This is a genomic window from Rhodococcus sp. IEGM 1307 (assembly GCF_030056915.1).
Lineage (GTDB): Bacteria > Actinomycetota > Actinomycetes > Mycobacteriales > Mycobacteriaceae > Rhodococcus_F > Rhodococcus_F opacus_D.
Map to the genome: position 1 here is coordinate 1 of NZ_JASHKW010000022.1, position 57,671 is coordinate 57,671.

The 57,671-nt window shown below is 67.9% G+C and carries 56 protein-coding genes (1 of these 56 running past the window's edge); 36 read left to right on the forward strand and 20 right to left on the reverse strand.

Annotated features, from left to right (window positions below; genetic code table 11):
- The 4 genes from QM841_RS33015 to QM841_RS33030 all read right to left on the reverse strand — a co-directional run.
- Positions 1 to 1,094: acetyl-CoA carboxylase biotin carboxylase subunit (locus QM841_RS33015; protein ID WP_283335191.1), on the reverse strand; the 1,094-nt coding region annotated here is incomplete at its 3' end.
- Positions 1,095 to 1,225: 131 nt separating this feature from the next.
- Positions 1,226 to 2,602, reverse strand: a complete 1,377-nt coding sequence (locus tag QM841_RS33020) for a condensation domain-containing protein (RefSeq protein WP_283335192.1) — start codon at positions 2,600 to 2,602, stop codon at positions 1,226 to 1,228.
- A gap of 21 nt (positions 2,603 to 2,623) precedes the next feature.
- On the reverse strand, positions 2,624 to 3,040 hold the full coding sequence (locus tag QM841_RS33025; protein WP_009479492.1) for a SufE family protein: 417 nt from the start codon (positions 3,038 to 3,040) through the stop codon (positions 2,624 to 2,626).
- Positions 3,037 to 3,936, reverse strand: a complete 900-nt coding sequence (locus QM841_RS33030; protein ID WP_011598236.1) for a sulfurtransferase — start codon at positions 3,934 to 3,936, stop codon at positions 3,037 to 3,039. The genes QM841_RS33025 and QM841_RS33030 overlap by 4 nt, the downstream gene beginning before the upstream one ends.
- Before the next feature lie 148 nt (positions 3,937 to 4,084).
- Here QM841_RS33030 and QM841_RS33035 point away from each other — a divergent pair, with 148 nt between their 5' ends.
- Positions 4,085 to 4,501 carry a group III truncated hemoglobin gene (locus QM841_RS33035; protein ID WP_283335194.1) on the forward strand — a complete coding sequence of 139 codons (417 nt, stop codon included), beginning with the start codon at positions 4,085 to 4,087 and terminating at the stop codon, positions 4,499 to 4,501.
- On the opposite strand, the gene QM841_RS33040 is transcribed toward QM841_RS33035, so the two are convergent.
- Together QM841_RS33040 and QM841_RS33045 are read right to left on the reverse strand one after the other, a co-directional pair.
- Positions 4,461 to 5,903 (reverse strand): condensation domain-containing protein, encoded by a 1,443-nt coding sequence (locus QM841_RS33040; protein ID WP_283335195.1) that lies wholly within the window; start codon positions 5,901 to 5,903, stop codon positions 4,461 to 4,463. The two genes, QM841_RS33035 and QM841_RS33040, sit on opposite strands and share 41 nt — an antisense overlap.
- Positions 5,903 to 7,420, reverse strand: coding sequence for a condensation domain-containing protein (locus QM841_RS33045; RefSeq protein WP_283335196.1), 1,518 nt, complete (start codon positions 7,418 to 7,420; stop codon positions 5,903 to 5,905). The genes QM841_RS33040 and QM841_RS33045 overlap by 1 nt, the downstream gene beginning before the upstream one ends.
- Positions 7,421 to 7,668: 248 nt before the next feature.
- Between QM841_RS33045 and QM841_RS33050 the strand changes: the two genes are divergently transcribed.
- The gene (locus tag QM841_RS33050; protein ID WP_283335197.1) at positions 7,669 to 9,387 is read left to right on the forward strand and encodes an MFS transporter; all 1,719 of its coding nucleotides are present in this window, start codon (positions 7,669 to 7,671) and stop codon (positions 9,385 to 9,387) included.
- Here the strand turns inward: QM841_RS33050 and QM841_RS33055 are convergent.
- The 3 genes from QM841_RS33055 to QM841_RS33065 are packed head-to-tail and all read right to left on the reverse strand — an operon-like array spanning position 9,370 to position 12,024.
- Positions 9,370 to 10,014, reverse strand: a complete 645-nt coding sequence (locus tag QM841_RS33055; protein ID WP_280785218.1) for a Maf family protein — start codon at positions 10,012 to 10,014, stop codon at positions 9,370 to 9,372. The two genes, QM841_RS33050 and QM841_RS33055, sit on opposite strands and share 18 nt — an antisense overlap.
- A 10-nt stretch (positions 10,015 to 10,024) precedes the next feature.
- On the reverse strand, positions 10,025 to 10,387 hold the full coding sequence (locus QM841_RS33060) for an acyl-CoA carboxylase subunit epsilon (protein WP_283335198.1): 363 nt from the start codon (positions 10,385 to 10,387) through the stop codon (positions 10,025 to 10,027).
- The gene (locus QM841_RS33065) at positions 10,384 to 12,024 is read right to left on the reverse strand and encodes an acyl-CoA carboxylase subunit beta (RefSeq protein ID WP_182623944.1); all 1,641 of its coding nucleotides are present in this window, start codon (positions 12,022 to 12,024) and stop codon (positions 10,384 to 10,386) included. Before QM841_RS33065 ends, QM841_RS33060 begins: the two co-directional genes overlap by 4 nt.
- A gap of 116 nt (positions 12,025 to 12,140) precedes the next feature.
- On the opposite strand from QM841_RS33065, the gene QM841_RS33070 reads away from it, so the two are divergent.
- The 5 genes from QM841_RS33070 to QM841_RS33090 are packed head-to-tail and all read left to right on the forward strand — an operon-like array spanning position 12,141 to position 16,199.
- Positions 12,141 to 12,989: a biotin--[acetyl-CoA-carboxylase] ligase gene (locus QM841_RS33070; RefSeq protein WP_280785192.1), complete on the forward strand. Its 849-nt coding sequence runs from the start codon at positions 12,141 to 12,143 to the stop codon at positions 12,987 to 12,989.
- 16 nt (positions 12,990 to 13,005) lie between these two features.
- Positions 13,006 to 13,563, forward strand: coding sequence for an HdeD family acid-resistance protein (locus tag QM841_RS33075; protein ID WP_280785193.1), 558 nt, complete (start codon positions 13,006 to 13,008; stop codon positions 13,561 to 13,563).
- 15 nt (positions 13,564 to 13,578) lie between these two features.
- A complete protein-coding gene (locus tag QM841_RS33080; RefSeq protein ID WP_105413190.1) occupies positions 13,579 to 14,136 on the forward strand; it encodes a PH domain-containing protein in 558 nt (185 codons plus the stop codon).
- Between the two features lie 39 nt (positions 14,137 to 14,175).
- A complete protein-coding gene (locus QM841_RS33085) occupies positions 14,176 to 14,856 on the forward strand; it encodes a response regulator transcription factor (protein WP_025432276.1) in 681 nt (226 codons plus the stop codon).
- Between the two features lie 8 nt (positions 14,857 to 14,864).
- Complete coding sequence (locus QM841_RS33090; protein WP_164065883.1) at positions 14,865 to 16,199, forward strand: sensor histidine kinase; 1,335 nt, start codon at positions 14,865 to 14,867, stop codon at positions 16,197 to 16,199.
- Positions 16,200 to 16,202: 3 nt separating this feature from the next.
- Here QM841_RS33090 and QM841_RS33095 read toward each other — a convergent pair whose 3' ends face one another.
- On the reverse strand, positions 16,203 to 16,748 hold the full coding sequence (locus tag QM841_RS33095) for a GtrA family protein (RefSeq protein WP_164065884.1): 546 nt from the start codon (positions 16,746 to 16,748) through the stop codon (positions 16,203 to 16,205).
- A gap of 130 nt (positions 16,749 to 16,878) precedes the next feature.
- Between QM841_RS33095 and QM841_RS33100 the strand changes: the two genes are divergently transcribed.
- Genes QM841_RS33100 through QM841_RS33110 form a run of 3 tightly spaced genes read left to right on the forward strand, consistent with a single transcriptional unit; the run spans position 16,879 to position 19,043 of the window.
- Complete coding sequence (locus QM841_RS33100; RefSeq protein ID WP_283335200.1) at positions 16,879 to 18,138, forward strand: 5-(carboxyamino)imidazole ribonucleotide synthase; 1,260 nt, start codon at positions 16,879 to 16,881, stop codon at positions 18,136 to 18,138.
- A complete protein-coding gene (gene purE / locus QM841_RS33105) occupies positions 18,122 to 18,649 on the forward strand; it encodes a 5-(carboxyamino)imidazole ribonucleotide mutase (RefSeq protein ID WP_164065886.1) in 528 nt (175 codons plus the stop codon). Before QM841_RS33100 ends, purE begins: the two co-directional genes overlap by 17 nt.
- A 37-nt stretch (positions 18,650 to 18,686) precedes the next feature.
- A complete protein-coding gene (locus QM841_RS33110; RefSeq protein ID WP_280785200.1) occupies positions 18,687 to 19,043 on the forward strand; it encodes a hypothetical protein in 357 nt (118 codons plus the stop codon).
- Here QM841_RS33110 and QM841_RS33115 read toward each other — a convergent pair.
- A complete protein-coding gene (locus QM841_RS33115; protein WP_005563294.1) occupies positions 19,028 to 19,747 on the reverse strand; it encodes a TIGR03089 family protein in 720 nt (239 codons plus the stop codon). The genes QM841_RS33110 and QM841_RS33115 overlap by 16 nt on opposite strands.
- Before the next feature lie 23 nt (positions 19,748 to 19,770).
- Positions 19,771 to 21,300, reverse strand: coding sequence for an LCP family protein (locus QM841_RS33120; protein ID WP_502942675.1), 1,530 nt, complete (start codon positions 21,298 to 21,300; stop codon positions 19,771 to 19,773).
- 68 nt (positions 21,301 to 21,368) lie between these two features.
- Between QM841_RS33120 and rfbD the strand changes: the two genes are divergently transcribed.
- The 3 genes from rfbD to manB are packed head-to-tail and all read left to right on the forward strand — an operon-like array spanning position 21,369 to position 24,220.
- A complete protein-coding gene (rfbD, locus tag QM841_RS33125) occupies positions 21,369 to 22,217 on the forward strand; it encodes a dTDP-4-dehydrorhamnose reductase (RefSeq protein ID WP_283335202.1) in 849 nt (282 codons plus the stop codon).
- Between the two features lie 34 nt (positions 22,218 to 22,251).
- Entirely contained in the window at positions 22,252 to 23,151 is a 900-nt protein-coding gene (locus tag QM841_RS33130; protein ID WP_283335203.1) for a glycosyltransferase family 2 protein, read from the forward strand.
- Positions 23,141 to 24,220, forward strand: coding sequence for a mannose-1-phosphate guanylyltransferase (gene manB, locus QM841_RS33135; RefSeq protein WP_280785198.1), 1,080 nt, complete (start codon positions 23,141 to 23,143; stop codon positions 24,218 to 24,220). Before QM841_RS33130 ends, manB begins: the two co-directional genes overlap by 11 nt.
- 444 nt (positions 24,221 to 24,664) lie before the next feature.
- On the opposite strand, the gene QM841_RS33140 is transcribed toward manB, so the two are convergent.
- The 3 genes from QM841_RS33140 to cofD are packed head-to-tail and all read right to left on the reverse strand — an operon-like array spanning position 24,665 to position 27,550.
- The gene (locus QM841_RS33140) at positions 24,665 to 25,213 is read right to left on the reverse strand and encodes an NUDIX hydrolase (RefSeq protein WP_283335205.1); all 549 of its coding nucleotides are present in this window, start codon (positions 25,211 to 25,213) and stop codon (positions 24,665 to 24,667) included.
- Between the two features lie 10 nt (positions 25,214 to 25,223).
- Positions 25,224 to 26,588 carry a coenzyme F420-0:L-glutamate ligase gene (locus tag QM841_RS33145; RefSeq protein ID WP_283335206.1) on the reverse strand — a complete coding sequence of 455 codons (1,365 nt, stop codon included), beginning with the start codon at positions 26,586 to 26,588 and terminating at the stop codon, positions 25,224 to 25,226.
- On the reverse strand, positions 26,585 to 27,550 hold the full coding sequence (gene cofD, locus QM841_RS33150; RefSeq protein ID WP_283335207.1) for a 2-phospho-L-lactate transferase: 966 nt from the start codon (positions 27,548 to 27,550) through the stop codon (positions 26,585 to 26,587). Before cofD ends, QM841_RS33145 begins: the two co-directional genes overlap by 4 nt.
- 467 nt (positions 27,551 to 28,017) lie before the next feature.
- On the opposite strand from cofD, the gene QM841_RS33155 reads away from it, so the two are divergent.
- Positions 28,018 to 28,278, forward strand: a complete 261-nt coding sequence (locus QM841_RS33155; protein ID WP_166680705.1) for a WhiB family transcriptional regulator — start codon at positions 28,018 to 28,020, stop codon at positions 28,276 to 28,278.
- Position 28,279: 1 nt separating this feature from the next.
- Here QM841_RS33155 and QM841_RS33160 read toward each other — a convergent pair whose 3' ends face one another.
- Positions 28,280 to 28,771 (reverse strand): metallopeptidase family protein, encoded by a 492-nt coding sequence (locus tag QM841_RS33160; RefSeq protein ID WP_029539455.1) that lies wholly within the window; start codon positions 28,769 to 28,771, stop codon positions 28,280 to 28,282.
- An 80-nt stretch (positions 28,772 to 28,851) separates the two neighbouring features.
- Between QM841_RS33160 and QM841_RS33165 the strand changes: the two genes are divergently transcribed.
- The 15 genes from QM841_RS33165 (at position 28,852) to secA (ending at position 47,550) form a co-directional block, all read left to right on the forward strand.
- A complete protein-coding gene (locus tag QM841_RS33165; RefSeq protein ID WP_280781622.1) occupies positions 28,852 to 29,247 on the forward strand; it encodes a DUF3499 domain-containing protein in 396 nt (131 codons plus the stop codon).
- 104 nt (positions 29,248 to 29,351) lie between these two features.
- Positions 29,352 to 30,719 (forward strand): phosphomannomutase/phosphoglucomutase, encoded by a 1,368-nt coding sequence (locus tag QM841_RS33170; RefSeq protein WP_283335208.1) that lies wholly within the window; start codon positions 29,352 to 29,354, stop codon positions 30,717 to 30,719.
- A 77-nt stretch (positions 30,720 to 30,796) separates the two neighbouring features.
- The gene (locus tag QM841_RS33175) at positions 30,797 to 31,876 is read left to right on the forward strand and encodes a hypothetical protein (RefSeq protein ID WP_009479522.1); all 1,080 of its coding nucleotides are present in this window, start codon (positions 30,797 to 30,799) and stop codon (positions 31,874 to 31,876) included.
- Positions 31,876 to 33,108 carry a mannose-6-phosphate isomerase, class I gene (manA, locus tag QM841_RS33180; RefSeq protein ID WP_283335209.1) on the forward strand — a complete coding sequence of 411 codons (1,233 nt, stop codon included), beginning with the start codon at positions 31,876 to 31,878 and terminating at the stop codon, positions 33,106 to 33,108. The genes QM841_RS33175 and manA overlap by 1 nt, the downstream gene beginning before the upstream one ends.
- Positions 33,109 to 33,183: 75 nt before the next feature.
- On the forward strand, positions 33,184 to 34,110 hold the full coding sequence (locus QM841_RS33185) for a cation diffusion facilitator family transporter (RefSeq protein ID WP_283335210.1): 927 nt from the start codon (positions 33,184 to 33,186) through the stop codon (positions 34,108 to 34,110).
- 28 nt (positions 34,111 to 34,138) lie between these two features.
- Positions 34,139 to 35,647, forward strand: coding sequence for an amino acid permease (locus QM841_RS33190; protein WP_105413173.1), 1,509 nt, complete (start codon positions 34,139 to 34,141; stop codon positions 35,645 to 35,647).
- An 84-nt stretch (positions 35,648 to 35,731) separates the two neighbouring features.
- Complete coding sequence (locus QM841_RS33195; protein ID WP_283335211.1) at positions 35,732 to 36,352, forward strand: TetR/AcrR family transcriptional regulator; 621 nt, start codon at positions 35,732 to 35,734, stop codon at positions 36,350 to 36,352.
- A gap of 90 nt (positions 36,353 to 36,442) precedes the next feature.
- The gene (ahcY, locus tag QM841_RS33200; protein ID WP_105413171.1) at positions 36,443 to 37,927 is read left to right on the forward strand and encodes an adenosylhomocysteinase; all 1,485 of its coding nucleotides are present in this window, start codon (positions 36,443 to 36,445) and stop codon (positions 37,925 to 37,927) included.
- Between the two features lie 56 nt (positions 37,928 to 37,983).
- Positions 37,984 to 38,667 (forward strand): dTMP kinase, encoded by a 684-nt coding sequence (locus tag QM841_RS33205; RefSeq protein WP_283335213.1) that lies wholly within the window; start codon positions 37,984 to 37,986, stop codon positions 38,665 to 38,667.
- Between the two features lie 45 nt (positions 38,668 to 38,712).
- Positions 38,713 to 39,390, forward strand: coding sequence for an MtrAB system response regulator MtrA (gene mtrA / locus QM841_RS33210; protein ID WP_005240059.1), 678 nt, complete (start codon positions 38,713 to 38,715; stop codon positions 39,388 to 39,390).
- The gene (gene mtrB / locus QM841_RS33215) at positions 39,387 to 41,159 is read left to right on the forward strand and encodes an MtrAB system histidine kinase MtrB (RefSeq protein WP_283353761.1); all 1,773 of its coding nucleotides are present in this window, start codon (positions 39,387 to 39,389) and stop codon (positions 41,157 to 41,159) included. Before mtrA ends, mtrB begins: the two co-directional genes overlap by 4 nt.
- The gene (gene lpqB / locus QM841_RS33220) at positions 41,156 to 42,949 is read left to right on the forward strand and encodes an MtrAB system accessory lipoprotein LpqB (RefSeq protein ID WP_283335214.1); all 1,794 of its coding nucleotides are present in this window, start codon (positions 41,156 to 41,158) and stop codon (positions 42,947 to 42,949) included. Before mtrB ends, lpqB begins: the two co-directional genes overlap by 4 nt.
- 31 nt (positions 42,950 to 42,980) lie before the next feature.
- Complete coding sequence (locus QM841_RS33225; protein WP_283335215.1) at positions 42,981 to 43,679, forward strand: ComF family protein; 699 nt, start codon at positions 42,981 to 42,983, stop codon at positions 43,677 to 43,679.
- A 171-nt stretch (positions 43,680 to 43,850) separates the two neighbouring features.
- Positions 43,851 to 44,528, forward strand: coding sequence for a ribosome hibernation-promoting factor, HPF/YfiA family (gene hpf / locus QM841_RS33230; protein ID WP_005259747.1), 678 nt, complete (start codon positions 43,851 to 43,853; stop codon positions 44,526 to 44,528).
- Positions 44,529 to 44,679: 151 nt separating this feature from the next.
- A complete protein-coding gene (secA, locus tag QM841_RS33235; RefSeq protein WP_283335271.1) occupies positions 44,680 to 47,550 on the forward strand; it encodes a preprotein translocase subunit SecA in 2,871 nt (956 codons plus the stop codon).
- A gap of 13 nt (positions 47,551 to 47,563) precedes the next feature.
- On the opposite strand, the gene QM841_RS33240 is transcribed toward secA, so the two are convergent.
- Entirely contained in the window at positions 47,564 to 48,088 is a 525-nt protein-coding gene (locus QM841_RS33240) for an Rv3235 family protein (RefSeq protein ID WP_283335216.1), read from the reverse strand.
- A gap of 105 nt (positions 48,089 to 48,193) precedes the next feature.
- Here QM841_RS33240 and QM841_RS33245 point away from each other — a divergent pair, with 105 nt between their 5' ends.
- The 6 genes from QM841_RS33245 (at position 48,194) to QM841_RS33270 (ending at position 54,468) form a co-directional block, all read left to right on the forward strand.
- Positions 48,194 to 48,631, forward strand: coding sequence for an HAD-IA family hydrolase (locus QM841_RS33245; protein WP_037204691.1), 438 nt, complete (start codon positions 48,194 to 48,196; stop codon positions 48,629 to 48,631).
- Positions 48,625 to 50,049, forward strand: a complete 1,425-nt coding sequence (locus QM841_RS33250) for a WS/DGAT/MGAT family O-acyltransferase (RefSeq protein WP_280781633.1) — start codon at positions 48,625 to 48,627, stop codon at positions 50,047 to 50,049. The genes QM841_RS33245 and QM841_RS33250 overlap by 7 nt, the downstream gene beginning before the upstream one ends.
- Positions 50,050 to 50,079: 30 nt before the next feature.
- Positions 50,080 to 50,592, forward strand: a complete 513-nt coding sequence (locus QM841_RS33255) for a DUF6912 family protein (RefSeq protein ID WP_283335217.1) — start codon at positions 50,080 to 50,082, stop codon at positions 50,590 to 50,592.
- A gap of 91 nt (positions 50,593 to 50,683) precedes the next feature.
- Entirely contained in the window at positions 50,684 to 51,799 is a 1,116-nt protein-coding gene (locus tag QM841_RS33260; protein ID WP_105413165.1) for a ferredoxin reductase, read from the forward strand.
- Positions 51,800 to 51,861: 62 nt separating this feature from the next.
- Positions 51,862 to 53,118 carry a fatty acid desaturase family protein gene (locus tag QM841_RS33265; RefSeq protein WP_283335218.1) on the forward strand — a complete coding sequence of 419 codons (1,257 nt, stop codon included), beginning with the start codon at positions 51,862 to 51,864 and terminating at the stop codon, positions 53,116 to 53,118.
- 111 nt (positions 53,119 to 53,229) lie between these two features.
- Entirely contained in the window at positions 53,230 to 54,468 is a 1,239-nt protein-coding gene (locus QM841_RS33270; RefSeq protein ID WP_105413163.1) for a fatty acid desaturase family protein, read from the forward strand.
- A gap of 42 nt (positions 54,469 to 54,510) precedes the next feature.
- Here the strand turns inward: QM841_RS33270 and rsgA are convergent, their stop codons facing one another.
- Together rsgA and aroA are read right to left on the reverse strand one after the other, a co-directional pair.
- Positions 54,511 to 55,551, reverse strand: a complete 1,041-nt coding sequence (rsgA, locus tag QM841_RS33275; protein ID WP_280781635.1) for a ribosome small subunit-dependent GTPase A — start codon at positions 55,549 to 55,551, stop codon at positions 54,511 to 54,513.
- The gene (gene aroA, locus QM841_RS33280) at positions 55,497 to 56,813 is read right to left on the reverse strand and encodes a 3-phosphoshikimate 1-carboxyvinyltransferase (RefSeq protein ID WP_283335219.1); all 1,317 of its coding nucleotides are present in this window, start codon (positions 56,811 to 56,813) and stop codon (positions 55,497 to 55,499) included. The genes rsgA and aroA overlap by 55 nt, the downstream gene beginning before the upstream one ends.
- Before the next feature lie 78 nt (positions 56,814 to 56,891).
- On the opposite strand from aroA, the gene QM841_RS33285 reads away from it, so the two are divergent.
- Complete coding sequence (locus QM841_RS33285) at positions 56,892 to 57,659, forward strand: SOS response-associated peptidase (RefSeq protein WP_283335220.1); 768 nt, start codon at positions 56,892 to 56,894, stop codon at positions 57,657 to 57,659.
- On the opposite strand, the gene ybaK is transcribed toward QM841_RS33285, so the two are convergent.
- Positions 57,646 to 57,671 carry the 3' portion of a Cys-tRNA(Pro) deacylase gene (gene ybaK / locus QM841_RS33290; RefSeq protein ID WP_283335221.1) on the reverse strand. The gene runs 469 nt beyond the window's last position, so only the last 26 of its 495 coding nucleotides appear in the window; its start codon lies beyond the right edge, outside the window; the stop codon is at positions 57,646 to 57,648. The genes QM841_RS33285 and ybaK overlap by 14 nt on opposite strands.

Genomic DNA, 57,671 nt, shown 5'->3' on the forward strand with positions numbered 1-57,671 from the left:
GGCACGAACTTGGTGACCGGGCCGGGGGCGGGCAGGAAGCCGCGGCCGGCGTCCTCGCCGTTGATGCGGAATTCGAAGGCGTGGCCGCGGGGGGTGGGGTCCTCGGTGAGGTCGAGGTGTTCGCCGTTGGCGATCTTGAACTGTTGCAGGACCAGGTCGATGCCGGCGGTTTCCTCGGTGACGGGGTGTTCGACCTGCAGGCGGGTGTTGACCTCGAGGAAGGAGACGGTGTCGCCCTGGACGAGGTATTCGACGGTGCCGGCGCCGTAGTAGCCGGCCTCTTTGCAGATGGCCTTGGCGGAGGTGTGGATGCGGTGGCGTTGGTCGTCGGTGAGGAACGGGGCGGGGGCCTCCTCGACGAGTTTCTGGAAGCGGCGTTGCAGGGAGCAGTCGCGGGTGCCGGCGACGATGACGTTGCCGTGCTGGTCGGCGATGACCTGGGCTTCGACGTGGCGGGCCTTGTCCAGATACTGTTCGACGAAGCATTCGCCGCGGCCGAACGCGGCGACGGCCTCGCGGGTGGCGGAGTCGAACAGTTCGGGGATTTCCTCGATGGTGTGGGCGACCTTCATGCCGCGCCCGCCGCCGCCGAACGCGGCCTTGATGGCGACGGGGACCCCGTATTCCTTGGCGAAGGCGACGACCTCGTCGGCGTTCTTGACGGGGTCCTTGGTGCCGGCGGCCATCGGGGCCTTGGCCTTTTCGGCGATGTGCCGGGCGGTGACCTTGTCGCCGAGGTCGCGGATCGATTGCGGGGAGGGGCCGATCCAGATCAGGCCGGCGTCGATCACGGCCTGCGCGAAGTCGGCGTTCTCGGAGAGGAAGCCGTAGCCGGGGTGGATGGCGTCGGCGCCGGACTTGGCGGCGGCGTCCAAAATTTTGTCGAACACCAGGTAGGACTCGGCGGAGGTCTGCCCGCCGAGGGCGAATGCTTCGTCGGCCAGGCGCACGAACGGGGCGTCGGCGTCGGGTTCGGCGTAGACGGCGACGCTGGCCAGGCCGGCATCGGCTGCGGCCCGGATCACCCGCACTGCAATCTCACCGCGGTTCGCGACGAGCACCTTCGTGATGTGCGCGCTGGCATGACTGGGCACTGAGCCTCCTGTGGTTCGCATGGTCTGTCTCCGCGGTGGCTCCCGTGGGTGTCACCAGCGGTCGTTTACGGCATCACTTCGGAGTCTAGGCACCGAACCGATTCGTGTTGTCACCGGACCGAAATTTCCGGTCAGGGCTGTCCGACGCTTCGCAGCCCTACCGATGGGTAGCTGGTTGAAACCTGTTCCAGTTGCCGGCGGAGGCTCCCGACCCACGTGTGGACGCTCGCGGCAGCGATGTCGTTGCCCGGATATCGGACCGCCAGATTGACGCCTCGGGGGGTGCGATTGATCCACGCGTACACGTCGTGGGTGTACTGCCGGCTCCGCAGGGCCCGGGCGTTGCGCTCGTGCCAGCGGCCCGCTTCGGGCACGAACCGGACGTCCATGTAGGAGACGACGAAGCGCGGCCGGATGGGGATGTCGAGTTCCTTCTCGATCCGGTCGAACGGGACCACCGAGATCGGCTTCGTCCGGGCCACGCTCTCGGCGGCCTCGCGGGCGACGGCGGCGAAGTCGTCCGACGTCACCTCGAAGTCGATCGGGCTCAGACCCACGAACCATCCCAGCGCGGACGCCCACTGCGGGGAATGCCGGGTGTGGACCGGAGTGACCGTCCGAAAGCGTTGATGCCCCGCCACTTCCGACCCGGCCATCCCCAGGCACGCGAGCAGGCCGGGGAAGAACCCCACCTCTGCTTCGCGGCACGCCGAGTTGAACGCCGCAGCCTGGTCGGCATCGAGAATCCAGGCAGACAGGTTCTGCTGGGCGTACGAGGTGCGCGGGCCGACCTCGAGCGGGAACTCGGGGAGGCCCGGTCCCTCGAGGGCCGACCGCCACACGTCGAGCGCCTCCCGTTTGACCTCGGCGTCGGTGGAGCTCTCACGTTCCTCACGGCCGAAGTCGATGTAGCTGCCGACGGGGAACAGGTTGGCCGTGCGGCCGGACAGTGCCTCCTCGTACAGGGCGGTCAACTCGTGGGCGACGAGCACGATGGAGAACCCGTCGATGATCGAGTGGTCTGCCGCGAAGAACACCGTGAATCGGTCGCGTTGGACGGTTTCGAGCGTCGCGAAGACGTACGACGGCCAACTGTGCGGCGAGGCGTACTCGTCGAACAGTTGCTGCAGGTGCGCGAAGTTGTCGCCGCCGGCCGCGTCGTACCCGTGGCTGACGACCCCGACGTGCAGCCCGCCCTGCGGCACGGTGCGCCGACGTACGCGCTCGGTCTCCGCGTCGAACGCCGTGTGGGAGCGCAGCACCTCGTGACGATCGGTCCACTTCTCCAGCGCCGACCGGAAAGCGGTGACGTTCAGTGTGCCGTGGATCTCGAATGCGGTGCCCAGCCAGGATTCGCGACCACCGGAGTCGGAGCACCGGCGCAGGTGCGCCTCGTGGATGTACGAGGCCGGGCGGGGGTCGTCCACCCATTCCGAGCGGGCGCACGGTAACCATTCGGTGAGCGCGCCCACCGGAACGGGGTAGTCGGCAAGTTCGGTGAATTCCATCAGTGTGTGTTCAGATCCTGCCTAGCCGCGAAGATGCCGCTTGATTCGCGCGAGCATCGCGGACATGCCGCGCAGTCGCAGGGGACTGACGGCGTCGGCGAGCCCGAGCGCGGAATAGAAATCGTCCGGAACGCCGAGGATGGTGGCGGCACTGTGCCCGTCGAGGCCCTGGTGCAGGATCGACGCGAAACCCCGCGTCGTCGGCGCTTCCGCGGGCGCGCTGAAATGCAGCCGCACGTGTTCCGGATCGGAGTCGTCGACCGACAGGAACAGCGGAGACTGGCACTCGGGCACCGGTTCCATCGCGTCCTGCTCGAGTTCGGCAGGCAGAGGCGCCAGTTCGCGGCTGAACTCGAGCAGCAACTGCAGCTTGTCCGAGCCGTCGACGGCAGCGAAGTCGTCGACGATCTCGGCAAGCGAATCGGGTAGTTCGGTCATGACGATGCGCCGGGCACGTCTCCCGGCTCTTCACCCCTGACGATCGGAACGCGAACCATGTTGCCCCACTCCGTCCACGAACCGTCGTAGTTGCGGACGCTGGGGTAACCGAGCAGGTGGGTGAGGACGAACCAGGTGTGGCTGGAGCGCTCACCGATGCGGCAGTACGCCACGATGTCGTCGTCGGCGGACACACCGCCGTAGATCTCGTTCAGTTCACCGCGCGAGCGGAAACGGCTGTCGGGGGCTGCGGCCTTGGCCCACGGAATGCTCAGCGCGCTCGGGATGTGGCCGCCGCGCAGCGCGCCCTCTTCGGGGTAGTCGGGCATGTGGGTGCGTTCGCCGGTGTACTCCTGGGGCGACCGCACGTCGATCAGCGGACCCTTGCCGAGGTGATCAAGGACGTCGTCCTTGAACGCGCGGATCGGGGCGTCGTTGCGCTCGACCACCGGGTAGTCGGTGGGGGAGGTCTCGGGGACGTCGAACGCGGTGTCCCGGTTCTCGGCGATCCACGCGTCGCGGCCGCCGTCGAGGAGGCGGACGTCCTCGTGTCCGAACAGCGTGAACACCCAGAGGGCGTACGCCGCCCACCAGTTGCTCTTGTCGCCGTAGATCACGACGGTGTCGTCGCGGCTGATGCCCTTGCGGCTCATCAGGTCGGCGAACTGCTCGCCGTCGATGTAGTCACGGGTCACCGGATCGTTGAGATCGAGGTGCCAGTCGACCTTGACGGCGCCGGGGATGTGGCCGACGTCGTAGAGGAGCACGTCTTCGTCCGACTCCACCACCTTGAGGCCGGGTGTGCCCAGATTCGCGGACAGCCACTCCGTCGACACGAGCCGACCGGGATTGGCGTACTCGGCGAAGGACTGGGTGGGATCTGGCGCTACGGGCACGGGTGGGCTCCTGGGGCAGATGCGACGGGGACGGCGTCAATTCTAGGCGGACGCCGGAAGTTCTTCCGACCGGCGTTCACACTTACCTCCCGCGGACGGTGAGGGAGGCCGCAGCGGGCGCGTAGATTCGCACCCGAACGGAGGCCTCATGCCCGACATCTCGACGCGCGCCGACCTGGAACTGCTGCTCCGGCACTTCTACGGCCGGGCATTCGCCGACCCGGTCCTCGAACCGGCCTTCGAGACGCTCGCGGTGATCGGCATCGACGACCACCTGCCCGTCATGTGCGACTTCTGGGAGACGATCCTGCTGCGCACCGGCGTCTACCGCGGCAGCGCGTTCGCCGTGCACCGGGCGCTGCACGGCCGGCACGGATTCACCGACCGCCACTTCGACCGCTGGGTCGAACTGTGGGCGTCCAGCGTCGACGAGTTGTTCGCAGGCGACGTCGCGGGGCGGGCCAAGGGCGAGGCAGCCAAGATCGCCGACGCGATGCGGCGACGACTGTTCGAGCCTCCGGCGGTCAGACGACGGGAGTGCCTTCCAGGTTCAGCTGACTGGTGAGCTCCGCGATGGGAGTGACGCCGTTCTCGCAGATGTCGTGCATGATCTCCCGCAACCGCACCAGGAATTCCGTGACCGCCCGGCGTGCCGTCGACGTCTCCGGGAACCGCGACCGCAGCGCGAGACCCCGCTGCGTGCGGGAGATCCAGAACTGCGCGTCGTCCGCGACCGTCACGTTGCTGATGTGGTGGGCGTTCAGCTCGTCGTGATCGTCGGTGCCGGGCAGTCTGCGGTAGTCGATGTACGAGACCATGAACACATCGGTGCGGGTGCGGCGGTATCCGTCACCGAGCGCCTCCCGCACCTGGGCCATCGTCACACCCTTGAGCGTCAGGGCTGTGCGGAACGAGGCGTGGGTGTGCGCCAAGGAGGACTGGAAGTCGCAGTCCGGGGTCAGTTCGACCGTCAGTGGCGCGCTCGTCGTGAGCCACCCGATCGCATTGGCCCACTGCGGGTCCTGGCGAATGTGCAGCGGAAACTGCAACGGCATCCGGGAGATGCCGTTGATCGAGTGCACTGCCATGCCCATCGCGGTGAGCGTCCCGGTGAACAGGCTTCCCCCAGAGTCCAGGCAGATTTCCTCGAACCGCTCGGTGTCGGCGGCGTCGAGGAGGGGGCGGACGTCCGCCCCCTGTGGTGCGGGCCTGCCCGCCTCGACACCCAGATCGAGCGGGAAACTGGGCGCGGTGCCGCCGCAGCGTTCGTAGAAGCGTGCCCATTCGCGCACCCGGGGGTCGCCGATTTCGGTGACGGGCGTCTCGGCCTCGAGTTCGCAGTACCGCAGGAAGCTCCCGGGATCGCCGAGTTCCTTCGTCAGGTCCGCTTCCGTGAGTTCGGCCGAGCCGCCGAGCCCGGTGAGTCGCTGGTAGATCTGCCGGAGTTCGCCCAGGGCGATGACGAGCGAGTATCCGTCGACGAGAGTGTGATCGAACGCACTGACCACGGTGTAGTGCGAGTCGCGTTCGATGGTGGCGAACAGGTACGCGGGGAACGTCAGCGGGTCGCACGCCTCGGTGAACCGGTACCGCAGATGGTCCCGGAGCTCGTGAGGTGACGTCGTCACCGAGGACTCGGACGCGACGACGGTGATGTCCTCGGGGTCGAGATCCACGCGCGCCATCGCGTCCGGGCTCACGTCGAAGCCGGTCTGCAGCGTGTCGTGCCGGCGGATGAAGTGCGCCAGTGCCTGCGCGAGAGCATCCCGGTCGAGTCGCCCGGGAAGGTCGAAAGCTGCTGCCATCCAGACGCTTCGGCCGACGCCGTGGGTGCGGGCGGTGTCGAGGTGGAATTGCTGGTTGTACGACGGCGGCACCGCGGACGGGGAGACCTTGCCCGGCGCGACGGACCATTCCGTCACCAGGCCGGGTTCGAGCATGTACCGGTCGATCGACGTGACGTGCACTACTCCACCCCTGCGGCAGTCGCGGAGTCCGCCGCAGGCGCGAACGATGTCACCGTGTAATCGCCCTCGCGGGCAACGGTTTTCATGATGGCCGACAACCGCTCCGCGTATGCGGTCACGGACCGGTGCGCCTCGTCGGTATCGGGGTGCGAGACGGCCATCCACGTGCCCTCGAGCATGCGGTTCACCCAGATCGACGCGATCTGCGTGGCCTTGCCCCCGACGATGCCGGTCGCCCGGGTCGACGTGAAACTCTCGGTCTGCGGCAACCGCCTGCCGTCGATGTACGACACGATCGGCGGCGGCGCGAGTGTGGTGGCGTGTTGCGACATCGCCTCGGGGCCGGCCTGAGCGAGCACGGTGTCGATCACCTGCTGCACGGACACCTCGCCGAGCGCCTTGCCGGACCGGTAGGCGTCCTGCGCGCGCTGGGCAAGGCCCGTGAACGTCGTGGCGTCCTCGAGGGCGAACCCGACCGGAATGAGATTGATGAACCACCCCTGGGACCAATAGAACTGCGGGTCGTTGCGGGTGGTGAGCGGCGACAGCGCCATGTAGCGGTCGCGCCCGACCAGTTCGTGTTCGGTGATGGCGAGGGCCGCGAACACGCCGCCGATGAAGTTGGAACCGTGGGCCTTGCACACGGCACCGAACCGCTCGCACTCGTCGGCGTCGGCGAGGTCGAACCGGCTGCCGATGGCCGGTTTGGGTTCGTCGGAAGCGCCGAGGTCGAGGGGAAAGCTCGGGAACGTTCCGCCGTTTCGGGTGAGGTGACCGATCCAGCCGTGGACCTCGGGGGAGGCGAGGGTCAGCGTCGCCGCCTTCTCTCGTTCCCGCCGGCTGTATTCCACGTAACTGCCCGGGTCCGGCAGGTCGGGCTCCACGCCGTCGAGTTCGGCCTGATAGATGGTCCGGGTCTCGGCGAACGTGAGGATCATCGACTGCATGTCGGTGTGCGCATGATCGACGGCGTGGAACAGGGTGAAGCTGTCCTCGCACCCGGGAGCCCCGGTGTCGTAGTGCTCGACCACCCCGAACACGAATGCGGGCCAGGACAGCGCGCTCGTATCGTTCGCGAAGCGCGCGGCGACGTGGTCGCGGACCTGTTCAGGGGTGGTGAGGGTCTCGCCCTCGTGCGCCGTGAGCGCGATGGAGCCGGCGGGCACGACGTGCCGTCGGACGGCATTGGTGGTGTCCGTGGGGTCGGCGTCCGCGTTCCCGAACGAGAACCAGCTGTGCAACGTGTCGTGCCGCAGGACGTAGCGCTCCAGGGTTCGTGTCATCGCGGCGGTGTCGAGGCGGCCGGGGAAGTCGAAGGCGATGCCGATCCACGGGGACTGCGTCTCGCCGTTGTTCGCCGCCAGCCGGGCCCGCCGCAGGTGCCGCTCCTGCATGGTGGTCGGCAGTGCCGGATCCACCGGCGCTTCGGCAGCCGCTCGTGCGCTCGCGTCCGTGACTTTCCACTCGACGACCCGCCCAGGTTCTGGCTTCCAGTGGGTGATCAAGTTCAAGTCCATCGAGCGGCTCCTGGTCGGATTCGAGTTGCGAGTTCGGTCGGGTGTGGCACGGACTTTCTCGCAACAGGATGCGGCACCGAGTGCCTTACCGCGAGAGGTAGAGAAGTATGAGACTGATTACAGGTCGGTCCCGGTCCAGTCAAGTGTCGGGCAAAAGGGTTCCACGCTGCAAGTTCTTCGCGTAGCATCCAGCAACCTTTGAACAACCTCACAGCATTCCGTGAGGTTCGAGCCGCTAGCCTGTCCGGATGCCTGTGACTCAGCGTGACGCACTCTATCGAGGCGAACTCGGTCGCTGGGTCCCGTGGCTGGGTCTGGCCACCAGTCTCGCCGCCGTGTTCATGCAACTCCTGGACGCGACCATCGTCAACGTCGCGCTTCCGAGCATCGCGGTCGATCTCGGCGCCTCGGTGTCGGCGCAGCTGCTGATGGTGAGCGTCTACACGCTCTCGTTCGCATGTTCGCTGATCACAGCGGCGCGGCTGGGGGATCTGCTCGGCCGACGACGGGTCTTCCTCACCGCACTGGCCGTCTTCATCGTTGCCTCTCTGCTCTGCGGACTGGCCCAGTCGCCGACCGCTCTCGTCGTGTCGCGGGCGTTGCAGGGCCTCGCGGCGGGGTCGATGTCGGCTCAGACGTTCGCCATCATCTCGGGACTGTTTCCGAAACGCTCGCACCCGCGCGTGTTCGGAATCTACGGCGCGACCATCGGGCTCGCCACGATCTGCGGTCCGCTCGTCGGCGGACTTCTCATCCAGTGGGATCTCTTCGACTGGGGTTGGCGGCTGATCTTCTTCGTCAATCTCCCGATCGGGCTCGCGGCCCTGGTCCTCGGCTACTTCTATCTCGTCGACGCGAAGCCCGACGGAATCCGCCGGCTCGACGTGGGCGGCGCCATGCTGTCGGCGCTCGGGCTGTTCCTCCTGATCTTTCCGCTCGCGGAGGGCCGGGAACGCGGCTGGCCGACGTCGCTCGTGGTGATGCTGCTGTGTTCGGTGCCGGTCCTGATCGCGTTCGTCGTCCACGAGTGGCGGCTCGGGCGCCGCGGCGGCGACCCGGTCCTGCGCCTCGAACTGTTCACCGACCGCGCGTTCTCGCTCGGCGCGGCCATCGCGTTCGTGTTCTTCGGGACGCTCACGTCGTTGATCTTCACCATCTCCCTCACCCTGCAGTTCGGGTTCGGGTTCTCACCGCTCAGGGCCGGGGTGATGACGCTGCCGTGGGCGCTGGGGACCGGGCTCGCCGCGCTGGCCTCCGCTGCCGTGTATCGGCGCATCGGCAACCTCGTCCTGCCTCTCGGGATGCTGCTCTTCGCCGGCTCCCTCATCGTGCTGGCGGCGCAACTGCAGCACGAGGGCACCGATCCGCGGTGGTCGGCGCTGGCCGGTCCGCTGTTCATCGGGGGAGCCGGGCTCGGGCTGTTCGTGGCACCGCTCCAGACGGCGATCCTCGCGACCGTGCAACCGCAGAACGCCGGGTCGGTGTCGGGGCTGCTCCCGACCGTGCAGCAGGTGGGTAGTTCGATCGGCCTCGCGGTGATCGGCGTCGTGTTCTTCAACCTCGTCGCGACGCAGTCGGCGGACGCGGTGCAAGCCGAGCGGCCCGCGTTGACCGCGCAACTCGCCGAGGCCGGGGTGCCGCCGGCGCTGATCCCGCGGGCCGAGGACACGTTCGTGCGCTGCGCGACGGAGCAACTCGGGTCCACGTCCCCGATGAAGGTGCCCGACGAATGCCGTTCGCCGGCGTCCGGGGGTGCGGCGCTCGGCGCCGCTCAGCAGCAGATCGCCGACTCCGCGGTGGTAGCCGCACGGGAGTCGACCCGATCAGCGGCAGGCGAGGCGTTTCTCCAGGCAGAGCGCCGCATCCTCTGGATCATCGCGGCGGTGGCGGCGGCTATCGGTGTGGCGTCGTTGACGCTTCCGCGCCGGAATCTGTCGGTCGACGAACAGTCAGTCGACGCGGCCTGACGACGCCCACAACTCGGCGACGCCGACCCCGACCTCCGCGAGCAACCTCCGGACGAGCGGCAGACCGATCCCGATCACGCTGGACGGGTCGCCCTCGATGCGGTCCACGAACCAGCCCCCGAGGCTGTCCAGGGTGAACGCGCCCGCGACCTGCAGTGGTTCCCCGGTCGCGAGGTAGGCCTCCAGATCGGCGTCCGGCGGGCTCGCGAAATGGACGACGGTGGCGCTGTGATCGTGTGCGTCACCCACCACCGCGCCCTCCGCGATCCGCAGGACGCTGTGCCCGGTGAGCAGGGTCGCGCTACGGCCGGCCATCGACGACCACCGCGCGCGGGCGACGTCGACGGTTCCGGGTTTGCCTTGCAGGGACCCGTCGATCAGCAACATGGAGTCGCATCCGACGACGACGGCGTCCGAGATCCCGTCCCGTGCGAGAACAGGGAGGACGTCGCTCGCCTTGGCGCGGGCCAGTTCGGTGACGACGTGCTCGGGGGCTGCGTCGGCACCGAGTGCCGCGATGACGGCATCCTCGTCGACTCCGGAGACTCGCACGACCGGCTCCACCCCGGCGCTGCGCAGAACAGCCAGCCGCGCCGGGGAAGCCGAGGCGAGAACGAAGGATGTCACCGGATCCTGATCAACGCCGGTACGCGGACACGTTCGGGAACGCGTACGGCGAGAACGGGGCGACACTCCGGTGCATCCGCGTGGGAGCGCCCCAGGACTCGGGCGGTACGTGCGAATCCGGTTCACCGCTGCCGGCGGCGGCGACCGCGGACAGCACCGCGACGAGCGCAGCGATCTCCTCGTCGGACGGTGAGCCCTTGACCACCTTCAGGAAAGGCTGACGGGCCGCGTCGGCGGCGGTGCCGTCCGTGTCACCCGGCAGGTCGGTGGCCGCACCCTTCGCGAGCGTGGTGTCCGCTGCGGAACCGTTGACTGACGCCGTCGCGTCCGAACCTGTCTCGGTGCGCACGCCGTCGTCGGTGATAGCGGTCATAGGGGGATGTTCCCATGCTTCTTGGGCGGGAGGGTGACCATTTTGCGTTCGAGGAGGCGCAGGGCGGCCACGATCTGTCCGCGGGTGTGGGACGGGGGGATGACGGCGTCGACGTAGCCGCGTTCGGCGGCGACGTACGGGTTGACGAGGGTGTCTTCGTATTCCTGTTGCAGTTGCAGGCGCAGGGCGTCGACGTCGTCGCCGTTCTTGGCGGCCTCGAGGAGGCGTTTGCGGTAGACGAACCCGACGGCACCGGACGCGCCCATGACGGCGATCTGGGCGGTGGGCCAGGCGAGGTTGACGTCGGCGCCCATGTGCTTGGAGCCCATCACGTCGTAGGCGCCGCCGTAGGCCTTGCGGGTGATGACGGTGATCTTCCCGACGGTGGCCTCGCCGTAGGCGTAGAGCAGTTTCGCGCCGCGGCGGATGATGCCGTTGTATTCCTGGTCGGTGCCGGGCAGGAAGCCGGGGACGTCGACGAGGGTGATGATGGGGACGTTGAACGCGTCGCAGGTGCGCACGAAGCGGGCGGCTTTTTCGGAGGCGTCGATGTCGAGGCAGCCGGCGAACACGGTGGGCTGGTTGGCGACGATCCCGACGCTACGGCCGTCGACGCGGCCGAAGCCGACGACGATGTTGCCGGCGCGTTCGGCCTGGACCTCGAGGAATTCGTCGTCGTCGAGGATGCGGCGGATGACCTCGTGCATGTCGTAGGGCTGGTTCGCCGAGTCCGGGATGAGGGTGTCGAGTTCGAGGTCCTCGGCGGTCAGCGAGTCGTCGATGGATCCGGTGATCGGGTCGGTGGGCAGCATCCGGGGGGCCGCGGCCTGGTTGTTCGACGGCAGGTAGGACAGCAGGTCCTTGACGTAGTCGAGGGCGTCTTGTTCGCCGGAGGCGACGTAGTGGGCGACGCCGGATTTGACCATGTGGGTGTGGGCGCCGCCGAGGTCTTCCATGGTGACGTCTTCGCCGGTGACGGTTTTGATGACGTCGGGGCCGGTGACGAACATCTGGGAGGTCTGGTCGACCATGACGACGAAGTCGGTCAGGGCGGGGGAGTAGACGTGGCCGCCGGCGGCGGGGCCCATGATCAGGGAGATCTGCGGGATCACCCCGGAGGCCTGGACGTTGCGGTGGAAGATTTCGCCGTAGAGGCCGAGGGAGACGACGCCTTCCTGGATGCGGGCGCCGGCGCCTTCGTTGATGCCGATCAGGGGGCGCCCGGTCTTGAGGGCGAGGTCCATGACCTTGACGATTTTTTCGCCGTAGATTTCGCCGAGGGAGCCGCCGAAGACGGTGGCGTCCTGGGAGAACACGCAGACGTCGCGGCCGTCGACGGTGCCGTAGCCGGTGACGACGCCGTCGCCGACGGGGCGGTTGTCGGCGAGGCCGAAGTTCACCGAGCGGTGCCGGGCGAGGGCGTCGAGTTCGACGAAGCTGCCGTCGTCGAGCAGGGCGGTGATGCGTTCGCGGGCGGTGAGCTTGCCCTTGGCGTGGACCTTTTCGACCGCGGCTTCACCGCTCGGGTGCTGCGCCTCGGCCTGACGATTACGCAGGTCGGCGAGCTTTCCCGCCGTCGTGTGAATATCGGGCGTACTCGCCGACTCCGCCGCGCTCGGCTCCTGAACAGTGGTCATGACAGGTCAGCTTAACGAGAGCCGACGAGCTTCTGCCAAGGGAGGTGGTCAGGCGGCGGGTTGCCCGGACCCGGCTACTGACCAGTACCTTTTCCAGCTCGTCCTAGGCTGTGGTGATGTGGACCGACCTGAACCGACCCCCTCTCAACGCCGACAATCTGCGCGCGGCGCTCGTCCGCGGTGACGACGACAGCGACACCCGCAGGTTCTGGGCGCGGCTCGACGTGGTGCAGGAGACCGGGTCCACCAACGCCGATCTTCTCGCGCGGGCCGCGACGTCGAACTGCGACCGGCACGTGCTGCTCGCCGAATTCCAGGACAGCGGCCGGGGCCGCCACTCACGCGCCTGGGTGAGTCCGCCGCAGGCGCAGATCGCGGTCTCCCTGTTGCTGACGATGCCGGGGATGAGCGTCCAGGACATGGGGTGGCTGCCCCTGCTGACCGGTGTCGCCGTCGTCGACGCGCTCCGCGCCGCCGCCAAGGTTCCCGCGGAACTCAAGTGGCCCAACGATGTGCTCATCGACGGCCGCAAGGTCGCCGGCATCCTCGCCGAGGTGTCCGCCACGGCACCGGATCCGGCGGTGGTCGTCGGGATCGGTCTCAACGTGAGCCTCACGAGAGACGAACTGCCCGTCGAGCATGCGACGTCGCTCGTCCTCGAGGGCGCCGAGGTCAGTGACCGCGACACCCTCGTGCGGGCGGTGCTGCGCGCCATCGCCGATCGCTGGCAGCAATGGCACGACTCCAACTGGGACGTCACGGAACTCGCCGAGGCCTACCGTGCCCGCTGCGGCACGCTCGGCCAGCGAGTGCGCGCCGAACTGCCCGGCGGGCGTGAACTCATCGGCATCGCAACGGACGTCGACGCGGAGGGCCGGGTCGTGATCGCCCCCGACGGCCAGCCCGGCACGATCGCCGTCGCCGCAGGTGACATCACACATTTACGCCCGGTGCGCACCGAGTAGTGCCACACTGTGGTACATGAGTACCTCAATTCCGGAGTCCTCCGTCACCGCAGCCCGGCGCACGTTGACCGGTCTCACGGTGGTGCTCGGTCTGCTCACCCTGGGTCTCGGCATCGCGGTGCTCGTATGGCCGCACGTGACGCTCACGGTGCTGGCCGTCCTGATCGCCATCCAGTTCTTCGGCTTCGGGATCGTCCAGATCATCCGGGCGTTCGCCGACGTCGAGGCCGGGGGAGCTGCACGGACACTGGTAGGCGTATCCGGCGCCCTGGCAATACTTCTGGCGTTCCTCGTGCTGAGGAGCCCCCTCCAGACCGTCGTGATCATCGCGCTCGTCGTCGGTGCGTGGTGGGTGTTCCGAGGTGTCCTCGAAATCGTGGAAGGCGCCTCGGGTTCGGTCGCGGATCGCGGGCTGACCATCGTGCTCGGCGTGATCAGCGTCATCGCCGGGGGCTTCGTCCTCCTGCAGCCCGAACTGTCGCTCGAGGTGTTCGTGATCGTGGTCGGAGTGTGGATGGTGCTGTACGGCATCATCATCGTCATCACCCCGATAGTGCTCAGCCGCATGCGATAGAGGCACACTCTTCGCATGGGATATCCGGAGGACGCCCTCGCCGAGGACGAGGAACTGCTGCTTCACCGTCATCCACACTGGAAGATGCTGCTGCTCCCCGCCGTCACGTTTCTGCTGGCGACGGCCGTGGCAGGTTTCGCGGCGGGATTCGCCGAGAACAAGCTGGACGGCTCCGCGCTGAACGTCGTGCTCGTCGTCGTCCTCGTGGTGTGGCTGGGGCTCGTCGTATGGCGCTGTGTCGCGCCGTTTCTCAGCTGGAAGTTCACCCACTTCATCGTCACCGACCGGCGTGTTCTCATCCGCCAGGGTGTGATGACCCACACCGGGATCGACATTCCGATGGGGCGCATCAGCAACGTCCAGTTCCGGCACGGCCTCCTCGACCGGATGCTCCGCACCGGCACGCTGGTGATCGTGTCGTCCTCGGACGATCCACTGGAATTCGACGACATCCCCGACGTCCAGCGCGTCCACTCGCTGCTCTATCACCAGGTGTTCGACGCGATGGATCTCCACCGCGAACGAGAGCGAGACGACCCGCGCGGCGACGCCGACACCGGCAAAGGCTGGTAACCGGTCACGGCCGTCTGCGCACCTCCGTACGCTGTGGAGGTGACTGCTGTATTGCTTGCCGAAGATGACGAAGCCATTGCCGCCCCGCTGTCGCGGGCACTGGGCCGGGAGGGATACGACGTCACCATCGAGCAGACCGGCCCGGCGGCGCTGGAGCAGGCGCTCGACGGAGCATACGACCTGTTGATCCTGGACCTCGGACTACCGGGAATGGACGGACTCGAGGTGTGCAGGCAGGTACGCGCCCACAGTTCGGAACTCGCGGTGCTCATGCTCACCGCACGCACCGACGAGGTCGACTTCGTCGTCGGACTCGACGCGGGCGCCGACGACTACGTGGGCAAGCCGTTCCGGTTGGCGGAATTGATGGCACGGGTGCGCGCCCTGCTGCGCCGTCGCGGCGGCGGCGAGGATTCCGTCGTCGAGGTCGGCGGCATCCGGCTCGAACCGGCTGCCCGGAGGGTGCTCGTGAACGGCACCGAGATCGCCCTCGCCAACAAGGAGTACGAGCTTCTCCGGGTGCTGCTCGAGCACGCCGGGCAGGTGGTGTCCCGCGACACCATCCTCGCGGAGGTCTGGGGCGACGTGGAACTGCGCGGCTCGAAGACACTCGACATGCACATGTCGTGGCTTCGCCGGAAGATCGGTGACGAGGGCCCCGCCGCCGAGCGTCGCATCGCGACGGTCCGCGGCGTCGGCTTCCGCATCAACACCGACTAGGCGGGGTAGTGCGCCGCAGAATTCTCCAGTCGATCCTCGCAGTCGTGATCCTGACGGCACTGCTGCTCGGTGTGCCGCTCATCTACACGGCGTGGTTGTGGGTCGAGGATTTCAACCGGAGCGATCTCCAGGTCCGGCTCGATCGGATGGCGACGGAGATCATCACCCAGGAGGGCGTCAACGGCGTCGTCGAGGGTGATCTCGACACGAACTCCCTGCGTCTGCTGACGCCCGCCGGGGGCCGCCTGGTGGTGGTCTATCCGACCACCGAGGACGGCGCAGCGCGAGTGGACATCGGCGAATCGTCCGTGCGGTCGCCCCTCGTGGAATCTCTCGCGATGGGCACATCCGGTTCGCTGCGTCTCGAGGTGCCGTCCGACGAGATGCGCACCCAGCAACGGCAGGCGGTCGGTGCCGTCGCGCTGCTGGTCCTCGTGTCCATCGCCGCGGGCACCGTGGTCGCCTACGTCACGGCGAAGCGGCTCGCCGACCCACTGCGGGACGTCGCCAACCGGGCGGCCCGGCTCGCGGAGGGCGACTTCCGGCCCGACCCCCGGCGTCACGGCATCCCCGAACTCGACCGCGTCTCCGACGTCCTGGACTCCGCGACCGTCGAGATCGCGGGACGGCTGCAGCGCGAACACGCGCTCGTCGCGGACGTCTCCCATCAGCTCCGCAGCCGACTCACGGCCGTCCGTCTCCGGCTCGACGAGCTGTCCGTGCACTCGGACCCCGCGGTCGTGGTCGAGGCCGACGAGGCAATGGCGCAGGTGGACCGATTGACCGTTGCGATCGACGAACTGGTCCGCTCGTCACGCAGCAGCGGCACCGAGACCCACGTGTCGGTGATCCGGGAGCTCAGCGTGGTCATCGCGGACTGGAAGCGGCCGTTCGAAGACGTCGACCGCGAGTTGCTGCTGCGCGGGGACACGAACGTGATGGCGTCGACCACCGGTTCCCGGCTCCGCGAGGCCGTCGCGGTGCTCGTCGACAACGCGCTCATGCACGGGGCGGGAACGTGCACCGTCGCGGTGCGTCTGATCCAGGGGCAGAATCTCAGGACGCCCGGCGAGGAGACGTCGCCCCGCGAGACCATGGTGTGCGTCGAGGTGTCGGACGAGGGAGTCGGGGTCAGCAACGACCTCGCGCCACACATCTTCGACCGCGGATTCTCGGGGGCCGGTTCGACCGGTGTGGGCCTGGCGCTGGCCCGCGCACTCATCGAGGCGGACGGCGGCCGGCTGGAACTGCAGCGACGCCGTCCGGCGCTGTTCGCGATCTTCGTTCCCCTCGCGCGCGAGCACGTGCCGACGCGGGTCACCGGGATCCGGGAACCGCGCTGACGATCAGGAGTGGCCGAACTCTTCCTCGACGGCCTCGTCGACGAGGTCCGGATCGATGATGTGCACGTTCTCGTCGGGGAAGGCGAACCGGCGGAGTGCCCAGAAGCGGAACACCATCTGCAGCAGGTTTCCGATGATGTAGTTGAGCACGAAGTCGACGACCACCAGCGTGGTCAGATTCTCCTGGTCGGCGCGGATGTCGAACACGTTGTTGGCGATCCACAGGGGCGCCGCGGCGAGGAGGACGCCGATCCCGCTGATCGTGAAGAACAGCAGGGCCTCGTGGTGACGTTCACGCCCGCCACGGTTCTTGAACGACCATTCGCGGTTGAGAATGTAACTCAGGACCGTCGCGAGAATTCCGGACAGAATTTTTGCGACAACGGGCTTCTCTTCGAGGATCGTCAGGCTCAGCGAATAGAAGATCGCGAGGTCGAAGATCATGGTGGTGCCGCCCACAATCGCGAACTTGATCAGTTCGTGATGCCGCAACGCGAGAGCCCGAAAAGGCTGGGGAACGCGTGCTAGGACGCCGTCGACAAATGACACAACGGATGAGTTTACGAAAGTCGGACCGGATACCACCAATTGACGGCGAGATCATCAGGAGAATCACAGAAACTGCCCACCGGCACCTCGGCGGCGGAACCCCGCGCCGGACATGACAAACTAGTGACCCGTGACCGGCAACTCTGACTCCACACCGCGTCCCACGACACCCCGCGATCTGACCGCCGGGCAACCCGTCGTGACGATGATCGGTGGCGGCCAACTCGCGCGGATGACCCACCAGGCCGCGATTGCGCTCGGCCAGACCCTGCGGGTGCTCTCCGGCACCGCCGACGAACCCGCAGCCCAGGTGAGCCCCGACGTCGTCCTCGGCAGCCACACCGACCTCGACGCGCTCCGCAGGGCCGCGGTCGGGTCGCACGCGCTGACCTTCGACCACGAGCACGTGCCCACCGAGCACCTTGACGTCCTGGTCGCCGAGGGCGTCAACGTGCAGCCGCCGCCGACGGCGCTCATCTACGCGCAGGACAAGCTGGCGATGCGTCGCAAGCTCGCCGAACTCGGCGCACCGGTCCCGGCGTACGCCGAGGTGACCTGGGCCGAGGACGTCGTCAAATTCGGCGCCGAACACGGGTGGCCCGTCGTGATCAAGGCCGTCCGCGGCGGATACGACGGTCGCGGCGTGTGGATCACCGACGATTCCGACGAGGCCGAGCGCATCGTCACCCAGCAACTCGACAAGGGTGTCTCCCTCATCGTCGAGGAGAAGGTCGAGATGCGGCGTGAGCTGTCCGCGATGGTGGCGCGGTCACCGTTCGGTCAGGGCGCCACGTGGCCCGTCGTGGAGACGGTGCAACGCCACGGACAGTGCGCCGTGGTCCTCGCCCCCGCCCCAGCTCTGCCCGACTCGGTCGCCGAGGCCGCCGAGGAACTGGCGCTCCGCATCGCGTCAGAACTCGGTGTGGTCGGCGCGATGGCCGTCGAACTGTTCGAGACGACCGACGGCGCGCTCGTCGTCAACGAACTCGCGATGCGCCCGCACAACTCGGGCCACTGGACCATGGACGGTGCCCGCACCTCACAGTTCGAGCAGCATCTGCGCGCCGTCCTCGACTACCCGCTCGGCGACACCGCACCGCTCGCACCGATCACTGTGATGGCGAACGTGCTCGGTGCACCGACGGCCCCCGAGATGAGCATGGACGAACGCGTCCACCACCTCTTCGCCCGGATGCCCGACGCGAAGATCCACCTGTACGGCAAGGGCGAACGTGAGGACCGGAAGATCGGCCACGTGAACATCGTCGGCGGACCCGGCTCGATCGACGACCCCGAATACGTGGCGCGGGTGCGCGAGCGCGCCGAGCGCGCCGCGCACTGGCTCTCGCACGCTGAATGGACCGACGGATGGGATGTACACGGTGAGTGACACGGCAGCACGGCAGGGCGCACAGGTCGGGCTCATCATGGGCAGCGACTCCGACTGGCCCACCATGGAGGCCGCCGCCGAGGCGCTCGCCGAGTTCGGGGTGCGCTTCGAGGTCGGTGTCGTCTCCGCGCACCGCACACCGCAGCGCATGCTCGACTACGCGAAGGACGCGGCCGGCCGTGGCATCCAGGTGATCATCGCCGGCGCCGGGGGTGCCGCCCACCTGCCGGGCATGGTCGCGTCGGCCACCCCACTGCCCGTCATCGGTGTGCCCGTCCCGCTGAAATACCTCGACGGCATGGACTCGCTGCTCTCGATCGTGCAGATGCCCGCAGGCGTCCCCGTCGCGACCGTGTCCATCGGCGGCGCCCGCAACGCGGGCCTGCTCGCCGTCCGCATCCTCGGCGCCTCCGACCCCGCCCTGCAACAGCGGATGGTCGCGTTCCAGGACGGGCTCGAGAAGATGGTCCTGGACAAGGACAAGGCACTCCGCGACAAGCTGCTGGGCTGAGTATCCTGCGCCTGTGAAACGCAGCCGCGGTGTGCCGATGATCCGAGCGTCGCGGGGGAGCTCGCAGTCCGCGGCGATCACACGGCTGGCGTTGGTGTATGCCCGGCTGTGGGGCGCCCGCATCGCGTTCGACGCCGAGTTCGGCATCTTCGTGTGCAGCCGGATGCGGGGTGGGTACGCGCGCGGCGGGACGACGATCGGCGGCGCATTCCTCACCGGCCCGGAACCGGCGAGATCGCTGATGCGACACGAAGCGGTCCACGCCGACCAATGGGCTACGTACGGGTGGACCTTCGCGCTGCGGTATCTGTTCGAGGAGTTGCGGCACCGCGGTTCCCGGAACAGGTTCGAGATCGCCGCGGGCCTCGCGGACGGCGGCTACCGGGAGAGCTGACGGGTGATCTTCTCGGTGTCGACGCGCCTCGACCGGGCTGCGTCGTCGGCGTTGGTGACCTGCACGAGTGACGCTCCGGCTGCGAAGACGGCCACCAGACCGTCGATCAGGGCGTCGGGGGAGTCCCACGCCTCTTCGGACAGCACCCGGTCGGTACCGGTGATTCCCTGGGATTCGGCGGAGGCGAGCGCTGCGGCGAGGACGTCGTCGACGCTCTTGCCGGCCAGTGCGGGTCCGGCGACCGTCGGCCGGAACTGGTCGCCGTGGACGCGCACGGAGGTGGCGTAGTCGGTAATGCCGACGGGGAGGTCGGGGACGGGCCTGCCGAACGCGTCCAGCGACAGCGCCGCGACCTCGGGTACGTCCTCGACGTCGCCCAGGTGCTGGGCCGAGACGAGTGCGATCTCGGCGTCCGCGTCGGCTTCGAGGACGACCTCGGCGCCGGCCCACCATGCACCGAGCAGAACCGCGGCGGTCTGCCAGTGCGCGGGAAGGAGCACCGCGACGCGGGCGCCGGGCTCGACGCCGAATTCGTCACGCAGCAGGTTTGCGGTCTTGGCCGCCCAGTTGGCGAGGGTGAGGGCCGAGAGTTCGACCCGTTCGCCGGTCGCATCGTCGTAGAACGTGACGCGCGGGCCGGCCGGGTCGTTCTTCAGGATGGGGTCGAGCAGGGCGTCGGTCAGCGTGCGGGACGCATGGTTCATGGACACGATCCGTCTCTCGTTTTCTAGTTCACGCAACGCGGGCCCGACGAGCCGGCATCGATGGGTGGGCCGGGCGGTGCCGGGGTGGGGGTCGTTCCTGCTGTGGTCGCGGGCTCGAGGCCTGTCTCCGAGGACTCGGACGACGTGGTGGTGCCGGTGGTCTCGGCGGACGTCGGGCCCTGGTAGTCACTCGACAGCACCACCCGCACCGAGCCTTCGGGCAGTGATGCGTCGGTGTCCGTGGGGAGTCCGCCGAGTGCTGCGGCGACCGCCTTGGCGCTGTCGTCGTCCGCGGAGTGCGCGAAGACGGTGGTCTCGCTCAGCGACTGACCTGTGTAGTTGCCGACCTCGCCCTGGCCGTAGCCGAGCGACGTGAGAGCGTCGGCGACGCCGTTCGCGAGGCCCCCGACGTCGCTTGCATTTGCCACGTCGACGGTGACGGTCGAGGCGTCGATCTTGGGCGTCTCGGACGTGGTGGTGTCTTCCGAGTCGGTGGGTTCCTCGCCGACGAGACCGGCCACGTACTTCTTCACGTCCTTCGGCTTGACCTCGACGATGGACTCGCCGTAGTCGGTCATGCCGTTGAGATCCGCGACCGGAATCGTCTCGAACTGCACCTTGCCACCGGCGAGGTCCTGCAGTTGGGTGGCGAATTCGATGATGTCCCAGTCTTCGTCGAGCACCACCGAGCGTTGCACGGCGCCGCTGAGTTCGTTCAGCTTGCCGGGATCGCTGAGTGTCTTCGCGGACAGCACCTTGCCGACGAGCGAGGCCATGAACACTTGCTGACGCACGATGCGGTCGAGGTCGCCGCGGGGCAGGTCGTGGCGCTGGCGGACGAAGCTCAGTGCGTCCGCACCCTTCAACGTCTGCTCACCGGCGGGGAAGTGCGCGCCGGACATGTCCTCGTCCACCGGTTCGTTGAGGCAGACGTCGACGCCGCCGACAGCGTTGGTGAGGAGGACGAACCCGAGCAGCCCGACCTCGGCGTAGTGGTCGACGGTGATCCCGGTGAGATCGGCCACCGATTGGATGAGCGCCTCGCGGCCGGCCTTCGTCGACTCCTCCTCGGCTTCCTTGTCGGTGGCGCCGTCCTCGACGAGTTTGAGCCGCTCGGTCTCCTTGGTGGCGCCGTACGCGGCGTTGATCTTCGACATGCCGATGCCCGGCACGTCGACGTAGGAGTCGCGGGGGATCGAGATGGCGGTGGCGGAACTCCCGTCGTTGGGAACGCGGATGAGGACGATGGTGTCGGTGTTGGACGCCACTTCCTCGCCGGCCCGAAGTGAGTCGAGTTCCTCCTGGGACAGCGGGTTGCCGTGGGCGTCGGTGCGGCTGTCGGTGCCGACCATGAGGATGTCGACGGCGCCGTCGGCGCTTCCGCCGAGTCCCAGACCGCCCGCGGTTGCCAGATTGTTGCGCAGCGAGTCGATACTCCGCCAGGCGAATCCCGTCACGACGAGGGCGAGCACCGACAGCACCGCCACAGCGATGTGAATCGGCCGCCGAGCCGTGCTCGGGGGTGCGTCTGGTGCGGGTTGCTCGTGTGACACGGAAACCAGGCTACTGGTCGCCGCGCCGGGAGCAGGGAGGCGTCGATCGGCGTGCCAGACTGACCCCCGTGACGAACATCCTTGTGACCGGCGCCCGGGGACAGCTGGGCGGGCACCTTCTCCGACGAGCCGCGGCGACCGGAATCCCGGCCCGGGGTGTGGGGTCGGACGAGCTCGACATCACCGACCCCGGCGCGGTGAATGCGCAGGTCGAAGGCGGATCTGTGGTGATCAACTGCGCCGCGTACACGGCGGTCGACGCTGCGGAGTCGGATGAGGACACCGCCCGGGCGGTGAACGAGACCGGGCCTGGGAACCTGGCGGCGGCGTGCGCCCGGGTGGGTGCCCGGCTGATCCACGTCTCCACCGACTACGTGTTTGCCGGGCAGGGCGACACACCGTACGAGGTGGACGCCCCGACGGGTCCGGCAACCGCCTACGGACGCACCAAACTCGCGGGCGAACGCGCCGTCCACGCAGCGCTTCCGTCCGCCCACATCGTGCGCACCGCATGGGTCTACACGGGGATCGGCTCCGACTTCGTCTCCACCATGCTCCGGCTCGAGCGCGAACGTGACACGGTCGACGTCGTGGACGATCAGGTGGGCTCGCCCACATTCGCCGGCGACCTGGCCGATGCGCTGCTCGAACTCGCGGGGCGCAGCGACGTCGACGCGCCGGTCCTGCACGCCACCAATTCGGGCCGGGCGAGTTGGTTCGACCTCGCACGCGCAGTGTTCGAGGAAGCAGGCGCGGACCCGGATCGAGTCCGGCCGTGCACGAGTGCCCAGTTCGTGCGGCCCGCCCCGCGACCGGCGTTCTCGGTGCTGTCCGGAAGTGCGTGGGCCGCCGCCGGGCTGACCCCGTTGCGGCCGTGGCGGGACGCGCTGCATGCGGCTGTGCGTGCAGCGGTGTGAGGCGGACCCTCTCCCAGCGGCTACGCTTGCCCGCGTGAGTTCGAAGCTGGCCGTGGTGACGGTGACCTTTTCGCCAGGTGAGCATCTGGAGCAATTCCTGGGCACTCTCGCCGAGGCGACGAAAGAAGATCCGCAGGTCGTGATGGCCGACAACGGATCGACGGACGGCGCCCCCGAGGCCGCGGACGCGGCGCACGAGCACGTGCGCCTGCTGCGCACCGGCGGGAACATCGGCTACGGCGGTGCCATCAACAGGGCTGTGGCGGAGATCGACGACGAGATCGAGTTCGTCGTCATCGCCAATCCGGATGTTCGCTGGGCGCCCGGATCGATCGACGTACTTCTCGCGGCCGCCGAGCGCTGGCCGCGTGCCGGGGCGCTCGGACCTCTCGTCCTGGAACCCGACGGGAGCATCTACCCGTCGGCACGCCAGGTGCCCGACCTCGTGTCGGGTGCCGGGCACGCGATTCTGGGCACGGTGTGGCCGTCCAACCCGTGGACTTCCGGCTACCGCCAGGAAAACGAGACGGTCAGCGAGCGGTCGGTTGGCTGGTTGTCCGGTTCGTGCCTGCTCATGCGGCGCGCGGCCTTCGACTCGATCAACGGCTTCGATTCCCGCTACTTCATGTACATGGAGGACGTCGACCTCGGCGACCGCCTGGGCAAGGCCGGATGGCTGAACGTGTACGTGCCTTCCGCAGAGGTCACCCACGCGAAGGGGCACGCCGCGGGCAAGCATCCGGAACTGATGCTGCCCGCTCACCATCAGAGCGCGTACCGGTTCCAGGCCGATCGTCATCCCCACTGGTGGCAGGCGCCGCTTCGGTGGGCACTTCGGGGAGGATTGGCAGTGCGGTCGAAGATCGCCGTGGCTGCCGCAGTCCGGGAACGACGCACGAACCAGAACGAGGGGGGAACGACTCATGGCAATTGAGAAGACGACCGACGCAGTGGTGCTGGTCGGCGGTCAGGGAACGAGGCTCCGCCCGCTGACGTTGTCGGCGCCCAAACCCATGCTGCCGACGGCGGGTCTGCCGTTCCTCCAGCATCTCCTCGCGCGGATCGGGGCGGCCGGGATCACGCACGTGGTCCTCGGGACGTCTTTCAAGGCGGAGGTCTTCGAGGAGTACTTCGGCGACGGTTCCAAGCTCGGTCTCGAGATCGACTACGTCACCGAGACCGAACCACTCGGCACCGGTGGCGGCATCCGCAACGTTCTGCCGAAGCTGCGCGGTGACCACGCCATGGTCTTCAACGGCGACGTTCTCGGCGGCACCGACCTGGGCGCGATCCTCGACACCCACCGGAACCGGGACGCCGACGTCACCCTGCATCTCGTGCGGGTGGGGGATCCGCGGGCGTTCGGCTGCGTGCCCACCGACGCCGACGGCCGGGTCACCGCGTTTCTCGAGAAGACGCAGGACCCGCCGACCGACCAGATCAACGCCGGCTGTTACGTCTTCAAGCGCGAGATCATCGAACGGATCCCCGAGGGTCGTCCGGTGTCGGTGGAACGCGAGGTGTTCCCGTCTCTGCTGGCCGAGGACGCCCGCATCTACGGTCACGTCGACTCCTCGTACTGGCGCGACATGGGCACCCCCGAGGACTTCGTGCGCGGTTCCGCGGACCTGGTGCGCGGCATCGCACCGTCGCCTGCGCTCGACGGACCGCGCGGCGAGTCGCTCGTCCACCCGGGTGCGGGTGTCGCCCCGGGCGCGCTGCTGATCGGCGGGACCGTCGTCGGCCGCGGCGCCGAGGTGGGTGCGGGCGCGCGACTCGACGGCGCGGTGCTGTTCGACGGCGCCGTGGTCGAGGCCGGAGCGACCGTCGAACGGTCCATCATCGGTTTCGGCGCACGCATCGGGCCGCGGGCTCTGGTGCGTGACGCGGTGATCGGTGACGGAGCCGACATCGGCGCCCGGTGCGAACTCCTGCGCGGCGCCCGGGTGTGGCCGGGCGTGACGTTGCCCGACGGCGGGGTCCGGTTCAGCACGGACGTGTGAGAGATCAACGTACCCCTGCCCTGAAGGGCCGGGTTTGCCAGTCGCGTCCCCGACTGGCTGTCGGGTGCGCGCCGACTGTAGGCCGGTTGATTAGGCGGCCCAATAGCCGTGCGTCGTGGTCATGTACTTCACGTACCCCAGGTAGGCGATGTTCAACGCGGCATTGTGATCTGCCTGATCGACATGTCCACACCCGGCACACAAACCGATCCTGTGTGATCCGGTTCGCCTTGTCGACGTGCCCGCACGGGTAGCAGGCCTCGAGGTTCGCGCCCCGCGGCGATCCGGACCCGAGGCGTCCCAACGGATACGCGGGTGATCGGATCGGGTTGCCGAGCAACTTGCGGCCCGTTCGGGAGATCTCGGCTACGCCGACCCGGCGATCTGGGGAACATCCTCCGGCGACCGTATCTCGGCGAAACGCCCGACGCAGGCGCCGCTCCGCTAGCGCAGTCCGGCCAGGTGCACGAGCTGGTCGATCGTGGACTTCTCCGCGTTCGGCGGCAGTGCGTCCACCGGCCACCAGCGGAGGTCCGTCGATTCGGAGCTACGCACGATGTGGGCGTCGGGACGCGCGCGGACGACGAACCGGAGATCCAGGTGCCGGGTGGGCTGTCCGAGTGAGCACGTGATCGGGTGGGTGTGCGCCGACAGCAGGACGGGATCGATCCGGAGGTCGGGAATTCCCGATTCCTCGCACGCCTCCCGCAGCGCGGCGTCGACGACGGTCTCGTCGGAAGGCTCGCAGTGCCCGCCCAATTGGATCCACCGGCCGACCCGGGGATGCAGGGTCAGAAGCACGTGACATCCCCCCTCGTCCAGGACGAGGGAGGACGCCGTGATGTGTCCGGGTGCGTGCTCCCGCAGGCACCCCAGCGGCGCCGACGCGAGGAACGCGAGCATGGTGTGGCGCAACGATTCGTCGTTCTCGTCGAGCGTTTTCCAGCCCTCGAGTGCGGCGGTCGCGGTGAGGTGTAGTGATTCGGCGCTCATTGCGCGTGGGTCATCTCTCGATCAGGGCGTCGCCGGGGTCGGCGGCGTGTCGGGGGGTCAGTGGTTCGAGGGGGTGGCCGACGGCGATCGCGCCGAGGGGTTGCCAGTCGGCGGGCAGGTCGAGGGTGCTGCGGACGGTGTCGGCGGCGAAGATCGTCGACCCGATCCAGCAGCTGCCGATTCCCTTGGTCGCCAACGACACCAGCAGTGCCTGCACCGCGGCTCCGACCGCGACGGTGAACATCGTCGACTCCGCCGCCTGCCGACGCTGGTCGGGGTAGTGGTGGGCGCCGTCGGGGACGCAGAACGGGATGATCACCTCCGGTGCGTCGAACAGGATGTTGCCGCGGGCCACTCGCGCGTCGACCGCGTCGGCGCTCATCCCGTCGGCGGCCAGGTCGGTGCGCCACTGCTGCCGCATCCGGGTCAGCAGTGCGTCGCGGACCGCGCGGGTGCGGACCCAGACGAAGCGGACCGGTCGGGTGTGGTGCGGTGCGGGTGCGGTCAGGGCGTCCGCGATCGACGCCCGTACCGCATCCGGGTCGACCGGGTCGGTCGCGAAGTGGCGGACCGAGCGGCGCAGCAGCACCGCCTCCGCCCGGCCCCGTTCGACGGATTCGGCGGTGCCGAGCCAGAACAGGTCCTCGGCGCCGCGGCGGATCAGATCCTGTGCCCGCGAACCGTCGTCGACCAGATCCAGGCCCCGCACGACCGCGACCGGTACCCCACCGAGTTTGCCCTTGACCAGATCCCCCGCGGCGGCGATCTCGTCGGCGACCGCCACCTCCGTGACCACCAGTTCGTTGCCCTGACTGTCGCGGGACCCGGCGTAGCCGTGCAGCACCGGCAGCCCGACCGCGCCGATCGCGGCGTCGATCTGACCGTTGCGCCACGCCCGGCCCATGGTGTCGGTGACCACCACCGCCACCCGCACCCGGAGCGCCACCTCGATCGCATCGCGCAGGGCGCGGGCGCTGGCGTCGGGATCCTCCGGCAGCAACGCCAGTTCGGAGCCCTCGACGTTCGAGCCGTCGATCCCCGACGCGGCCTGCACGATCCCGAGCCGGTTCTCGGTGATCAGGGTCCGGCCCTTGCGGGCCACGATCCGCACCGCTTCCTGCTCGACCAGGCGCCGTCGGGCGGCGTCGCGTTCCTCCGGGTCGGAGGGCGAGGACACGATCCGGCCCTCGACCTTCGAGAACACCTTGCTGGTGACCACCAGCACGTCCCCTTCGGCGAGCCACGGTGCGGCCGCGACGATCGCCGCCGCGAGGTCGTCGCCGGGCCGGAACTCGGGCAGACCGGTCACCGGGCGGATCTCGATCGCCCCGCCCGGGGCGTGATCGAGCCCGGACGCACCCGCAGGGTCGCTCACAACGTCACCCCCGCCACGTCCAGCGCCGCCCGCACCATCGCCGCGGTGGCGTCGGGGTCGGTCATGATCAGCGGCACCCGGGCCACCTCCACACCGGGGATCTCGGCGGTGTCGGTGTCGTGGACCAGCCAGCCGTCGAGGATCCCGGTCCCGGACCGTGCCCCGTACCACCGGCCGATCGCCTCCGCCGAGGTGTCCACCCCGATCACGTCGAGGCATTCGTCGGCCATGCCCCGCAACGGTTTTCCGCCGACGATCGGCGAGATCCCGACCACCTTCGCCGCGGTGGTGCGCAGACCACCCCGGATCCCGGGCACCGCCAGGATCGCCCCCACACTGACCACCGGATTCGACGGTGCCAGCAACACGATGTCGGCGGCCTCGATCGCCTCGAGCACCCCCGGCGCCGGGGCGGCCTGCTCGGCGCCGATGTGCGCGAAGCTGTGCGTCGGGACCTGGGCGCGGTACCGCACCCACCACTCCTGGAAGTGGATCGCCCGCTGCTCCCCGTCCTCGGGATCGGTGATCACGACGTGAGTTTCACTACGATCGTCGGTCACCGGCAGCAAGGTCACACCCGGTTGCCACCGGTTGCACAACGCCTCGGTCACCGCCGACAACGGATACCCCGTCCGCAGCATCTGGGTGCGGATCAGATGCGTGGCGATGTCCCGGTCCCCGAGCCCGAACCAATCCGGTTTCGCACCATAGGCGGCGAGTTCTTCCTTCGCGTTCCAGGTTTCCCCGGCATGCCCCCACCCACGCTCGGTGTCGATACCGCCGCCGAGGGTATACATGCAGGTATCCAGGTCCGGGCAGATCCGCAGCCCGTGCATCCACACATCGTCACCGACATTGACCACCGCCGTAACGACATGGCCCGAATCGGCCCCCAGAAGTCTCCGCACACCTTGCAGGAACCGGGCCCCACCCACCCCGCCAACCAATACAGTCACGTTCACGGTGCAAGCCTAGGCGGTGGCCGCCCGCCTCCTGTGTGCTGCTTCCCCGGAGCGAATCGAGAGCGCGAAATAGTAATCGACTTTCGACGGTTAGCTTGACCGCGACACGCTGGGCGTGTCTAATCACAAATATGTCATTCCGACGTTGTGGGCGTGGAATCACTTGCAGCGGGGATCAATTCGAACGGTTGTTCGAACGGGTGGCAGGGGTGTTCGGTTCGGGGTACATGATCGATCGAAATTTTCTGCGCTATCACAGGTGAGGAGGCGGAACGATGCCCAATGAGCAGATCGAGTCGGAGACTCGCTGGAGCACAGTAAGCGACGAACCGCAGACCAATTCCGAAGCAGGCGCAGCGGACGGCGTCTGTGTTCAAGAAGTCTGTGTGCAAGAAGGCAGTGTGAAAGAAATTCCTGTGCCGGAACTCGTCGCACAGGAAGTCGAGACGACGGGCCCCCGCCCGGCGTTGAGTCTGGTGACCGGTTTCGACGAATTGTTCGAGACCATCGAGGATCAGTGGCAGGAACGCGCGCTCTGTGCGCAGACCGACCCTGAGGCCTTCTTCCCCGAAAAGGGAGGCTCCACCAGGGAAGCGAAGCGCATCTGCCTGGGCTGTGAGGTGCGGGACGAATGCCTCGACTACGCACTGGCCAACGACGAGCGGTTCGGTATCTGGGGTGGTCTGTCGGAGCGTGAGCGCCGGCGCCTGAAGCGGGGGATCGTCTAGTTCAGTCTTCGTCGCCCGGCAAATCCGGGTCGATGACCTCGGGTTCGACTCCGAGGTACGTACTCACCTGCTGTACGAGCACGTCGTGCACCAGGTCGGTGAGGTCGTCCGGGTCCTTGGCGCGCTGTTCGAGCGGTCGCCGGAACAGGACGACTCGCGCCCGCGTCGTGGATCCGTGCCGGTCGATGCCGGCCGGGATCAGTCGGGACAGTGGCACGGGCCCGTCCGCCACGACCTCGGCGGGCCAGTTGACCGAATCCGGGTCGAGCGCATGAATTTTCGGGACCTCGTCGACGGCGATGTCCAGCTTCGTCAGGCGTTCGCGCCAGCGCGCGTCGATCGGCGCGAACGCCTCGAGCACCACCAGATCGAACTTCTCTGCGCGGCTCCGTCGTGCCGGCGCGTCCGGAGGGAACACGGACCCGCGGATTCCCCGTCCCCGTCGGTCGACGGATCGGGTGGTCACGGGACGCCTGCGTCGTGCTCTGGACATGGTGTGGACATTACGACAGCCGCACACTCTCGGTGTGTCCGAGTAGGTGCCGGGCCTTCGTGGGGCTAGGCTCCCTAGCTGTGAGATCTCTGCGTCGATGCTGCCGCCCCGGGTGCAAGAACCCCGCTGTCGCGACGCTCACGTACGTCTACTCCGACTCCACCGCCGTCGTCGGCCCGCTCGCCACGGTCGACGAACCGCACTCGTGGGATCTGTGCGAAACGCACGCGTCGAGGATTACCGCACCCAAGGGCTGGGAACTGGTTCGGTACGAAGGTGGGTTCTCGTCGAGCACCCCGGACGAGGACGACCTGACCGCGCTGGCGGAGGCCGTGCGGGAGGCGGGCCTCGGCGATCGCGGGCGGTCCGAACGGACCCTGTCCACCGAGGATCGCGCGGAGACCGGCACCCAGCCCGGCCCGGCACGCACCGGTCGTCGCGGCCATCTGCGGGTACTTCCCGACCCTTCCAACTGACGTCCCCGCCTGCTTCGGGGCCTGCGGCCCGCGGCGTGCCGTGCCCGCGAAGGGCAGGCATTAGGCTTGCGCCAGCACTGGTGCTCGTAAAGGAGAAACAAGAAGTGGCGCGATCAGCCGAGTCCGTACATGCCGTGATCAAGGCTTACGACGTGCGGGGTGTCGTCGGTGAACACATCGACGCCGCGTTCGTGCAGGACGTGGGTGGCGCATTCGCACGACTCGTTCGCGAGGACGGCGCCACGAAGGTCGTGATCGGCTACGACATGCGCGCGTCTTCCCCGGACCTGGCCCGTGCATTCGCCGACGGCGTCACCGCCCAGGGCCTGGACGTAGTCCTCATCGGTCTCGCGTCCACCGATCAGCTGTATTTCGCGTCGGGGCTGTTCGACTGCCCGGGTGCGATGTTCACGGCGAGCCACAACCCGGCGAAGTACAACGGCATCAAGCTGTGCCGCGCAGGCGCGAAGCCGGTGGGGCAGGAGACGGGCCTTTCCACGATCGCGGCCGAGGTCGTCGACGGGGTCCCCGCGTTCGACGGCGCTCCCGGCACGGTGTCCGAGGAGGACGTGCTCGAGCAGTACGCGAGCTTCGTCCGCGGACTGGTGAACCTCTCCGACCTCCGCCCGCTGACGGTTGCCGTCGACGCGGGCAACGGCATGGGTGGGCACACCGTTCCCGCGGTGTTCGAGCCGATGCCGGTGAAGCTGGAGCCGCTGTACTTCGAGCTCGACGGCACGTTCCCGAACCACGAGGCGAATCCGCTCGACCCGGCGAACCTCGTGGATCTGCAACGGTACGTCCGTGAGACCGGTGCCGACATCGGTCTGGCCTTCGACGGCGACGCGGACCGCTGCTTCGTGGTCGACGAGCTCGGCAACCCGGTGTCGCCGTCCGCCGTCACCGCCCTGGTCGCGGAGCGGGAGCTGGCCAAGGAGCCCGGCGCGACCGTCATCCACAACCTCATCACGTCCCGCGCGGTGCCGGAGCTGGTGACGGAGCTGGGCGGACACCCGGTCCGCACCCGGGTGGGGCATTCGTTCATCAAGCAGCAGATGGCCGAGACGGGCGCGATCTTCGGCGGCGAGCACTCCGCGCACTACTACTTCCGCGACTTCTGGGGCGCCGACTCCGGGATGCTCGCCGGACTGCACGTTCTCGCGGCGCTGGGGGAGCAGGATCGTCCGCTGTCCGAGCTGATGGCGAAGTACGAGCGGTACGCGGCGTCGGGGGAGATCAACTCGACCGTCGCGGACGCCGCCGAACGGACCGACGCGGTGCTGTCGGCGTTCGCGGACCGCACCACGGTCGTGGACCGGCTCGACGGTGTCACGGTCGAACTGGCGGACGGCGCGTGGTTCAACTTGCGGGCCTCCAACACCGAGCCGCTCCTGCGATTGAACGTGGAGGCGGCGACGGCGGCCGAGGTAGATGCACTCGTTACCGAGATACTGGGCATCGTCCGAGCCTGACTGCCATAGTTGGAACTACAGGTTCTGCTCGTGTTGCGAATGTGGCTTGCACTGATGAAGAAAGGGGGTGCGGTGTCATGACAGCGCCGACGCCCCTGTTCGATCTGGACGACGGGGACGCACTGGTCGCGGCGGACACCGAGGGTGTGTTGCGTTCCGCCGCCATGGGGGGTGCCCAGATCCGGGCCACCCGGTCCGCGGTCGAGGAGGGGGCTCTCGAACGACTGCAGGGGCTGCGTCCGCGCAGCGTGGTGGTGGTGACCGGCGCGGGGCGTGCCAGCCGCGGGGCGGCGATCCTGACGGCGGTCCTCGCCGAACGGATCGGTTTCCCGCTGGTGCGCGCCACCCGGACCCCCGTGTGGGTGGGCCCGCTGGACGTGGTGGTGGTGGCCGGCGACGACGCAGGCGACCCCCGGCTCGTGCAGGCCATCGACGCAGCGGTGCGCCGCGGCGCCGAAGTCGTGGTGGCGGCGCCGGACGAGGGACCCTTGCAGGCCGCGGCGGCCGGACGCGTCGTCATGTTCGCGCCGCGGGTGCGGGCACTCACCCGGCACGGTCTGCTGCGGTACTTTGCCGTACTGCTGGCCGTCCTCCGCGTGGTCGGTTCGGAACGCTGGGGCGACGAGGTTCCCGACCTCGAGCAGATCGCCGACGCCGTCGACGGTGAGGCGCTGCGTGACAGGCCGAACAGCGAGGTGTTCCACAATCCGGCGAAATCGTTGGCCTCCCGCATGCAGGGACGCCGCATCGTGCTCACGGGTGACACGGAGAGCACGGTGGAACTGGCCCGGCACGGCGCCGAGGCGCTGCTGCACGCGGGTCGTGTGGCGACCGCGTCGGAACTTCCGGACGTTCTGAGCGCGGCGGGCACGTTCCGTGTCGACCAGGCGCTCTCCGCGCACGACTCGATATTCCACGATCCCGAGTTGGACGGTCCGCCGTCGGCGAGCCCGGTGCGCACGTTCGTGTTGTCCGCCGACGCCGATCGGATGCTCGTCGAACGCAGGATCGCCGCCCTGGGCGACGTCGACCTCGTCGTCGCGTCCTCGGACGAGGGTCAGGTTCCGTCGCAGCGTCCCGAGCTGGAACAGGCGGCGGTTCTCGTCGGCAGGCTCGACATGACTGCCGCGTATCTCCAGTTGATCGGCGGTATCTAGTGCACCGACTCGAAGGTGCGCTGCGGTCCTACGCGTGGGGATCGCGCACAGCCATCGCGCAGCTGCGTGGACTTCCGGTTCCCACGGCGCATCCGGAGGCGGAACTGTGGTTGGGCGCGCACCCCGGTGATCCCGCCCGCGTTCTCACCGAGGAGGGGCCCCGGTCCCTTCTGGACCTGGTGCACTCGGAACCCGAACGTCAGCTCGGCAAGCGGAGTGTGGAGACGTTCGGCGATCGCCTCCCGTTCCTGTTGAAGTTGCTCGCGTCGGAGGAACCACTGTCGTTGCAGGCCCATCCGAGCGCCGAGCAGGCGTGGGAGGGATTCGCCCGGGAGAACGAAGCGGGAATCCCGCTCGAGTCCTCGGTGCGCAACTACAAGGACGCCAGCCACAAACCCGAACTCGTCGTGGCCCTCAGCCGGTTCCACGCGCTCGCCGGTTTCCGGGACCCTCAGCGGACGGTCAAGCTGCTCGAGGCGATCGCGGTTCCGGAGCTGCAGCCCTACGTCGGCCTGATTGCCGGACAACCCGACTCGGACGGTCTCCGCGCGCTGTTCACCACGTGGATCACGTTGCCGCAACCCGTGCTCGGCGCGCTGATGCCGAGGGTGCTCGACGGATGCGTCGCCTATCTGTCGAACACCAGGGACGGCGAGTTCGCGGCGGAGATCCGCACGGCCCTCGAATTGAGTGAGGTGTACCCGGGAGACGCGGGGGTGCTGGCCGCGCTCCTCCTGAACCGGGTCACCCTCGAACCGGGGCAGGGCCTGTACCTCGCCGCGGGCAACCTCCACGCCTACCTGCACGGGATGGCCGTCGAGATCATGGCCAACTCCGACAACGTGCTGCGCGGGGGACTCACGCCCAAGCACGTGGACGTTCCGGAGTTGCTGCGCGTCCTCGACTTCGACACCGTCGACATTCCGATACTGGAGGCGCAAGAGCGCCCGGGCAGTGGCGAATTCGTGTACTCCACGCCGGCGCCGGAATTCTTTCTCGCGCGGATCGACCTGTCACCGGACGGCCCCACGGAGCACCGGCTCGACTCGGAGGGACCGCACATTCTGCTGTGCACTTCGGGTTCGGTGGAGTTGCGGTGCGGAACCGATGCCCTCGAACTGTCCCAGGGCAACGCCGTCTGGATCGCGGCCGAGGACCCCGAAGTGGTGGTGACCGCGGGCACCGAGTGCGCCCAGTTGTTCAGTGCGAGGGTCGGCCCGCCGATCGCGTAGCCTGTACCCGCCCTGATCCGGGAGGGGCTCCGCGGCCCGTCGCGAGGGTCGTGTGCGACCGAGAGGAGAAGTCAGTTGTCGGCTCATGGGGGGAAGAAGGCGATTCTCGCCGCGCTCGGCGCCAATGCTGGTATCGCGGTGGCCAAGTTCGCCGGCTTCCTGATCACCGGCTCGTCATCCATGCTGGCGGAATCCGTGCACTCGGTGGCCGACACCTCCAACCAGGGCCTGCTCCTGCTCGGCCAGAAGAAGGCCGCACGCGCCGCCGACGACCTGCACCAGTTCGGGTACGGGCGTAGCCGCTACTTCTACTCGTTCGTCGTCGCGCTCGTGTTGTTCAGCCTCGGTTCGCTGTTCGCGATCTACGAGGGCATCCACAAGATCCAGCATCCCGAGGAACTCACGTCGCCCCTCGTGGCGGTGGTCATCCTGGTGATCGCCATCGGACTCGAGACATTCAGCTTCCTCACGGCCGCGCGGGAGTCGCGCCCTCTCAAGGGAAAGGCGAGCTGGTGGGGATTCATTCGCACGTCGCGCAGCCCGGAGCTTCCCGTCGTGCTGCTCGAGGACACCGGCGCACTGGTCGGTCTGGTTCTCGCGCTCGGTGGTGTCGGACTGACGATGCTCACCGGGGATCCGGTGTGGGACGGTGTCGGCACCCTCTGCATCGGCGCCCTGCTCGGAATCATCGCGATCATCCTCATCGTCGAGATGCAGAGCCTGCTGATCGGTGAAGGAGCGACCGCCGACGAGGAGTCGCGCATTCTCGCCGCTCTCGTCGACGGCGAGAAGATCGAGCGCGTCATCCATTGCAAGACGCAGTACCTCGGACCCGAGGAAATCCTCGTGGCCGCGAAAGTGGCCGTGGCCGCAGGATCGGACATCAGTGCGGTCGCCGACGCCATCGACGAGGCCGAGGCGCGAGTGCGTGACGCCGTCCCCGCGGCTCGCCGCATCTACATCGAACCCGACCTGTTCCGGGCAACCGAAGGCATAGGCTGAACGGCAACTTTCGATTGAGGAGGCTGATGTGGCCATCCAGGACAAAGACAGTGGAGAACCGCACCTCGGCGGCAGGCCGACCGGGTTGTTCCGCACCAAGTCGATCGAGCAGTCGATCCGAGACACGGACGAACCGGAAACCAAACTCCGCAAGGATCTGACGGCGTGGGACCTGACCGTCTTCGGTGTCGCCGTCGTCATCGGTGCCGGCATCTTCACGCTCACCGCGCGCACCGCAGGCAACGTCGCCGGTCCCTCGGTGTCGGCGGCGTTCGTGATCGCCGCCATCGCGTGCGGGCTCGCCGCGCTCTGCTACGCCGAGTTCGCCTCGACCGTTCCGGTCGCGGGCAGCGCGTACACGTTCTCCTACGCGACGTTCGGTGAACTGATCGCGTGGATCATCGGCTGGGACCTCATCCTCGAATTCGCGCTCGCCGCGTCGGTCGTGGCGAAGGGCTGGTCGCTCTATCTCGGTGAGGTGATCGGCAACCACACGCCGGTGGCGCAGATCGGCTCGGTCACGTTCGACTGGGGTGCGGTACTCATCGTCGCGATCATCACCGTCGTACTGGCGACGGGCACGAAGCTGTCGTCGCGGGTCTCCCTCGTGATCACCTCGATCAAGGTGGCCGTGGTGCTCGTGGTGGTGGTCGTCGGCGCGTTCTACATCGATACCGACAACTACTCGCCGTACATTCCCCCGTCCGAGGCGGGCAGCACGGGCGAGGGCATCCACCAGTCCCTGTTCTCCTACGTCACGGGCGCCGGCGGTAGCACGTTCGGCTGGTACGGACTGCTGGCAGCGGCGAGCCTGGTGTTCTTCGCGTTCATCGGTTTCGACATCGTCGCCACCACCGCCGAGGAGACGAAGGATCCGCAGAAGGCGCTGCCCCGCGGAATTCTGGGATCGCTGCTGATCGTGACAGTCCTGTACGTGGCGGTGACACTGGTGCTCACCGGCATGGTGGACTACCACGAATTGGCCGGGGACAGTTCCAATCTGGCGACCGCGTTCGGCATCCACGGGATCACGTGGGCGAAGAACCTGATCTCGTTCGGTGCGCTCGCGGGCCTGACCACCGTGGTGATGGTGTTGATGCTCGGGCAGACCCGGGTGCTGTTCGCCATGTCCCGGGACGGACTGATGCCGAGGCGGCTCGCGCCGACCGGCAAGCACGGCACACCCGTTCGGATCACCGTGCTCGTCGGAGTCGTGGTGGCGGTGCTCGCGGGGATCTTCCCGATCGGCACCCTCGAGGAGATGGTCAACATCGGAACGCTGTTCGCGTTCGTCCTCGTGTCGGTCGGCGTGATCGTGCTGCGCCGGACGCGACCGGACCTGCCCCGCGGATTCCGTGTCCCACTGGTCCCGTGGGTGCCCGTCCTCGCCGTCCTCGCCTGCCTGTGGCTGATGGTGAATCTGTCCGTCGAGACGTGGATCCGGTTCATCGTGTGGATGGCGCTCGGCGTGATCATCTACTTCGCCTACAGCCGCCGCCACTCGATGATGGAGAGACGAAGCCGTGGCGAGGTCTGACACGCAACGGGTTTCGACCTCCGGGTGCCGGAGCGGCAGTACCGGGCGAGTACCCCGGAGGTGGCGGGCACTAATGTCTTGGCCATGACTTCGTCGCGTGTCCGGGTGCCCTATCAGGAGGCTGCGCGCCTGCTGCTGCGTCAGTCGGTGCTCGATGCGATGCGGGATCTCCTGTTCGAGAAGGACTGGTCGGACATCACGATGTCGGATGTCGCGGCCGGCGCCGGGGTGAGCAGGCAGACGCTCTACAACGAGTTCAAGTCCCGGCAGGGGCTGGCGGAGGCGTACGCCCTCCGGCTGGCCGACGAACTGGTCGACGCCGTCGACGAGGCGCTCGTGGCGAACGTCGGGGAAGGTCGGGCCGCGCTGCTCTCCGGGTTCACCGCGTTCTTCGCGGCCAGCCTGTCCGACCCGCTCGTACAGTCACTTCTGCGCGGCGAGACCAAGCCTGATCTGCTGCGTCTGATCACGACCGAGAGCGCGCCGATCATCGAGCGGGCGTCCACGCGGCTCGCCGACGTCTTCCAGCGGTGCTGGGTGCGGGCGAGCCCGTCGGACGCGGGGATTCTCAGCCGCGCCATCGTGCGCCTCGCTATGAGCTACATCTCGATGCCACCCGAATCCGAGGCCAACGTCGCCGAGGATCTGGGTGCTCTTCTGGGGCCTTTCGTGGACGAGGCGGTCGACGGGGCCGATCGGGAGTGACCGCCCCGCGGCGCAGCCTCACGTGAGTGTGACCCTCGGGCCGCAGTACCGATAGCCTTGACCGAAACAGCAGTCAAACAGGAGAGGCAGATGACGACCTCAGTTTCAACCACGCCCGTGGCCGAGAGCCGAAACGGGATCGATTTCAAGGTGGCGGACCTTTCGCTCGCCGAGTTCGGCCGCAAGGAGATCCGGCTCGCCGAGCACGAGATGCCGGGACTGATGGCGCTTCGCCGCGAGTACGCAGAGGTGCTGCCGCTCAAGGGCGCTCGCATTTCCGGTTCGCTGCACATGACCATCCAGACGGCCGTCCTCATCGAGACGCTCGTCGCTCTGGGCGCGGAGGTCCGCTGGGCCTCGTGCAACATCTTCTCGACGCAGGATCACGCCGCCGCCGCGATCGTCGTCGGCCCGCACGGCACGCCCGAGGAGCCGCAGGGCACCCCGGTCTTCGCGTGGAAGGGCGAGACGCTCGAGGAGTACTGGTGGGCCGCCGAGCAGATGCTCACCTGGCCGGACGCCGACAAGCCCGCGAACATGATCCTCGACGACGGCGGCGACGCCACGATGCTCGTCCTCAAGGGCGCGCAGTTCGAGAAGGCCGGCGTCGTGCCGCCCACCGACGACGAGCAGGATTCCGACGAGTACAAGGTGTTCCTCGCCCTGCTGCGTCAGTCCCTCGAAGCGGACAAGACCAAGTGGACCAAGGTTGCGGAGTCGGTACAGGGCGTCACCGAGGAGACCACGACCGGTGTCCTGCGTCTCTACCAGGTCGCGGCCGCCGGTGAACTCACGTTCCCGGCCATCAACGTCAACGACTCGGTTACCAAGAGCAAGTTCGACAACAAGTACGGCACCCGGCACTCGCTGCTCGACGGTATCAACCGCGGCACCGACGTGCTGATCGGCGGCAAGGCCGCGCTCGTCTGCGGTTACGGCGACGTCGGCAAGGGGTGCGCGGAGGCTCTGCGCGGACAGGGTGCCCGCGTCGCGGTCACCGAGGTCGACCCCATCAACGCCCTCCAGGCGCTGATGGACGGCTTCGAGGTGAAGACGGTCGAGCAGGCCATCGGCTGGGCCGACATCGTCATCACGTCCACGGGCAACAAAGACATCATCACGTTCGAGCACATGAAGCAGATGAAACACCAGGCCATCCTGGGCAACATCGGCCACTTCGACAACGAGATCGACATGGCGGGCCTCGAGCGTTCCGGTGAGGTCACCCGCATCAACATCAAGCCGCAGGTGGACGAGTTCCGGTTCAAGGACGGCCACTCGATCATCGTGCTGTCCGAGGGCCGCCTGCTGAACCTCGGCAACGCCACCGGCCACCCCTCGTTCGTGATGAGCAACAGCTTCTCCAACCAGGTGATCGCGCAGATCGAACTGTGGACGAAGCCGGAGGAGTACGACAACGAGGTGTACCGCCTCCCGAAGCACCTCGACGAGAAGGTCGCGAAGATCCACGTCGAGGCGCTCGGTGGCACGCTCACCAAGCTCACGAAGGAGCAGGCGGAGTACATCGGCGTCGACGTCGAGGGCCCGTTCAAGCCCGAGCACTACCGCTACTAGAGGCTGCGGCGTCCCCCGGCCCGTCGCGGGCGGGCCGGGGGATAGCCTTCTTCCTCGTGGGAAAACTGATTGCGCTGGAAGGCCTGGACGGCGCCGGCAAGCGAACACTCGTCGGCGCAGTGGTGGCACGCCTCACCGAACAGGGCCTGACGGTCGGCACCCTCGACTTTCCGCGGTACGGCAGGTCCGTGCACGCGGATCTGGCGTCCGAGGCGCTCAAGGGCGCGCACGGCGACCTCAGCGACTCCGTGCACGCGATGGCCGTGTTGTTCGCGCTGGACCGGTCCGGTGCCGTCGGAGAGCTCGGAGAGCTGCTCGCCGGACACGACCTGGTGATCCTCGACCGCTATGTGGCGTCCAACGCCGCGTACGGCGCAGCTCGGTTGCATCAGGGGGCGGACGGGGAGTTCGTGGGCTGGGTGCAGAACCTCGAATTCGAGCGGCTGGGGCTACCTCGGCCCGACCTGCAGCTGTATCTCGACGTCCCCGTGGCACTCGCCGCGCAACGCGCCCGCGGCCGCGAATCGGCGGATGCGAGCCGGTCGCTGGACGCCTACGAACGCGACCGTGGACTGCAGGAACGCACCGGCGAGGTGTACCGCGAGCTGGCCGTGAAGGACTGGATTTCGCCGTGGTGGGTGCTCACCCCGGACACCGATCCGGTCACGCTCGCCGAAAACCTGGCACTCTTGAGTGACGACACGGCACGCCGTGACGAGAAAGAACACGGCACGCCGTAACGGCGAACGGGCTGTTACGGCCTCCGAAGATGCAACGATAGGGACATGAAGCCAAGGATTCTGGTTGTCGACGACGACACTGCGCTCGCGGAGATGCTCACGATCGTCCTCCGCGGCGAAGGATTCGATCCGTATGTGGTGGGGGACGGGACCCAGGCGCTCACCGCGGTCCGGGAGACACGCCCGGACCTCGTGCTGCTCGACCTGATGCTGCCCGGCATGAACGGCATCGACGTGTGCCGCGTCCTGCGGGCCGATTCCGGTGTGCCCATCGTGATGCTGACCGCGAAGACGGACACCGTCGACGTGGTCCTCGGATTGGAATCCGGCGCGGACGACTACATCATGAAGCCGTTCAAGCCGAAGGAGCTGGTGGCGCGGGTTCGGGCACGGCTTCGCCGGACCGAGGACGAGCCGGCCGAGCTGCTCAGCATCGCCGACATCGTCATCGACGTCCCCGCCCACAAGGTGAGCCGGGGCGAAGAACTGATCTCCCTCACCCCCCTCGAGTTCGACCTCCTGGTGGCTCTGGCGCGCAAGCCGCGACAGGTGTTCACCCGTGAGGTCCTGCTCGAGCAGGTGTGGGGTTACCGACATGCAGCCGACACCCGACTGGTCAACGTGCACGTTCAGCGTCTGCGGGCCAAGGTCGAGACTGATCCCGAAAATCCCGAAGTGGTTTTGACGGTCAGGGGGGTCGGCTACAAGGCCGGACCGCCGTGACAGGTGTTTCCCGATGGCGGCGTCGCGTCAACCGACGCGTTTCGCCGATCCTTCGGTGGGGTCACTCACTGAGCAATACCCTCGCGCACACGTGGCGTCGTTCGCTGCAGCTGAGGGTCGTCGTCTCGACGTTGACGTTGTCGCTCATCGTCATCGTCGTGCTCGGCGTCGTGCTGACGAGTCAGATCACCGACCGTCTGCTCGAAACGAAGATCAACGCGGCGACCGAGGAGATGGACCGTGCCCGCAGCACGGTCGAGGGGCAGTTGGCCGGCGCGGACGACAGTAGTTCGCCCACCACCCAGCTCGACGGTGCCCGGGCCGCGCTGACGAACCGGGAGCCCGACGCCGGTCAGGCGTCGGGGTCGGCGGGAACGTTCGACCCCGTGCTGATCGTGCCCGGTGACGGCCCCCGGGCCCCGACGTCCAGCGGTCCGGCGGACCAGATCCCGGAATCGTTGCGGGCGTTCGTCCAGGCCGGTCAGGTTGCCTATCAGTTCGCCACCGTGAACGATCCCGAAGGCTATTCGGGGCCGGCGCTGATCGTCGGGAGCCCGACCGCGTCCGCGATCTCCACGCTCGAGCTGTACCTCGTGTTCCCGCTGGCCAGTGAGGACCGCAGCCTGTCGCTGGTTCGCGGCACGCTGCTGGTGGGTGGTGCGGTGCTCGCCGTGCTGCTCGCGGCCATCGCGCTTCTCGTCGCCCGGCAGGTGGTTCTGCCCATCCGGTCGGCGTCCCGGATCGCGGTGCGCTTCGCCGACGGCCGGCTGAAGGAACGCATGCCGGTGCGCGGCGAGGACGACATGGCCCGGCTGGCGATGTCCTTCAACGAGATGGCCGAGAGCCTCTCGAAACAGATCACCCAGCTCGAGGAGTTCGGAAATCTCCAGAAGAGATTCACCTCCGACGTGAGCCACGAGCTGCGGACCCCGCTGACGACCGTGCGCATGGCGGCCGACCTCATCCACGACGGCAGCGACGACCTCGACCCCGTGCTCCGGCGGTCGTCGGAATTGCTGGTCGCCGAACTCGACCGGTTCGAGGGGTTGCTGGCCGACCTCCTCGAGATCAGCAGGCACGACGCCGGTGTCGCGGAACTGGCCGCCGAGCAACTCGACGTCCGGATGTGTGCGCGTGCGGCGATCTCGACGGTCCGTCACCTCGCGCGCGAGAGCGGGACCGAACTGATCGTTGACCTGCCCGATCAGGCAGTCATGGCCGAGGTGGACCCGCGTCGCGTGGAACGCATTCTGCGGAACCTCCTCGCGAACGCGATCGATCACGGAGAAGGCAAACCGGTGCTGCTGCGCCTGCGCGCCGACGACAGCGCTGCGGCGTTCATCGTGCGCGACCAGGGCGTGGGGCTGCGGCCGGGCGAGGAGAAGCTGGTGTTCAACAGGTTCTGGCGGTCCGACCCGTCGCGTGTGCGACGGTCGGGCGGTACCGGCCTCGGACTCGCGATCAGTGTGGAGGACGCGAATCTCCACGACGGCAGGCTCGAGGCGTGGGGCGAACCCGGCCAAGGCGCCTGCTTCCGGCTGACGCTGCCGCGGGTGCGGGGCCGCAAGGTCGTGTCGAGCCCGCTGCCGTTGAAACCGGGAACCGCGAAATACGTTCAAGGGCAGCCCGTCCCGGGCGACACCACGTTGCCGGTGCGCAACGAGAGCCCGGAGACGGTGGCCGACGAGTCCCGCACGGTTCCCCGGAAGCGCGAGCGAGCGCACGTCGGTGACCGAGACGGTTCGCACCTTCCGGAGCAGGACCTGTGACGCCCGGCCGGCGATCCGTCCTGCTGTCGCGGTCGGTGTGCGGAGCGATCGTCCTGGCGGTGCTCGTGACGGTCAGTGGGTGCGCGAGCCTCCCGGATTCCTCCACACCGCAGGCGATCGGCACGATCAACCGTGACTCGCCGGGATCGAGTGTCGCGGCCCCCGCGCCGGGGCGTGAACCCGACCTGCTGCTCCGCGACTTCTTCAAGGCCAGCACGGACCCGACCGACCGGCATCTGGCGGCCCGCCAATTCCTCACCGCCGGGGTGTCCGGCAGCTGGGACGACGCGGCCAGCGCGACCATCGTCGACAAGGTCGACGTGCTGCCGGAGACCCGGTCCGCCGACAAGGCGACGTACACGATCCGCGCCAACAAGGTGGGGCAGCTCGAGCCCGGCGGACTGTACGTGGCGGAGGAGGGAAGCTTCGAGACGAAGATCAGCCTCGAGCTACTCGACGGGGAGTGGAGGATCTCCGAGCTCCCCGCCGGCGTGATCCTGGACCGGGCACAGTTCCTGAACACCTATCAGCGCAAATCGCTGTACTTCCTGGATCCGGCCGGGACGACGGTCGTGCCGGATCCGCGCTGGGTGTCGGGCGCCCAGGACCAGATGGCGTCGCAGCTGATCGGCCTGCTGATCGACGGGCCGAAGGCCGCCCTCGCCCCGGCCGTGCGCAACGAGCTCGGTGACGGCGTGTCCGTGCGGGGCCCGATCACGAAGGCCGACGGCCGCACCGCGCAGGTGGGGGTGGGGCTCGGCGGCATCCGGATCGATTTCGCCGGCGTGCCGCCCATGGACGCGCAGGCGAAGCAGCTGTTCGCGGCGCAGGTGATCTGGACGCTGGCCAACGCGGAGATCTCGGGCCCGTATGTGCTGCTCGCCGACGGCGAGCCCTTCGACGAGCGGTTCCCGAACGGGTGGACCACCGCGGACGTCGCGTCGATGAATCCGTTCGCGACCTCGAGTGCCACCGTGGGGCTGCACGCGCTGCGTGAGGGGTCGATGGTGAGCGTCACCGAGACCGGCGTCACCCCGGTGCCCGGGTACTTCGGTTCGGCCCGCAACATGCGTTCGCTCGCGCTGTCGCAGGACGGAAAGCTGGTCGCCGCGGTCGCGGACACCGGGCGTCCCGCCCCGGAACCCGCGAGTTCGCTGATGGTCGGCGCATACGAGGACGGTGCCGCGTCGGTGCTCGAAGGCGGCGCGATCACCCGCCCGACATGGGCACCCGACAATTCGGCGATCTGGGCAGCGGTCAACGGCAACACGGTGATTCGGGTGTTGCGCGAGCCCGGAACCGGCCGGACGTCGGTGGTCAACGTCGATGCCGGCGCCGTCACCGCGCTGGGTGCCACGATCACCGAGTTGCGGCTGTCCCGCGACGGGGTGCGCGCGGCGCTGATCGTCGACGGCAAGGTCTACCTCGCGATCGTCACCCAGATGCCGGGCGGTGAGTACGCGTTGACGAATCCCCGTGCGGTCGCGATCGGTCTGGGCAGCCCGGCGCTGTCGCTGGACTGGAGCACGAGCGACACGATCGTCGTCGCGCGCGCGGCCTCGGACATCCCAGTGGTGCAGGTGGCCGTCGACGGCTCGCGGATGGACGCGCTGCCGAGCCGCAACCTGACCGCGCCGGTGGTGGCCGTGGACGCGTCCACGACCACGGAGTTCGTCGCCGACTCCCGCGCGGTGTTCCAGTTGAACAACAACGATCCGGCGGGCGACCGGTACTGGCGGGAGGTCCCCGGGTTGACGGGTGTGAAGGCGATCCCGGTCCTGCCGGGCTGAGGCTGTCGGTGCGGTCGCCGATACTGCCCGCATGCGCGCCCTGCCCGGCCTCCGGAGTCTGCTCGACCTGATCCTGCCCGCCGAATGCGGCGGGTGCGGTGTGCCGGGCACGCAGTGGTGTGCCCGCTGCGCCACGGAGTTGGCCGACGATCCCGTGCTGCTCCGGCCCCGCGTGGATCCCGGGGTCGGGGTGTGGGCCCTCGGGCCGTACTCGGGTGCCCGACGTCGGGCCGTGATCGCCGCGAAGGAACGCGGGCGGCGTGATCTCGCTGCGCCCCTCGGATCCGCCGTCGCGGGCGCTCTGGGCCGTCTGCAGCAGTGGGGTGAACTCGACCCGCCGGACGTGGCCCCGGTGGTTCTGGTGCCGGCTCCGACGCGTCCCCGGGCCGCCCGTGCACGCGGCGGCGACCCCGTCACCCGGATCGCCGTCGCCGCGGTGGGAGGCAGACGCGTGTGCCCCGCGCTCGTGATGCGACACGCCGTGCGCGATTCGGTCGGACTGAGCGCAGATCAACGTCGAGTAAACCTCGAGGGTGGCGTCCGGTTGACGCGCAGCGGTCGCGGATTCGCACGGCATCGATTGTCGGAATCGGATGCACTGCAACGGGTATCGGTGGTACTGCTGGACGACGTGTCGACCACCGGGGCGACCGCCGCCGAGTCGGTCCGGGTGCTGTCGCGAGTGGGTATCCGAGTGAGCGCGGTGGTCGTCGTGGCGGGTGTCGGATGAAATTCTGCCGAACAGTGGCACTCGCGCGCGTTACGTACTAGCGTCGCGGACACACCCGAAAACACAGGTAGGAGGTGGAACTTCGAACCTGGTGCCGGGCGGACCCCCTTCCGGCATTGCTCAAACTCGCCGCCGCCCATCAAGGGGCGGGGCCGTAATCGGGAGGTACGAGTGACGACCCCTTCGCAAGCCTCGGTTTTCGTCGACGACCGCACAACGGATGCACAAGAGAAGACGGATACCCCCAACGCCGAGATCGTCGTCAAGGGACGCAACGTCGAGGTACCCGACCACTTCCGCGTGTACGTCTCCGAGAAGCTGTCGCGCCTCGAGCGCTTCGATCCCTCCATATTTCTGTTCGATGTCGAACTTCACCACGAACCCAATCGACGCCAGAGGAAAAACTGCCAGCGCGTCGAGATCACTGCCCGAGGCAAGGGGCCGGTAGCCCGAGCCGAGGCATGCGCCGACAGCTTCTATGCAGCATTCGAGTCGGTGACCGCCAAGCTCGAGAGCAGGCTCCGCCGCACCAAGGACCGCAAAAAGGTCCACTACGGGGAAAAGACCCCGGTGTCGGTGGCGGAGGCCACCGCCGCACTCGCCGAGGACGACAGTCTCGGCATCAGTCCCGACATCTCCCTGGACGGTCAGATGCCGGACGAGCACACACCGGGTCATGTCGTGCGTACCAAGGAACACAAGGCCACGCCGATGACCGTCGACGATGCTTTGTACGAGATGGAGCTGGTAGGACACGATTTCTTCCTGTTCCACGACAAGGAGTCGGACAAGGCGACCGTCGTCTACCGGCGGCACGCGTTCGACTACGGATTGATCCGTCTGGCGTGATGTACTCCCGTTCCGCCTGACGATCCGAGCGGTCGGTCTACTCGTCCGATCGCGGAAGCGCCTACCATGGAATCCGGCCGGGGTTCTCGGACCTCCGGCCGGATTTTGTGTGTCACCCATCCACTGCCGAAGATTGAGGACGAACAAGACTGTGCCGTCGCTGTCGCTATCGAAGCTGCTCCGTGTTGGTGAAGGTCGCATGGTCAAGCGGCTCAAGCACATCGCCGACCACGTTTCCTCGCTGTCGCCCGAGGTCGAAGACCTGACCGACGAGCAACTCCGCGCGAAGACCGAGGAGTTCCGCGCCCGCTACCGCGACGGCGAGACGCTCGACGAGCTGCTGCCCGAGGCGTTCGCGGTCGCCCGCGAGGCGTCCTGGCGGGTCATTGACCAGCGGCACTTCCACGTGCAGATCATGGGCGGCGCCGCCCTCCACTTCGGCAACATCGCCGAGATGAAGACGGGTGAGGGCAAGACCCTGACCTGCGTGTTGCCCGCGTACCTCAATGCGATCGCCGGAGACGGCGTGCACGTCGTCACGGTCAACGACTACCTCGCCAAGCGCGACTCCGAGTGGATGGGCCGTGTCCACCGCTTCCTCGGCCTCGACACCAGCGTGATCCTGTCCGGCATGTCGCCCGCCGAGCGTCGCGCAGCCTATGCGGCCGACATCACATACGGCACCAACAACGAGTTCGGGTTCGACTACCTGCGCGACAACATGACGCACTCCCTGGACGATCTCGTCCAGCGCGGTCACAGCTTCGCCGTCGTCGACGAGGTCGACTCCATCCTCATCGACGAGGCCCGGACCCCCCTCATCATCTCCGGCCCCGCCGACGCCTCGAGCAAGTGGTACGCGGAATTCGCGCGCATCGCGCCGCTGCTCAAGCGTGACGTGCACTACGAGGTCGACATCCGCAAGCGCACCATCGGCGTCCACGAGGCCGGCGTCGAGCTCGTCGAGGACCAGCTCGGCATCGACAACCTGTACGAGGCCGCCAACTCGCCGCTCGTGAGCTACCTGAACAACGCCATCAAGGCCAAGGAGCTCTACACCAAGGACAAGGACTACATCGTCCGCGACGGCGAAGTGATCATCGTCGACGAGTTCACCGGCCGCGTCCTCGTCGGCCGCCGGTACAACGAGGGCATGCACCAGGCGATCGAGGCCAAGGAGAAGGTCGAGATCAAGGCCGAGAACCAGACCCTCGCCACGATCACACTCCAGAACTACTTCCGTCTCTACGACAAGCTGTCGGGCATGACGGGTACGGCCGAGACCGAGGCTGCCGAGCTGCACCAGATCTACAACCTCGGCGTCATCCCGATTCCCACCAACCGGCCGATGGTCCGCGTCGACAACGGCGATCTGATCTACAAGACCGAGGAAGCCAAGTTCGACGCCGTCGTCGACGACGTGGTGGAGCGCCACGAGAAGGGCCAGCCCGTTCTGATCGGTACCACCAGCGTCGAGCGGTCCGAGTACCTGTCGAAGCAGTTCACCAAGCGCGGCGTGGCGCACAATGTGCTGAACGCGAAGTTCCACGAGCAGGAAGCCCAGATCATCGCCGAGGCCGGCAGGTCGGGCGCCGTCACCGTGGCGACCAACATGGCCGGTCGCGGTACCGACGTCGTGCTGGGCGGCAACCCCGACATCATCGCGGACATCGCGCTCCGCAAGCAGGGGCTCGACCCCGTCCACACGCCCGACGACTACGAGGCGGCGTGGGACGACGTCCTCGACCAGGTCAAGGCCGAGGTCAAGGCCGACGCGGACAAGGTTCGTGAGGCGGGCGGACTCTATGTCCTCGGCACCGAGCGGCACGAGTCCCGGCGTATCGACAACCAGTTGCGCGGCCGGTCCGGCCGTCAGGGCGATCCGGGTGAGTCGCGGTTCTACCTGTCGCTCGGCGACGAGTTGATGCGACGGTTCAACGGCGCGGCGCTCGAGTCGATCATGACCCGGCTCAACCTGCCCGACGACGTTCCCATCGAGGCGAAGATGGTCTCGAAGGCCATCAAGAGCGCTCAGACGCAGGTCGAGCAGCAGAACTTCGAGATCCGCAAGAACGTCCTCAAGTACGACGAGGTGATGAACCAGCAGCGCACCGTCATCTACAACGAGCGCCGCCAGATCCTCGAGGGCAAGGACATGGAGGGCCAGGTCGAGAAGATGATCACCGACGTGGTCACCGCCTACGTCGACGGCGCCACCGCCGAGGGATACGTCGAGGACTGGGATCTCGAACAACTGTGGACGGCCCTCAAGACGCTGTACCCGGTCGGCGTCGACTACAAGGAACTGGTCGGCGACAGCGACGACGGTGAGACCAACGACATCACCGCCGACGAGCTGCGCGAGACCCTGCTGAAGGACGCACACGACGCCTACGCCCGGCGCGAGGCCGAGATCGACGGTGTCGCCGGCGAGGGATCGATGCGCGAACTGGAGCGACGGGTCCTGCTGAGCGTGCTCGACCGCAAGTGGCGCGAGCACCTCTACGAGATGGACTACCTCAAGGAAGGCATCGGCCTGCGGGCGATGGCCCAGCGTGATCCGCTCGTCGAGTACCAGCGCGAAGGCTTCGACATGTTCGGCGGCATGCTCGAGGGTCTGAAGGAGGAGTCGGTCGGATTCCTGTTCAACCTTCAGGTCGAGGCGGCCGCCCCGCAGGCGGCGCAGGCCCCGGGCGTCAGCGTCACCGCGGCTTCCGCAGCGGCGACGGCGTCGGCCTCGCCCGCTCCGGCCGCGCCGCGGCCACTGCCGACCCAGGAGGCGGCGCAGCAGGCGCAGGGCACAGCGGCGCCGTCCGCCCTCCGCGCGAAGGGGCTGGACGACGGCGAGCCCCGCGGGCTCACCTACTCCGGGCCTGCCGAGGACGGCAACGCGCAGCTCAGCCGCCGCGGAGCGGCCGAGTCGGACGATGCCGCCGACGCCGGAACCCGTCGTCAGCGGCGGGAGGCCGCGCGGTCGCAGTCGAAGGGCAAGAAGGCCCCGCGGACCAAGCGCAAGCGCTGACCGCGGGAGTCGATCAGCCGATCACCAGCGAGGTGACGGTCCAGCCCGTGTCGGACTGTTGTTCGACACGGGCTGCGATCACGAAGATCCGCGGTCCCCGGCCGTAGGTGCCGAAGGCCTCGAACGCGCACGGCTCCACCGCGCGCAGGTGTACGCGGACGAGCGTCGCGACACCGAGTCGCCGGGCACGCGACTCCGACAGCGCGAGGGTGCGCACGACGTCGACGAGCGACGGCGTCACCAGCGGCCGCAGTTGCCGCACGTTGCGGCGCCGATCCAGCACTTCGAGGACCAGCCGGAACGCCTGCTCGGTGAATCGCTGGACGTCCGGCGACGGAAGAGGCAGAGTTCCCGGCTGCGTCGCGGCGGTGCGTGGCGACGCCCCCGAGTGGGGCGACGAGCGGTGCCTGCCGCGCCCGGCCGCGTGCCGCCCGCCCGACGGCACCGCCGAACGCCCCGGCAGAGGTGGTGCGGGGACGTCACCGGCGGCCGGCTCGAAGCGCGGCACCCGTGACAGGAACGTGTAGGACTCACTCATTTCTTACCCCCCGGTTTCGGCATGAGACGGCCGTCGTAGCGGTCATACTCGCACGGATCCCGTCGTCGTGTCGCCGAACCGGTGAGCGGACCCTAGGGTGGGGACGTGCGGGGATTGATATTGGACTTCGGAGGAGTTCTCGCGGGTCCCGGTTCGGACATGGACGGCCTGTCGTCCGTCCTCGCCGGTGCCCGGACTCGTGGGGTGCGTACCGCGATCCTCAGTAACGATCCCGGTGGTCCCGGCGCGCAGTGGCTGCGGGAACTCGGTGACGGCCGGCTGGTCGATCAGGTCGTGCTGTCCGGGGATGTCGGTGTCGCCAAACCTGATCCGCGGATCTACCGGCTGACGGCCGACGCGCTCGGTCTGGCCCCGGGGGACTGTATCTTCGTCGACGACCTGTCGGTCAATGTCCGGGGTGCGGTGGCCGTCGGGATGGTGGGTATCCACCACGTCGACGGCGGCGCCACCGCGGACGAGATAGCGATACTTCTCGAGGTCGATCGAGACGGGATGCAAGGGGGACAGGCGCCGACATGGTGACGAGACTGACTACGCAGGACGCGTCGTTCTACTTTCTCGAGGCGAGCAGCACGCCGATGCACGTGGGGTCGCTCGCGATCTTCCGCAAGCCGCGAAACGGGTTGTCCTACGAGGAATTACTGAGCCTCGTCGAAGAACGGCTGAGCCTGGTGCCCCGCTACCGGCAGAAGGTGCGGGAGGTGGCGCTGGGACTGTCGCGGCCGGTGTGGGTGGACGACCAGGACTTCGACATCGAGTACCACGTCCGGCGGTCGGCGCTGCCGAAGCCGGGATCGGATGCCCAGTTGCACGATCTGGTCGCGCGGCTCACGTCGCGGCCGCTCGACAACACGCGACCGCTGTGGGAGATGTACCTGGTGGAGGGGTTGTCGAACAATCGCTTCGCCATCTTCACGAAGTCCCATTCCTCGCTGGTCGACGGCGAGACGGCGCTCGAGATCGGCCAGGTGATCCTGGACCCGGCGAAGACCCGGCGGCCCATGGCCGAGGAACTGTGGATGCCGAGCCCCGCCCCCAGTGAGTCCACCCTCATCGCCGGGGCGCTGGCGGAGATGGTGGCGCGGCCGGGCGAAGGGCTGGCGGCGCTGCGGATGACGTTGGGTGACATGGCGTCTGCGCTCGGCGAGACAGTGCGCGCCGTCGGCAAGGTGGCCGCCGTCGTGCGCACCGCCACGCAGGTGGCGCCGGCGAGTCCGCTGAACGCGACCATTTCCCGCAATCGGCGCTTCGCGGTGGTCAAGACCGAACTGGGTGACTACCGGAAGATCCGCGCGCAGTACGGGTGTGAGGTCAACGACGTCATCCTCGCGGTCGTGTCGGGTGCGATGCGGTACTGGCTGCTCTCCCGCGGCGAGCCGGTGGCCGAGTCGACCACGGTCCGGGCCATGGTCCCGATGTCCGTGTACGCGACGGATCCCGAGGCCGACGACGAGGCGTCACGCCGCGACGAGTGGGCGGATCCGCGGAGCATGGTGTCGTCGTTCCTCATCGACCTGCCGGTCGGGGAACCGAATGCCGTGGTGCGGCTGTCGCACGTGGCGCATGCGATGGAGGCGCACGCGAAGCAGAGTCAGCGGGTCACCGCGGAGACCCTGGTGCGTTTGTCGGGATTCGCGCCGGCCACGCTGCACGCGATGAGTGCCCGTGTCGCGAGCAGTTTCTCGCAGCGAATGTTCAATCTGATGATCACCAACGCGCCGGGTCCGCAGCTGCCGCTGTACGTCGGGGGAGCGCGGATGCTCGAGATGTATCCGGTGTCGCCGCTGCTGAAAAACCAGACTTTGAGCATCGGCCTGACGTCCTACGACGGCAACGTCTACTACGGTTTGAATGCAGACCGTGACGCCATGGCCGACGTGGACGTGGTGGCGGCGCTGCTGTACGAATCTCTCGAGGAGTTGTTGGATGCCAGCCGGTGAGAAGTCCGCGGTGCGAATGACGGGTGCCGCATGACGAGGGTATACGTTCCCGCGACGATCGAGATCCTCCAGCGGCTCCTCACCGACCGGGAGTTCGATCCGATGAGCCGTACCGCGTTCGCCGTCACCCCCACGCTCCGCGAGGCGTACTCGTCGGGCGACGACGAGGAACTGGCCGAGGTCGCGATGGCCGAGGCCGCCCGGGCCTCGCTGCGACTGATCGCGGGCCGGGTGGGGGAGAGCGGGAGCGACGGGGTTCGGTTCCGTCGCGCCGTGGTCGCCGCGGACGTGGACGACGTGACGCCGCGGCCGGACCTCGACGACGCCGTGGTCCGGTTGCCCGGTCCGGTGACGATCGGCACGGTCGCGTCCGTGCACGTGGATCTGGCGGAGGCGGAGCCGGACATCGAGCGGGCCGTGTCGGCGATCGACGAGGCGGATCTCGGGGACCCCGACGCAGAGTTCGTTCTCGGTGACGCGGAGGATCATGTGCTGGCGTGGTACGCCACTCAGGAGCTTCCGTTCCTGCTCGAACTACTCTGACCGGTACGTCCTCTTACCTTGGGGTAACCTACGGTACCGTAACTTGATAACCTACGGTAGCGTAGGTCATGACGGAAAAGGTGGAGGTCGGATGGGTCTGAAGGATTGGATCGAGGCGCCCGCAGCAGCGGTCGTGCCCGCCAAGCGGTCCAAGCTCAATTGGTTGCGTGGCGCGGCGGCACGGCTCACGACGCCGTTGCTGCCCGACGACTACCTGCACCTGGCCAACCCGCTGTGGTCGGCTCGCGAACTGCGTGGACAGATCGTGGAGGTGCGCGCGGAGACCGCGGACTCGGCCACGATCGTCATCAAGCCGGGCTGGGGATTCGATTTCGACTACGAGCCCGGCCAGTACATCGGGATCGGTCTGCACATCGACGGACGCTGGCACTGGCGCTCGTACTCGCTCACCTCGCCGCCGAACTGGGACGACAAGCTCATCTCCATCGCCGTCAAGGCGATGCCCGAGGGATTCCTGTCGAGTCACCTCGTCAACGGTGTGCCCTCGGGGACGATCGTGCGGCTCGCGACCCCCACGGGCAACTTCGCGCTGCCCGACCCGCCGCCGGAGCGGATCCTGTTCCTCACCGCGGGCAGTGGCATCACGCCCGTGATGGCGATGCTGCGCACGATGAACCGGCGCGGTCAGCTTCCCGACGTCTTCCACGTCCACTCGGCGCCCACCGACGCCGACGTGATGTTCGCCGACGAGCTCACCCAGCTCCACGAGGAGCACGACGACTTCCGGTGCAAGATCCAGCTCACCCGCAGTCAGGGCAAGTTCGCGTTGTCCTCGCTCGACGAGGTGTGCCCGGACTGGCGTGAACGGCAGACGTGGGCCTGCGGCCCGCTGCCGATGCTCGACGAGATCGAGACGCTGTGGCGCGACGAGGGCATCGAGAACAAGTTGCACCTCGAGCGGTTCGCCGTCTCCCGCGCGGACACGTCCGGCGAGGGCGGGACCGTGACGTTCGCCAAGGCCGACAAGACCGTGTCGATCGACGGTGCGACCACTCTCCTCGAGGCCGGTGAGAAGGTCGGGGCACTGATGCCGTTCGGCTGCCGGATGGGTATCTGCCAGACCTGTGTCGTGCCGATTCTCGCTGGGCATGCCATCGACCTGAGGTCGGGCAAGCAGCACGCCGAAGGTGACCGAGTCCAGACCTGTATCTCCGCGGCGGCAGGGGACTGCACGCTCGACGCGTAAGCGTGAGCGTGTTGTTCACCTGACTCCGCTATTCTCGGACTCTCACCAGACGGAGGAGCACGGTGGCGATCACCGACATCAAAGAGTTCGCGCATCTGACCGAAGCGGACATCGAATCGCTCGGGCGTGAGTTGGATGCGATCCGGCTCGACGTGGAGGATTCGCGGGGCGTTCGCGACGCCCGCTACATCCGCCGGGCCATCAGGGCGCAACGGCTGTTGGAGCTCGGTGGCCGGCTTGCGTTGTTCGGAAGCCGCTACCGCCCGGCGTGGCTCGCGGGCACCGCGATGCTGTCCCTCTCGAAGATCATCGAGAACATGGAACTCGGCCACAACGTGATGCACGGCCAGTGGGACTGGATGAACGATCCGGAGATCCACTCCATGTCGTGGGAGTGGGATCAGACGGGCCCCTCGGAGCATTGGAAGCGGGCGCACAACTACTCCCACCACACGTTCACCAACATCGTGGGAATGGATTCCGATGTGGGGTTCGGCATCCTCAGGATGACCCGCGACGAGGAGTGGCGGCCGATCAATCTGCTGCAGCCCTTCGCCAACATCATCCTGGCCGCCACGTTCGAGTGGGGGATTGCGCTCCACGACCTCACGTTCGCTGCCGAGCTCGAGGGTGCGGAGAAGGGGCAGCTCAATTCCCAGGCCAACAAGGATTTCGGTCGCAAGATCTTCCGCCAGGTCGGCAAGGACTTCCTCCTGTTCCCGGTGCTCGCGGGGCCGGCGTGGAAGTCGACGCTCACGGCCAATGCCACCGCCAATCTCGTGCGGAATCTGTGGGCCTATGTGGTGATCTTCTGCGGGCACTTCCCGGACGGTGCCGAGAAGTTCACGGTGGACGAATACGAGAACGAGACCCGGCACGAGTGGTATCTCCGGCAGATGCTCGGCAGCGCGAATTTCGATTCCGGCAAGGTCATGGGTTTCATGAGCGGGAACCTCAGCTACCAGATCGAGCATCACCTGTTCCCGGACCTGCCGAGCAACCGGTACCCGGAGATCGCGGTGAAGGTCCGGGCGCTGTGCGAGAAGTACGACCTGCCGTACACTACGGGTTCGCTCGCCAAGCAGTACCTGCTGGCTCTGCGCACGATCCACAAACTCGCGCTGCCCGACCGGTTCCTGCGGGCGACGGCGGACGACGCCCCGGAGACGTCCTCCGAACGCAAGTTCCGTGACGCCCGTGATGCGGGTGCCGCCATGGTCGAGACGTTGCGTACGGATCCCGTCACGGGGCAGCGGCGGGGTCTGCTGTCGGCGTTGCGCGCCCGCGCGGAGGCCAGGATTCCGCGACGCCGACGGTGATTTCACTCACACCTACACTCAGGTAACCTACGGTGTCGTAACTTACGGTACGGTAGGTCGAGTCAGCGCCCACGGGTGTGAACTGTCGACCCAGCCAGGAGGAGGTCCCCCATGGCGATTGCAGACGTCAAGGAATACGCACATCTCACCGAAGCCGACATCGAGTCGCTCGGACGCGAGCTCGATGCGATCCGGCGCGATATCGAAGAGTCCCGCGGGGAGCGTGACGCGCGGTACGTGCGAAACACGATCAGACTGCAGCGTTCCCTCGAAATCGGTGGCCGAGCCGTTCTCTTCGCGAGCAAGCGGCGTCCCGCTTGGCTGGCGGGCACGGCCATGCTTTCGCTGTCGAAGATCATCGAGAACATGGAACTCGGCCACAACGTGATGCACGGCCAGTGGGACTGGATGAACGATCCCGAGATCCACTCCACCTCGTGGGAGTGGGACGTGACGGGTCCGTCCGCTCACTGGAAGCAGACGCACAACTACATTCACCACAAGTACACCAACGTCCTCGGCATGGACGACGACGTGGGATACGGACTGCTGCGCGTCACGCGCGACCAGCGGTGGAAGCCGTTCAACACCGGCAATCTCCTGTACAACACGCTGCTCGCGCTGTTCTTCGAGTACGGAATCGCGGCGCAGCATCTCGAACTCGGCAAGGTCGCCAAGGGGCGCGTGCCGAGCGAGGAGACCCAGCGCAAGCTCCGCGAGGTCGGCGAGAAGGTCGGCAAGCAGATCCTCAAGGACTACGTCATCCACCCCGCGGTCACGGGTCCCGCGTGGAAGAGCACGCTCACCGCCAACATCGCCGCGAACATGATCCGCAACGTGTGGACCAACGCGATCATCTTCTGCGGGCACTTCCCGGACGGCGCCGAGAAGTTCACCAAGGCGGACATCGACAAGGAAACGCAGCCCCAGTGGTACCTGCGGCAGATGCTCGGTAGCGCGAACATCGAGGGCGGCAAGCTGATGGACTTCATGTCCGGCAACCTCAGCTACCAGATCGAGCACCACCTGTTCCCCGACCTGCCGAGCAACCGCTACGCGGAGATCGCTGTGCGGGTGCGGGAACTGTGCGACAAGTACGACCTGCCGTACACGACCGGCCCCTTCCTCGTGCAGTACGGGAAGTCGTGGCGCACCATCGCCAAGCTGTCGCTGCCGAACAAGTATCTCAAGGCGACCGCGGACGACGCACCGGAGACGGCATCGGAGCGCAAGTTCGGTGGAAACACCACGGCGACAATCGATCCCGTGACCGGCCGCCGTCAGGGGCTGAGTACCGCGATCAAGCGCACCCGCAAGCGCCGCGGTCTCCGCGCGCTGCTGTCCCGCTAGAAAGTTCCGCTGGAAAGTTCCGCTACAGACGCGGTTCGTCCCTCACCAGGCTTCGTTGGACGCGATGGCCGTGAGGAGGTGACGGACCGCGTCGACGCGTTTGGCGGCCTTGCCCTCCAGCTGGTCGAGCGCGCATTCCGGGTCCGCGGGCGGGCCGAGGTGGGTACACCCTCTCGGGCAGTCCTCGATGGCCGCGGCCAGATCGGAAAACGCGGCCACCACGTTCTCCGGGGAGATGTGGGCCAGTCCGAACGACCGGATGCCGGGAGTGTCGATCGCCCAGCCGCCCGTCGGAAGCGGCAGTGCGACCGATTGCGTGGACGTGTGCCTGCCCTTGCCGACGCCCGAGACCACGCCCACGGCCCGATCGGCGTCGGGCACGAGGCGGTTGACGAGAGTCGACTTCCCGACCCCCGAATGGCCGATCAGCGCGGTGAGCCGGCCCGACAGCATCGACAGCACCTCGTCGACCGGATCGTCGCGACCGGCCACCACGACGGGAACGTCGAGGTCGGCGAACGCGCTCGCGAACTCCTCGGGCGGCTCGAGATCGCTCTTCGTCAGGCACACGATGGGACTCAGCCCGCCCGCGTACGCGGCGACGAGGGCACGTTCGACGAATCCCGTCCGTGGCGGCGGGTCTGCGAGCGCCACGACGATCAGCAGCTGCTGGGCGTTGGCCACGACGATCCGCTCGTACGGATCGGTGTCGTCGGCGGTGCGTCGCAGCACCGTGGAGCGTTCGGCGACCCGCACGATCCGCGCCAGGGTGTCGGGCTTGCCGGACAGGTCACCGACGACGCTCACCTCGTCGCCCACCACGATGGGCGTGCGACCCAGTTCCCGGGCGCGCATGGTGACGAGGGGACGCTCGGGGTCGCCGCCCAGCACGCAACCCCACCGGCCGCGGTCGACCGAGACGACCATCGCCGACTCCGCGGCGAGGTGCTCCGGCCGGGTCTTCGTGCGCGGGCGCGTTCCTCGGCCCGGGCGCACCCGGACGTCGGACTCGTCGTACTGCCTGCGACTCAGAAGCTCGCCTTCCGCTCGGTGCCCGCGGCTGCGGACAGCATTGTGGCCCACAGGTTCTCGAAGCCGGGCAGGGTCTTGGCGGTGGTGCCGACGTCCTCGATCTGGATGCCGTCGACCCGCAGTCCGACGATGGCGCCCGCGGTCGCCATCCGATGGTCGGCGTAGGAGCGCCACGTTCCACCGTGCAGGGCTGCCGGGACGATCGTGAGGCCGTCCTCGGTCTCGGTGACGTTTCCGCCCAGCGAGTTGATCTCGTGTGCGAGTGCGGCCAGCCGGTCGGTCTCGTGGCCGCGCAGGTGCGCGATGCCCCGCAGGTGCGACGGACCGTCCGCGAGTGCGGCGAGCGCCGCGACGGTCGGGGTGAGTTCGCCCACGTCGTGCAAGTCGATGTCGATGCCGGTCAGCTGCTGCGGACCGCGGACGGTGAGGTCCGCGCCGTCCAGCCGGACGTCCGCGCCCATCGCCAGGAGGATCTCCCGGATCGCGTCGCCGGGTTGCGTCGTCCTGCTCGGCCACAGGGGAACGGTCACCTCGCCGCCGGTGACGGCGGCGGCGGCCAGGAAGGCGGTGGCATTGGACAGGTCGGGTTCGATCGCCCGGTCGACGGCCCGGACGACGCCGGGGCTCACCCGCCACGTGTCGGCCTCCCCGCCCGTCGCCGGGGTCGTGACCTCGACGCCCGACTTGCGCAGCATCTCGACCGTCATGTCGATGTGCGGCATGGACGGGACCGTCTTGCCGTCGTGATGCACGGTGACGCCCTCGTCGAACGCGGCCGCCGACAGCAGCAGCCCGGAGACGAACTGTGACGAGCCGGACGCGTCGATGGTGACCCGCCCACCGCGCAGCGAGCCCGCACCGCGGACCGTGAACGGGAGGGAGTCGCCGTCGATGTCCGCGCCGAGACCGCGCAGCGCGTCGAGGATCGTGTCGAGGGGCCGGGTCCGCGCCTGCTCGTCCCCGTCGAAGTGAACCGTTCCGCTCGCGAGCGCCGCGACCGGAGGAAGGAACCGCATGACGGTCCCGGCCAGGCCGCAGTCGACCGCACCACCCTGGAGCTGTGCGGGGGTGACCCGCAGCGTCGTGTCGGCATCGACCGTCTCGATGCTGATGCCGAGCGTGCGGAGGGCATCGATCATGAGGTCGGTGTCCCGGCTGCGCAGTGCCCCGGTGAGGGTGGACGGACCGTCCGCGAGTGCGGCGAGGATCAGCGCGCGATTGGTGATCGACTTCGATCCGGGAAGGGCGACCGTCGCGACGACGGGCGCTTCGGCACGGGGGGCGTTCCACAGGCTCAGGCTCACGGTCTCCATCTTCGCCTATCGGGCGGGTCGCCGGGCGGGCTGGGCGGCGTGTCGCGGGTGTCGGTGGTTCGTGCCACTCTGGTGGGCATGTGCGGCAGGTATGCGACCACTGCGAATCCGGCGACACTCGCGGCCGACCTCGATGCGATCAACGAGGCGGGCGAGGAGGAGAGTCCGCCCGACTTCAACGTGGCGCCCACCACGCAGGTCCTGACAGTGGTCGATCGCCACGACGCCCGGCGGATCCGGCGGATGCGGTGGGGGCTCGTGCCGTCGTGGACGAAGGAGCTCGGCAAAGGGCCGGTGCTGTTCAACGCGCGAGCGGATTCGGTCGACAACAAACCGGCCTTCCGGAACGCGTTCGCATACAAGCGCTGCCTCGTTCCGATGGACGGCTGGTACGAGTGGCAGACCGAGGTCGATGCGGCGGCCGCCGGGAAGAAGTCGGGTAAGGCGAAGAAGATGAAGAAGATTCCGTACTACATGTCGCCGGAGGACGGCTCGCGCCTGTACATGGCCGGACTGTGGTCGGTCTGGCACGATCCTGCGGTCGCGGAGTCGCCCCCGGTCCTGAGCTGCAGCATCATCACGGTCGACTCAGCCGCCCAGCTCGAGAACGTGCACGACCGGATGCCGCTGGTGATGCCCCGCGAGCGCTGGTCCGCGTGGCTCGATCCCGAGCATCCCGCGTCGACGGATCTGCTCGAGGTGTCACCCGACGCCATCGCCGACATCACCGTCCGGCGGGTGTCCACGCTGGTCAACAGCGTGAAGAACAACGGACCGGAACTCCTCGACCCCGATGCAACCGGTCGTGACGAGGCGCAGGTGGGGGAGCAGATCAGCCTGCTGTGACCGCAGCGGTGA

Coding starts and splice junctions, on each gene's coding strand:
- QM841_RS33020 (WP_283335192.1), bottom strand. CDS start 2,602: ATGGAATTCACCGAACTTGCCGACTACCCCGTTCCGGTGGGCGCGCTC.
- QM841_RS33025 (WP_009479492.1), bottom strand. CDS start 3,040: ATGACCGAACTACCCGATTCGCTTGCCGAGATCGTCGACGACTTCGCT.
- QM841_RS33035 (WP_283335194.1), top strand. CDS start 4,085: ATGCCCGACATCTCGACGCGCGCCGACCTGGAACTGCTGCTCCGGCAC.
- QM841_RS33045 (WP_283335196.1), bottom strand. CDS start 7,420: ATGGACTTGAACTTGATCACCCACTGGAAGCCAGAACCTGGGCGGGTC.
- QM841_RS33050 (WP_283335197.1), top strand. CDS start 7,669: ATGCCTGTGACTCAGCGTGACGCACTCTATCGAGGCGAACTCGGTCGC.
- QM841_RS33060 (WP_283335198.1), bottom strand. CDS start 10,387: ATGACCGCTATCACCGACGACGGCGTGCGCACCGAGACAGGTTCGGAC.
- QM841_RS33065 (WP_182623944.1), bottom strand. CDS start 12,024: ATGACCACTGTTCAGGAGCCGAGCGCGGCGGAGTCGGCGAGTACGCCC.
- QM841_RS33070 (WP_280785192.1), top strand. CDS start 12,141: ATGTGGACCGACCTGAACCGACCCCCTCTCAACGCCGACAATCTGCGC.
- QM841_RS33075 (WP_280785193.1), top strand. CDS start 13,006: ATGAGTACCTCAATTCCGGAGTCCTCCGTCACCGCAGCCCGGCGCACG.
- QM841_RS33080 (WP_105413190.1), top strand. CDS start 13,579: ATGGGATATCCGGAGGACGCCCTCGCCGAGGACGAGGAACTGCTGCTT.
- purE (WP_164065886.1), top strand. CDS start 18,122: ATGTACACGGTGAGTGACACGGCAGCACGGCAGGGCGCACAGGTCGGG.
- QM841_RS33110 (WP_280785200.1), top strand. CDS start 18,687: ATGATCCGAGCGTCGCGGGGGAGCTCGCAGTCCGCGGCGATCACACGG.
- QM841_RS33115 (WP_005563294.1), bottom strand. CDS start 19,747: ATGAACCATGCGTCCCGCACGCTGACCGACGCCCTGCTCGACCCCATC.
- manB (WP_280785198.1), top strand. CDS start 23,141: ATGGCAATTGAGAAGACGACCGACGCAGTGGTGCTGGTCGGCGGTCAG.
- QM841_RS33140 (WP_283335205.1), bottom strand. CDS start 25,213: ATGAGCGCCGAATCACTACACCTCACCGCGACCGCCGCACTCGAGGGC.
- QM841_RS33160 (WP_029539455.1), bottom strand. CDS start 28,771: ATGTCCAGAGCACGACGCAGGCGTCCCGTGACCACCCGATCCGTCGAC.
- QM841_RS33175 (WP_009479522.1), top strand. CDS start 30,797: ATGACAGCGCCGACGCCCCTGTTCGATCTGGACGACGGGGACGCACTG.
- QM841_RS33195 (WP_283335211.1), top strand. CDS start 35,732: ATGACTTCGTCGCGTGTCCGGGTGCCCTATCAGGAGGCTGCGCGCCTG.
- ahcY (WP_105413171.1), top strand. CDS start 36,443: ATGACGACCTCAGTTTCAACCACGCCCGTGGCCGAGAGCCGAAACGGG.
- mtrA (WP_005240059.1), top strand. CDS start 38,713: ATGAAGCCAAGGATTCTGGTTGTCGACGACGACACTGCGCTCGCGGAG.
- QM841_RS33225 (WP_283335215.1), top strand. CDS start 42,981: ATGCGCGCCCTGCCCGGCCTCCGGAGTCTGCTCGACCTGATCCTGCCC.
- QM841_RS33240 (WP_283335216.1), bottom strand. CDS start 48,088: ATGAGTGAGTCCTACACGTTCCTGTCACGGGTGCCGCGCTTCGAGCCG.
- QM841_RS33250 (WP_280781633.1), top strand. CDS start 48,625: ATGGTGACGAGACTGACTACGCAGGACGCGTCGTTCTACTTTCTCGAG.
- QM841_RS33255 (WP_283335217.1), top strand. CDS start 50,080: ATGACGAGGGTATACGTTCCCGCGACGATCGAGATCCTCCAGCGGCTC.
- QM841_RS33260 (WP_105413165.1), top strand. CDS start 50,684: ATGGGTCTGAAGGATTGGATCGAGGCGCCCGCAGCAGCGGTCGTGCCC.
- QM841_RS33270 (WP_105413163.1), top strand. CDS start 53,230: ATGGCGATTGCAGACGTCAAGGAATACGCACATCTCACCGAAGCCGAC.
- aroA (WP_283335219.1), bottom strand. CDS start 56,813: ATGGAGACCGTGAGCCTGAGCCTGTGGAACGCCCCCCGTGCCGAAGCG.
- QM841_RS33285 (WP_283335220.1), top strand. CDS start 56,892: ATGTGCGGCAGGTATGCGACCACTGCGAATCCGGCGACACTCGCGGCC.